This is a genomic window from Streptomyces sp. NPDC051563, assembly GCF_044454225.1.
GTDB lineage: Bacteria > Actinomycetota > Actinomycetes > Streptomycetales > Streptomycetaceae > Streptomyces.
Genome location: NZ_JBITDL010000030.1, coordinates 56579 through 112341 on the forward strand (window position 1 = coordinate 56579; position 55763 = coordinate 112341).

The 55763-nt window shown below is 72.4% G+C and carries 52 protein-coding genes (1 of these 52 cut by a window edge); 23 read left to right on the forward strand and 29 right to left on the reverse strand.

The features are described 5' to 3' along the window. Positions 1-351, forward strand: partial view of a hypothetical protein gene (locus tag ACIA8F_RS30235; RefSeq protein WP_399383509.1) — the 3' end only. It extends 1146 nt beyond the left edge of the window; 351 of the gene's 1497 nt are visible here — the last part of the coding sequence; the start codon falls outside the window, past its left edge; the stop codon is at positions 349-351. A gap of 98 nt (positions 352-449) precedes the next feature. On the opposite strand, the gene erpA is transcribed toward ACIA8F_RS30235, so the two are convergent. Then, positions 450-806 carry an iron-sulfur cluster insertion protein ErpA gene (gene erpA, locus ACIA8F_RS30240; protein WP_243330017.1) on the reverse strand — a complete coding sequence of 119 codons (357 nt, stop codon included), beginning with the start codon at positions 804-806 and terminating at the stop codon, positions 450-452. A gap of 317 nt (positions 807-1123) precedes the next feature. Here erpA and nadA point away from each other — a divergent pair, with 317 nt between their 5' ends. Beyond that, a complete protein-coding gene (nadA, locus tag ACIA8F_RS30245; RefSeq protein ID WP_399383511.1) occupies positions 1124-2326 on the forward strand; it encodes a quinolinate synthase NadA in 1203 nt (400 codons plus the stop codon). An 87-nt stretch (positions 2327-2413) separates the two neighbouring features. On the opposite strand, the gene ACIA8F_RS30250 is transcribed toward nadA, so the two are convergent. The 3 genes from ACIA8F_RS30250 to ACIA8F_RS30260 all read right to left on the reverse strand — a co-directional run bounded on the left by ACIA8F_RS30250 (position 2414) and on the right by ACIA8F_RS30260 (position 7333). Next, a complete protein-coding gene (locus tag ACIA8F_RS30250; RefSeq protein WP_399383513.1) occupies positions 2414-5545 on the reverse strand; it encodes an efflux RND transporter permease subunit in 3132 nt (1043 codons plus the stop codon). Between the two features lie 199 nt (positions 5546-5744). After that, positions 5745-6461, reverse strand: coding sequence for a response regulator (locus tag ACIA8F_RS30255; protein WP_399383515.1), 717 nt, complete (start codon positions 6459-6461; stop codon positions 5745-5747). Positions 6462-6511: 50 nt separating this feature from the next. Next, the gene (locus ACIA8F_RS30260; RefSeq protein WP_399383516.1) at positions 6512-7333 is read right to left on the reverse strand and encodes an adenosylcobinamide-GDP ribazoletransferase; all 822 of its coding nucleotides are present in this window, start codon (positions 7331-7333) and stop codon (positions 6512-6514) included. 70 nt (positions 7334-7403) lie between these two features. Between ACIA8F_RS30260 and ACIA8F_RS30265 the strand changes: the two genes are divergently transcribed. Continuing rightward, complete coding sequence (locus tag ACIA8F_RS30265) at positions 7404-8168, forward strand: hypothetical protein (protein WP_399383517.1); 765 nt, start codon at positions 7404-7406, stop codon at positions 8166-8168. Positions 8169-8224: 56 nt separating this feature from the next. On the opposite strand, the gene ACIA8F_RS30270 is transcribed toward ACIA8F_RS30265, so the two are convergent. Beyond that, positions 8225-8503 (reverse strand): hypothetical protein, encoded by a 279-nt coding sequence (locus tag ACIA8F_RS30270; RefSeq protein WP_399383518.1) that lies wholly within the window; start codon positions 8501-8503, stop codon positions 8225-8227. Between the two features lie 13 nt (positions 8504-8516). Continuing rightward, the gene (locus tag ACIA8F_RS30275; protein WP_399383519.1) at positions 8517-9308 is read right to left on the reverse strand and encodes a PspA/IM30 family protein; all 792 of its coding nucleotides are present in this window, start codon (positions 9306-9308) and stop codon (positions 8517-8519) included. Between the two features lie 233 nt (positions 9309-9541). Here ACIA8F_RS30275 and ACIA8F_RS30280 point away from each other — a divergent pair, with 233 nt between their 5' ends. Together ACIA8F_RS30280 and ACIA8F_RS30285 are read left to right on the forward strand one after the other, a co-directional pair. Beyond that, positions 9542-10150, forward strand: coding sequence for a DUF3043 domain-containing protein (locus ACIA8F_RS30280; protein WP_383951033.1), 609 nt, complete (start codon positions 9542-9544; stop codon positions 10148-10150). Between the two features lie 53 nt (positions 10151-10203). Beyond that, entirely contained in the window at positions 10204-10962 is a 759-nt protein-coding gene (locus ACIA8F_RS30285; RefSeq protein WP_399383584.1) for a class I SAM-dependent methyltransferase, read from the forward strand. 112 nt (positions 10963-11074) lie between these two features. On the opposite strand, the gene ACIA8F_RS30290 is transcribed toward ACIA8F_RS30285, so the two are convergent. Further along, positions 11075-11287, reverse strand: coding sequence for a hypothetical protein (locus ACIA8F_RS30290; protein WP_243330004.1), 213 nt, complete (start codon positions 11285-11287; stop codon positions 11075-11077). 104 nt (positions 11288-11391) lie between these two features. On the opposite strand from ACIA8F_RS30290, the gene ACIA8F_RS30295 reads away from it, so the two are divergent. From ACIA8F_RS30295 to ACIA8F_RS30315, 5 genes are all read left to right on the forward strand, one after another. Then, positions 11392-12597, forward strand: coding sequence for a bifunctional adenosylcobinamide kinase/adenosylcobinamide-phosphate guanylyltransferase (locus ACIA8F_RS30295; RefSeq protein ID WP_399383521.1), 1206 nt, complete (start codon positions 11392-11394; stop codon positions 12595-12597). Between the two features lie 142 nt (positions 12598-12739). Further along, positions 12740-13801 carry a nicotinate-nucleotide--dimethylbenzimidazole phosphoribosyltransferase gene (gene cobT, locus ACIA8F_RS30300; RefSeq protein ID WP_399383523.1) on the forward strand — a complete coding sequence of 354 codons (1062 nt, stop codon included), beginning with the start codon at positions 12740-12742 and terminating at the stop codon, positions 13799-13801. A gap of 83 nt (positions 13802-13884) precedes the next feature. Continuing rightward, positions 13885-15858 carry a phosphatidylglycerol lysyltransferase domain-containing protein gene (locus ACIA8F_RS30305; RefSeq protein WP_399383525.1) on the forward strand — a complete coding sequence of 658 codons (1974 nt, stop codon included), beginning with the start codon at positions 13885-13887 and terminating at the stop codon, positions 15856-15858. Further along, positions 15855-16598: a hypothetical protein gene (locus tag ACIA8F_RS30310; RefSeq protein WP_399383526.1), complete on the forward strand. Its 744-nt coding sequence runs from the start codon at positions 15855-15857 to the stop codon at positions 16596-16598. Before ACIA8F_RS30305 ends, ACIA8F_RS30310 begins: the two co-directional genes overlap by 4 nt. Before the next feature lie 87 nt (positions 16599-16685). Then, the gene (locus ACIA8F_RS30315; RefSeq protein ID WP_399383585.1) at positions 16686-17870 is read left to right on the forward strand and encodes a sensor histidine kinase; all 1185 of its coding nucleotides are present in this window, start codon (positions 16686-16688) and stop codon (positions 17868-17870) included. A 79-nt stretch (positions 17871-17949) separates the two neighbouring features. On the opposite strand, the gene ACIA8F_RS30320 is transcribed toward ACIA8F_RS30315, so the two are convergent. The 5 genes from ACIA8F_RS30320 to ACIA8F_RS30340 form a co-directional block, all read right to left on the reverse strand. Beyond that, positions 17950-18780 (reverse strand): endo alpha-1,4 polygalactosaminidase, encoded by an 831-nt coding sequence (locus tag ACIA8F_RS30320; RefSeq protein ID WP_399383527.1) that lies wholly within the window; start codon positions 18778-18780, stop codon positions 17950-17952. Beyond that, entirely contained in the window at positions 18777-19472 is a 696-nt protein-coding gene (locus tag ACIA8F_RS30325) for a spherulation-specific family 4 protein (RefSeq protein WP_399383529.1), read from the reverse strand. The genes ACIA8F_RS30320 and ACIA8F_RS30325 overlap by 4 nt, the downstream gene beginning before the upstream one ends. 20 nt (positions 19473-19492) lie before the next feature. Next, a complete protein-coding gene (locus tag ACIA8F_RS30330) occupies positions 19493-21091 on the reverse strand; it encodes a hypothetical protein (RefSeq protein ID WP_399383531.1) in 1599 nt (532 codons plus the stop codon). Beyond that, complete coding sequence (pelF, locus tag ACIA8F_RS30335) at positions 21088-22602, reverse strand: GT4 family glycosyltransferase PelF (RefSeq protein WP_399383532.1); 1515 nt, start codon at positions 22600-22602, stop codon at positions 21088-21090. The genes ACIA8F_RS30330 and pelF overlap by 4 nt, the downstream gene beginning before the upstream one ends. Positions 22603-22847: 245 nt before the next feature. Further along, positions 22848-24872 (reverse strand): hypothetical protein, encoded by a 2025-nt coding sequence (locus ACIA8F_RS30340; RefSeq protein ID WP_399383534.1) that lies wholly within the window; start codon positions 24870-24872, stop codon positions 22848-22850. A 345-nt stretch (positions 24873-25217) separates the two neighbouring features. Between ACIA8F_RS30340 and ACIA8F_RS30345 the strand changes: the two genes are divergently transcribed. From ACIA8F_RS30345 to aceE, 5 genes are all read left to right on the forward strand, one after another. Further along, the gene (locus ACIA8F_RS30345; protein ID WP_399383536.1) at positions 25218-26753 is read left to right on the forward strand and encodes a leucyl aminopeptidase; all 1536 of its coding nucleotides are present in this window, start codon (positions 25218-25220) and stop codon (positions 26751-26753) included. Between the two features lie 296 nt (positions 26754-27049). After that, positions 27050-28438 (forward strand): dihydrolipoyl dehydrogenase, encoded by a 1389-nt coding sequence (gene lpdA, locus ACIA8F_RS30350; RefSeq protein ID WP_250742547.1) that lies wholly within the window; start codon positions 27050-27052, stop codon positions 28436-28438. Between the two features lie 56 nt (positions 28439-28494). Further along, entirely contained in the window at positions 28495-30276 is a 1782-nt protein-coding gene (gene sucB, locus ACIA8F_RS30355) for a 2-oxoglutarate dehydrogenase, E2 component, dihydrolipoamide succinyltransferase (protein WP_399383538.1), read from the forward strand. A 230-nt stretch (positions 30277-30506) separates the two neighbouring features. Then, positions 30507-31130, forward strand: coding sequence for a GntR family transcriptional regulator (locus tag ACIA8F_RS30360; protein ID WP_266881726.1), 624 nt, complete (start codon positions 30507-30509; stop codon positions 31128-31130). Positions 31131-31374: 244 nt separating this feature from the next. Continuing rightward, positions 31375-34059, forward strand: coding sequence for a pyruvate dehydrogenase (acetyl-transferring), homodimeric type (gene aceE, locus ACIA8F_RS30365; protein ID WP_399383540.1), 2685 nt, complete (start codon positions 31375-31377; stop codon positions 34057-34059). 95 nt (positions 34060-34154) lie between these two features. On the opposite strand, the gene ACIA8F_RS30370 is transcribed toward aceE, so the two are convergent. After that, positions 34155-35360, reverse strand: a complete 1206-nt coding sequence (locus ACIA8F_RS30370) for a serine/threonine-protein kinase (RefSeq protein WP_399383541.1) — start codon at positions 35358-35360, stop codon at positions 34155-34157. Positions 35361-35497: 137 nt separating this feature from the next. On the opposite strand from ACIA8F_RS30370, the gene ACIA8F_RS30375 reads away from it, so the two are divergent. Then, positions 35498-36016, forward strand: coding sequence for a DUF4240 domain-containing protein (locus ACIA8F_RS30375; RefSeq protein ID WP_399383543.1), 519 nt, complete (start codon positions 35498-35500; stop codon positions 36014-36016). Between the two features lie 15 nt (positions 36017-36031). On the opposite strand, the gene ACIA8F_RS30380 is transcribed toward ACIA8F_RS30375, so the two are convergent. Further along, complete coding sequence (locus ACIA8F_RS30380; RefSeq protein WP_399383544.1) at positions 36032-36802, reverse strand: SDR family NAD(P)-dependent oxidoreductase; 771 nt, start codon at positions 36800-36802, stop codon at positions 36032-36034. Between the two features lie 86 nt (positions 36803-36888). On the opposite strand from ACIA8F_RS30380, the gene ACIA8F_RS30385 reads away from it, so the two are divergent. After that, positions 36889-37542 (forward strand): TetR/AcrR family transcriptional regulator, encoded by a 654-nt coding sequence (locus ACIA8F_RS30385; RefSeq protein ID WP_399383546.1) that lies wholly within the window; start codon positions 36889-36891, stop codon positions 37540-37542. A gap of 51 nt (positions 37543-37593) precedes the next feature. Here ACIA8F_RS30385 and ACIA8F_RS30390 read toward each other — a convergent pair whose 3' ends face one another. Continuing rightward, the gene (locus ACIA8F_RS30390; RefSeq protein WP_399383547.1) at positions 37594-37911 is read right to left on the reverse strand and encodes a MazG-like family protein; all 318 of its coding nucleotides are present in this window, start codon (positions 37909-37911) and stop codon (positions 37594-37596) included. A gap of 108 nt (positions 37912-38019) precedes the next feature. Further along, positions 38020-39429, reverse strand: coding sequence for a type I glutamate--ammonia ligase (gene glnA / locus ACIA8F_RS30395; protein WP_266877178.1), 1410 nt, complete (start codon positions 39427-39429; stop codon positions 38020-38022). 186 nt (positions 39430-39615) lie between these two features. On the opposite strand from glnA, the gene ACIA8F_RS30400 reads away from it, so the two are divergent. After that, a complete protein-coding gene (locus ACIA8F_RS30400) occupies positions 39616-40083 on the forward strand; it encodes an RDD family protein (protein ID WP_399383548.1) in 468 nt (155 codons plus the stop codon). A gap of 113 nt (positions 40084-40196) precedes the next feature. Here the strand turns inward: ACIA8F_RS30400 and ACIA8F_RS30405 are convergent, their stop codons facing one another. The 5 genes from ACIA8F_RS30405 to ACIA8F_RS30425 form a co-directional block, all read right to left on the reverse strand. Then, positions 40197-40895, reverse strand: a complete 699-nt coding sequence (locus tag ACIA8F_RS30405; RefSeq protein WP_399383550.1) for a DUF4191 domain-containing protein — start codon at positions 40893-40895, stop codon at positions 40197-40199. 10 nt (positions 40896-40905) lie between these two features. Further along, on the reverse strand, positions 40906-41103 hold the full coding sequence (locus ACIA8F_RS30410; RefSeq protein ID WP_266909348.1) for a hypothetical protein: 198 nt from the start codon (positions 41101-41103) through the stop codon (positions 40906-40908). A gap of 343 nt (positions 41104-41446) precedes the next feature. After that, positions 41447-42400, reverse strand: coding sequence for a lipoyl synthase (gene lipA, locus ACIA8F_RS30415; protein WP_389699124.1), 954 nt, complete (start codon positions 42398-42400; stop codon positions 41447-41449). 119 nt (positions 42401-42519) lie between these two features. Next, entirely contained in the window at positions 42520-43317 is a 798-nt protein-coding gene (gene lipB, locus ACIA8F_RS30420) for a lipoyl(octanoyl) transferase LipB (RefSeq protein ID WP_399383551.1), read from the reverse strand. Positions 43318-43405: 88 nt separating this feature from the next. After that, positions 43406-43765, reverse strand: coding sequence for a hypothetical protein (locus ACIA8F_RS30425; protein WP_399383553.1), 360 nt, complete (start codon positions 43763-43765; stop codon positions 43406-43408). Between the two features lie 173 nt (positions 43766-43938). Between ACIA8F_RS30425 and ACIA8F_RS30430 the strand changes: the two genes are divergently transcribed. Continuing rightward, positions 43939-45375 carry a regulator gene (locus tag ACIA8F_RS30430; protein ID WP_399383555.1) on the forward strand — a complete coding sequence of 479 codons (1437 nt, stop codon included), beginning with the start codon at positions 43939-43941 and terminating at the stop codon, positions 45373-45375. Positions 45376-45578: 203 nt separating this feature from the next. Here the strand turns inward: ACIA8F_RS30430 and ACIA8F_RS30435 are convergent, their stop codons facing one another. The 3 genes from ACIA8F_RS30435 to ACIA8F_RS30445 all read right to left on the reverse strand — a co-directional run bounded on the left by ACIA8F_RS30435 (position 45579) and on the right by ACIA8F_RS30445 (position 48674). Continuing rightward, on the reverse strand, positions 45579-46835 hold the full coding sequence (locus tag ACIA8F_RS30435) for an FAD-dependent oxidoreductase (RefSeq protein ID WP_399383556.1): 1257 nt from the start codon (positions 46833-46835) through the stop codon (positions 45579-45581). Between the two features lie 185 nt (positions 46836-47020). Further along, positions 47021-47914, reverse strand: a complete 894-nt coding sequence (locus tag ACIA8F_RS30440) for a TIGR01777 family oxidoreductase (protein WP_399383557.1) — start codon at positions 47912-47914, stop codon at positions 47021-47023. Positions 47915-47966: 52 nt separating this feature from the next. Continuing rightward, complete coding sequence (locus tag ACIA8F_RS30445) at positions 47967-48674, reverse strand: VIT family protein (RefSeq protein WP_399383558.1); 708 nt, start codon at positions 48672-48674, stop codon at positions 47967-47969. A 76-nt stretch (positions 48675-48750) separates the two neighbouring features. Between ACIA8F_RS30445 and ACIA8F_RS30450 the strand changes: the two genes are divergently transcribed. Together ACIA8F_RS30450 and ACIA8F_RS30455 are read left to right on the forward strand one after the other, a co-directional pair. Further along, positions 48751-49890, forward strand: a complete 1140-nt coding sequence (locus tag ACIA8F_RS30450; protein ID WP_399383560.1) for a PP2C family protein-serine/threonine phosphatase — start codon at positions 48751-48753, stop codon at positions 49888-49890. A gap of 147 nt (positions 49891-50037) precedes the next feature. After that, entirely contained in the window at positions 50038-50307 is a 270-nt protein-coding gene (locus ACIA8F_RS30455) for a hypothetical protein (RefSeq protein ID WP_399383562.1), read from the forward strand. Positions 50308-50310: 3 nt separating this feature from the next. Here ACIA8F_RS30455 and ACIA8F_RS30460 read toward each other — a convergent pair whose 3' ends face one another. Next, a complete protein-coding gene (locus ACIA8F_RS30460; protein ID WP_399383563.1) occupies positions 50311-50574 on the reverse strand; it encodes a hypothetical protein in 264 nt (87 codons plus the stop codon). 106 nt (positions 50575-50680) lie between these two features. Between ACIA8F_RS30460 and ACIA8F_RS30465 the strand changes: the two genes are divergently transcribed. Continuing rightward, positions 50681-51067: an ArsC/Spx/MgsR family protein gene (locus tag ACIA8F_RS30465; RefSeq protein WP_399383564.1), complete on the forward strand. Its 387-nt coding sequence runs from the start codon at positions 50681-50683 to the stop codon at positions 51065-51067. Between the two features lie 14 nt (positions 51068-51081). Here ACIA8F_RS30465 and ACIA8F_RS30470 read toward each other — a convergent pair whose 3' ends face one another. From ACIA8F_RS30470 to ACIA8F_RS30480, 3 genes are all read right to left on the reverse strand, one after another. Continuing rightward, positions 51082-52194 carry a serine hydrolase domain-containing protein gene (locus ACIA8F_RS30470; protein ID WP_399383566.1) on the reverse strand — a complete coding sequence of 371 codons (1113 nt, stop codon included), beginning with the start codon at positions 52192-52194 and terminating at the stop codon, positions 51082-51084. 186 nt (positions 52195-52380) lie between these two features. Continuing rightward, a complete protein-coding gene (locus ACIA8F_RS30475) occupies positions 52381-53307 on the reverse strand; it encodes a 2-dehydropantoate 2-reductase (protein ID WP_399383567.1) in 927 nt (308 codons plus the stop codon). After that, positions 53304-54011 (reverse strand): NADPH-dependent F420 reductase, encoded by a 708-nt coding sequence (locus ACIA8F_RS30480; protein WP_399383569.1) that lies wholly within the window; start codon positions 54009-54011, stop codon positions 53304-53306. The genes ACIA8F_RS30475 and ACIA8F_RS30480 overlap by 4 nt, the downstream gene beginning before the upstream one ends. 213 nt (positions 54012-54224) lie before the next feature. Here ACIA8F_RS30480 and ACIA8F_RS30485 point away from each other — a divergent pair, with 213 nt between their 5' ends. Continuing rightward, positions 54225-54797 carry a hypothetical protein gene (locus ACIA8F_RS30485; RefSeq protein ID WP_399383571.1) on the forward strand — a complete coding sequence of 191 codons (573 nt, stop codon included), beginning with the start codon at positions 54225-54227 and terminating at the stop codon, positions 54795-54797. A 28-nt stretch (positions 54798-54825) separates the two neighbouring features. Here the strand turns inward: ACIA8F_RS30485 and ACIA8F_RS30490 are convergent, their stop codons facing one another. Further along, positions 54826-55755: a Gfo/Idh/MocA family protein gene (locus ACIA8F_RS30490; protein ID WP_399383586.1), complete on the reverse strand. Its 930-nt coding sequence runs from the start codon at positions 55753-55755 to the stop codon at positions 54826-54828. Positions 55756-55763 lie beyond the last annotated feature (8 nt).

Here is a 55763-nt window from a genome sequence, read left to right on the forward strand (position 1 = left end):
GGCCGGGGCGGCGGCCCGGGGCACACGGTGGCCCAGCCGGCGGCGGCGACCGAGGAGGCTCCCCCGGTGGACCCGCCCGCGAAGGGGCAGAGCGTGCCCGGTTTCTCGTACTCCTCGGCGGACCGGACGCTGACCGTGAACTTCTGGGGCGGGGTGTGCAGCACGTACGCCCTGGAGGTCCGGGAGCAGCCGGAGTCGGTGATGGTCAAGATCACGGACACCCCGAACAAGCCGGGGCAGAACTGCATCATGATCGCGAAGGAGATGACGGTGACGGCCGCGCTCCAGCAGCCGCTGGGCGACCGCAAGGTGGTCGATGCGACCAACGGCAAGGCCGTCCCCCGCCAGTAGGCGGCAGGACGCACGAGAGGGGCCCGTCCGCGGATGTCCGCGGGCGGGCCCCTCTCGTCTGCCCGGGGGCCCCGCAGGGCCCTCAGGGCTTCGAGCGCTTAGTTGAACGAGTCGCCGCAGGCGCAGGAACCGGTGGCGTTCGGGTTGTCGATCGTGAAGCCCTGCTTCTCGATGGTGTCGACGAAGTCGATCGACGCGCCGTGCAGGTACGGGGAGCTCATCCGGTCGGTGACGACCTTCACACCGTCGAAGTCCTTCACGACGTCGCCGTCGAGGGAGCGCTCGTCGAAGAAGAGCTGGTAGCGCAGGCCGGAGCAGCCGCCGGGCTGGACGGCGACGCGCAGCGCCAGGTCATCGCGGCCTTCCTGCTCCAGCAGGGTCCTGACCTTCTCGGCGGCGGCGTCGGACAGGAGGATGCCGTCGCTCACGGTGGTCTTTTCGTCCTGTACGGACATCTGCATTCACTCCCGAAGTGGGCGGCTCCCCGCCGGGAGCGGGGAAACGTCGGACTCTTGCCGTCGGTGGCAACGAGCGGGACCGCGGATTCATTCCGCGACCCGACGCGTGTTTCAGAAATTCCATGCTCGCACACCCCCGCGCGGTGGTGGGTCCCCGCGAGGCACCGGTGGCGGGCGGGCGAATGCGTCACATCGACACTATCGGCATCGTCAAAGTGACGTGAAGCAGTTATGATAGATAGCGTCAAATAGACGAGAAGTCGAAGCGATGGCTTCGGAGTGCTTCAGAAGTCCCTTGTCGCAGAACAGAAAGGGTGCGTGTCGTGACCACCGCCCAGCCTTTGGACAACCAGCCTTTGGACGTCCAGCCGACGCCCCTTGCCCTGCTGCTGCTCGGCCGTGAGGCCGACCCCAAGAGCGAGCGCGGGGTGGAGTGCCCCGGCGACCTGCCCTCGCCGTCGGACCCGGACCTCGTGGCGCGCGCCCGCGCCGCGAAGGAGAAGCTCGGGGACAAGGTCTTCATCCTCGGCCACCACTACCAGCGTGACGAGGTCATCGAGTTCGCCGACGTCACCGGTGACTCCTTCAAGCTCGCCAAGGACGCGGCCGCCAAGCCGGAGGCCGAGTACATCGTCTTCTGCGGCGTCCACTTCATGGCAGAGTCCGCGGACATCCTGACCTCGGACGACCAGAAGGTGGTCCTGCCGGACCTGGCCGCGGGCTGCTCGATGGCCGACATGGCCACCGCCGAGCAGGTAGCGGAGTGCTGGGACGTGCTGACCGAGGCGGGTGTCGCCGGAGCCACGGTCCCCGTCTCGTACATGAACTCCTCCGCCGACATCAAGGCCTTCACCGGCAAGCACGGCGGCACGATCTGTACCTCGTCCAACGCCAAGAAGGCCCTGGAGTGGGCGTTCGAGCAGGGCGCGAAGATCCTCTTCCTGCCGGACCAGCACCTGGGCCGCAACACCGCCGTCCGCGACATGGGCCTGTCCCTCGACGACTGCGTGCTCTACAACCCGCACAAGCCGAACGGCGGCCTGACCGTCGAGCAGCTGCGGGACGCCAAGATGATCCTGTGGCGCGGCCACTGCTCGGTCCACGGCCGCTTCTCGGTCGACTCGGTCAACGACGTGCGCGCCCGCATCCCCGGCGTGAACGTCCTGGTCCACCCGGAGTGCAAGCACGAGGTCGTGGCGGCCGCGGACTACGTCGGCTCCACCGAGTACATCATCAAGGCGCTGGAGGCGGCCCCGGCCGGCTCCAAGTGGGCCATCGGCACCGAGCTGAACCTCGTCCAGCGGCTGGCGAACCGGTTCGCCGCCGAGGACAAGGAGGTCGTCTTCCTCGACAAGACGGTCTGCTTCTGCTCGACCATGAACCGCATCGACCTCCCCCACCTGGTGTGGACCCTGGAGTCCCTGGCCGAGGGCAACCTCGTGAACCAGATCCAGGTCGACAAGGAGACCGAGAGCTTCGCCAAGCTCGCCCTGGAGCGGATGCTCGCGCTTCCGTAACCCCGGTCCGGCCGCGGAACGCACGACGACCGAAGGGCCGCCCCTCCTGCGAGGGGCGGCCCTTCGGCGTGTACGGGTTCCCGCGGGTCAGACCTTGACCGGGCTCTCGTCCTCCGCGGAGGCGGCCGGGGTCGGGACCACGCTCAGGCGGGCCCTCTTCTTCGCGCTGCGGCGCTCCTTGCGGAGCTCCAGCATCGTGTAGAGGGTCGGCACCAGGAGCAGGGTCAGCAGGGTGGAGCTGATGAGGCCGCCGATGACGACCACCGCGAGCGGCTGCGAGATGAAGCCGCCCTCGCCGGTGACGCCCAGCGCCATCGGGAGCAGCGCGAAGATCGTCGCCAGTGCCGTCATCAGGATCGGGCGCAGCCGGTGGCGGCCGCCCTCGACGACGGCCTCGACGACGCCGTAGCCCTGGGCCCGGTACTGGTTGACCAGGTCGATCAGCACGATCGCGTTGGTGACGACGATGCCGATGAGCATCAGCATGCCGATCATCGCCGGGACGCCGAGCGGGGTGCCGGTGACCAGGAGCAGGCCGAGCGCGCCGGTCGCGGCGAACGGGATCGAGACCAGCAGGATCAGCGGCTGGACGAGCGAGCGGAACGTCGCGACGAGCAGCATGAACACGATCGCGATGGCCGCGAGCATGGCCAGGCCCAGCTGTCCGAAGGCCTCGCTCTGGTCCTGTCCGACGCCGCCGATGGTGGCGGTGGCGCCCGCGGGCAGGTCCAGGGCCTTGATCTTCGTCTGCAGGGTGGAGCTGACGGCGCCGGTGTTGTCGCCGACCGGCTTCGCGGTGATGGTCGCGGCGCGGGCGCCGTCGATCCGGGTCATCGCGACGGGGCCGGGGACCTCCTTGACCTCGGCGATGTCGCCGAGCTTGACCGGGCCGACGGGCAGCGCCTGCAGCTGGGCCAGGGTGGTGGCCGGCTGCGCGGACTTGATGACGATGTCCCGCTCGGTGTCGTCCAGTACGGCCTTGCCCGCCGGGTTGCCGCGGACGGCCTGGCCGACGAGGGCGCCGAGCGCCGCCTGGTTCAGGCCGAACTCCGCCGCCTTGGGGGTGGCGGTGACCGAGATCCGGGGCACGGACTGGGACAGGTCGCTCTGGACGTCGGTGACGTCCTCGATCTTCGCCACCTCGGCGCGGACCTGCTCGGCGGCCTTGGCGAGGACGGCCCCGTCGCCGGCCTTGACGACGACGCTGAGGTTCTGGCTGCCGAAGCCGTCGCCGGCCGCGATGGTGGTCTCGCCGATGCCGTCGAGCCCCTTCAGGGCGGTCTCGATGTGCTTCTTGGCGGCCTCGGTCTTGTCCGAGTTCTCCAGGGTGACCTGGTACGAGGCCTGGTTGGAGCCCGTACCGCCGCCGAAGGCGGCCAGGAAGCCGGAGGAGCCGACGGTGACCTGGTAGTCCTTGACCCCGTCGGTCCCCTCCAGCACCTTCTCGACCTTGCGGCTCGCCTCGTCGGCGGCGGCGAGCGAGGTGCCGGGCGGCAACTGCTGCTTGATGCTGAGGACTTCCTGCTCGCCCTGGTCGAAGAAGTTCGTCTTGAGCAGCGGGGTCATGCCCAGCGTCGCGACGAGCACCACGACGGCGACGACCAGGGTGGTCACCCGGCGCCGGGTGACCAGGCCCAGGGCCCGTACGTAGAACTGCTGGAGCTTGCTGCGGGACTCCTTCTCCTCGGCCTCGCGGCGGGCCTTCTCGATGCTCGCGGCGTTGCCCTCGCTGACGCCCTTCGGCGCGCGCAGGAACCAGTACGAGAGCACCGGCACGACCGTCAGGGAGACGAGCAGCGAGGCCAGCAGGGCCGCGGTGACGGTGATGGAGAACGGGCCGAAGAACTGGCCGACCATGCCGCCGACGAAGGCGATCGGCAGGAAGACGGCGACGGTGGTGAGCGTGGAGGAGGTGACCGCGCCGGCCACTTCCTTCACCGCGGTGATGATCGCGTGCCGGCGCTCCTCGCCGTAGCCGAGGTGGCGCTTGATGTTCTCCAGGACCACGATCGAGTCGTCGACGACGCGGCCGATGGCGATGGTGAGCGCGCCCAGCGTCAGCATGTTGAGGGAGAGGTCGCGGGTCCACAGCACGATCAGCGCGAGGACGACGGACAGCGGGATGGAGACCGCGGTGACCAGCGTCGAGCGCACCGAGCCGAGGAAGACCAGGATCACGATGACCGCGAAGACCAGGCCGAGCAGGCCTTCGGTGGTCAGGCCCGAGATGGACTTGGCGACGGCCGGGCCCTGGTCGCTGACCACGGTCAGGTCGGCGCCGGAGCCGAGGGCGGAGCGGAGCTCGGGCAGCTTGTCCTTGACCGCGTCCGAGATGGCGACGGCGCTGCCGTCCTTGTCCATGGTGAGCATCAGCGCGAGGCTGGGCTTGCCGTTGGTGCGGGTGAGGGAGTCGGCCTTGGCCGGCTCCTGCTTCACGCTCGCCACGTCGCCGAGGCGGACGGCGGGCTTGCCCGGGCCGGCGGTGAGGCGCAGGTCCTCCAGCTGGGCGAGCGAGGTGTAGCCCGAACCGACGCGGACGGTGCGGTTCTTGCCCGCCTCGTCGAAGGAGCCGGCGGGGACGGCGGCGCCGCCCGCCTGGAGGCCCTGGGCCAGGGCCGCGCCGTCGATGCCGGCGGCGGCGAGCTTGGCGTTGTCGGGGGTGACGGTGACCTGGAGGTCACGGACCCCGTCGACGGTGACCTGGCCGACGCCCGCGATGTCCTCCAGGACGGGGACCACGGACTTGTTCAGCTGGTCGGCGAGCGCCTGCTGGTCCTTGTCGGAGGTGACGGCGAGGACCACGGTCGGGATGTCGTCGGTGGAACCGGCGATGACCTGCGGGTCGACCTCGGCGGGCAGCCGTACGCGGGCCCGGTTGACGGCCTGCTGGACGTCGGCGACGAGCTGCTTGGTGCCCTCGTCGCCGTAGTCGAAGGTCGCCATGATCAGGGCGTTGCCCTCGCTGGCGGTGGAGGTGACGCCGGTGATGCCGTCGACGCCCTTGAGCATGGCTTCGATCGGTTCGACGACCTGCTTCTCCACCACGTCGGGCGAGGCGCCCTGGTAGGGCGCGAGCACGGACACCATCGGCAGGTCGATGGAGGGCAGCAGCTGCTGCTTGAGCTGCGGGATGGCAATGGCGCCGAAGAGGAGCGCGACGAGCGACACGAGGCCGATCAGCGCCCTTTGGGCGAGGCTGAAGCGGGACAGCCGGAACATGGGTATGGGGATCTCTCTGCAGGGACGCGGTGACGTCGGCGAGGCATGACGGGCAGTCGTGCCGTCGGGCACGCGCGGGGCCCCTCAGCCTCTCCCGCGCACGGGCACGCCGACGTCGCCCCCAGGTCTCGTCCTTATCCGGGGCATACCGCGTCCGCAGTAGGCGGGAGTACTCCGGGCCCCTCCGGAGGACCCCCGTCTACTCGGCCCTGGGCCGCACTAGTCCCGATTCGTACGCGATGACCACCAATTGCGCCCTGTCGCGGGCCCCGAGCTTGGACATGGCCCGGTTCACGTGGGTCTTGACGGTGAGCGGGCTGACTTCCAGCCGGCGGGCGATCTCGTCGTTGGACAGGCCCGCGGCCACCAGGACGAGGACCTCGCGCTCGCGCCCGGTCAGCGCGGCCAGCCGCTGGACGTGGGCGGAGCCCCCGGCGGGGACCTCCCCAGCGCCGCCGCCCTGCGCGAGGAAGGTGGCGATGAGCCCCTTGGTGGCGGCCGGGGAGAGCAGGGCGTCGCCGGCGGCCGCGACGCGGATGGCGTTGAGCAGCTCCTCGGGCTCGGCGCCCTTGCCGAGGAAGCCGGAGGCGCCCGCCCGCAGGGCCGCGGCCACGTACTCGTCGACCTCGAAGGTGGTCAGCATCACCACGCGCACGCCGGTCAGTTCGGAGTCGGCGCTGATCAGCCGGGTGGCGGCGAGACCGTCGGTGCCGGGCATCCGGATGTCCATGAGGACCACGTCGGGCCGGAGCGTGCGCGCCAGCTCGAAGGCCTGCGCCCCGTCGGAGGCCTCCCCGACGACACACATGTCGGCCTCGGAGTCGACGAGCACCTTGAACGCGCTGCGCAGCAGGGCCTGGTCGTCGGCGAGGAGCACCCGGATGGGCGTCGGGGCCTGGTTCGGGGTATTTTCCACGCCCCGACCCTACGTCGTCCCGCGCGGCCGGAGCTCGCCGGGAAGGCGCCTCAGCCCAGGGCCAGTACGACCAGGGCCGTCGTCGCCGAGACCTCGGCCAGGGCTCCGAACACGTCGCCGGTGACCCCGTCGAAGCGGTGCACGCAGCGGCGGAGCAGGGCTTCGGCCGCCAGCAGGCCGGCCAGGACGGCCACCGCGTGCTGCGCGGCGGCCGGCAGGCCCAGCGGCAGGGCGACGGCGGCCGCGAGGACCACCACGAGCCCGGCGACCGAGGCGGCCGCCTCGCGGGGGACGACTCCGGCGACGGCCGCGCCCAGCCCCTCGGGGCGGGCCGGGGGGACCCCGTCGCGGGAGGCCAGGGTCATGGCGAGGCGGGCGGTGACGGCGGCGACCACGGCGGCCAGGGCGCCCCGGATCCAGCTGTCGGCGTACACGTCGGCGAGCGCCGCGACCTGGACCAGCAGCACGAACACCAGCGCCACCACCCCGAAGGGGCCGATGTCGGACTGCTTCATGATGCGCAGCGCGGCGTCGGCCGGCTTGGCGCTGCCCAGTCCGTCCACCGTGTCGGCGAGGCCGTCCAGGTGCAGGGCGCGGGTCAGGGCCGCCGGTACGGCGACGGTGACGGCGGCGGCGAGCAGCGGACCGCCGCCGCCCAGCAGCAGGAGCACGCCGGGCGCGGCCGCGAGGAGCCCCACGACGAGCCCGGCGAGCGGGGCGCAGGCCATCCCGGTGCGGGCGGCGGGCCGGTCCCAGCGGGTGATGCGGGTGGGCAGCACGGTGAGCGTGCCGAAGGCGAAGCGGACCCCGTCGAGCAGCGAGGCGCGCTCGGGGGGCGGCGTCGGGGACGGGCCGTCGTACGAATCTGTCATCGGCGCGAACGCTACCCGCTCGACGAGACCGGTAAGTTACCCCATACGCCCCAAATCGGGAGGTGGTGGCATGGGTCACTGGTGGTATCGCAACATCGTGGAGCCGGGGAAGCTCCCGCTGCTCCTCGCGCTGCTCTCCTTCGTCCTGTCCTTCCTGGTCACCCGCATGATCACCCGGATGATCCGGGCGGGGCGGGGGCCCTTCAAGAACGTCACTCCGGGCGGGATGCACATCCACCACGTGGTCCCGGGCGTGGTCCTCGTGATCATCGGCGGCTTCGGGGCGATCGGGAGCGCCCGGCACAGCTTCGGGGCGGGACTGTCGGCCGTGATCTTCGGGCTCGGGGCGGGGCTGGTGCTGGACGAATTCGCGCTGATCCTGCACCTGGACGACGTCTACTGGAGCGAGCAGGGCCGCAAGAGCGTGGAGATCGTGGTCCTGACCGCGGCGATCGTGGCACTGGTGCTGGGCGGGTTCCTGCCGTTCGGGGTCAACGACCTCACCCACGACGAGCGGCACAACCGCGGCCTGGTCGCCATGAACACGGCCACCAACTTCTTCCTCGCGCTGATCGCCCTGTGGAAGGGCAAGGCCCGCACCGCGTTCTTCGGCACGGTCATCCCCTTCGTCGCGCTGATCGGCGCGATCCGGCTCGCCCGGCCCGGTTCCCCGTACGCGAAGAAGTTCTACGCGAACCGGCCGAGGGCCCGCGCCAAAGCCCAGCTGCGCGCCTTCCACCACGACCGCCGGTGGGCTTCGCCGCGGCGCAAGTTCGAGAACTTCATCGGCGGGGCCCCGGACCGGGAACGCCCTTCCGAGAAGGAGGCGCACTGACGGAGAAGGGCCCGTCCCCCAGGGGGACGGGCCCTTCTCCGTGCGTCTGCGCCCGGTCAGCCCGGGATGAGCCCGTCGTCGCTGAGCATCTCCCGCACCTCGGCCAGCGAGGCGTCCGGGGCGGGCAGGATCAGCTCGGACGGCTCCAGCGTCTCGTCGGGCAGCGGCTCGCCGAGCCGCCGCACGGCGTCGAGGAGCTCGCCCAGCGTCCGCCGGAAGCCCTCCTCGTCACCGCGCTCCATCTCGGCGAGCAGGACGTCGTCCAGCTTGTTGAGCTCGGTGAAGTGGCTGTCAGCCAGCTCCACCTGACCTTCCCCCATGATGCGGACAATCATGACGGGCCCCGTCCTACTGCTTGTCGAACCGGTGCTGGGTCTGCGGCTGCTGGCCGGCGCCCGGGGCGCCGCCCTCGAGGGCCTGCTGCTGGGCGGACGGGCCGCCCGCCAGCTCGGCCTTCATGCGCTGGAGTTCCAGCTCCACGTCCGAACCGCCCGAGATGCGGTCCAGCTCTGCCTGGAGGTCGTCCTTGGCGAGCCCGCTCGCGTCGCTGAGCGCGCCGGAGGCGAGCAGCTCGTCGATCGCGCCGGCCCGGGCCTGGAGCTGCGCCGTCTTGTCCTCGGCCCGCTGGATGGCGAGGCCGACGTCGCTCATCTCCTCGGAGATGCCGGAGAAGGACTCGGCGATCCGCGTCTGCGCCTGGGCGGCCGTGTACGTGGCCTTGATGGTCTCCTTCTTCGTGCGGAAGGCGTCCACCTTGGCCTGGAGCCGCTGGGCGGCGAGGGTCAGCTTCTCCTCCTCGCCCTGGAGGGTCTGGTGCTGCACCTCCAGGTCGCTGACCTGCTGCTGCAGCGAGGCGCGGCGGGACAGGGCCTCGCGGGCCAGGTCCTCGCGGCCCAGGGCCAGCGCCTTGCGGCCCTGGTCCTCCAGCTTGCTGGACTGGCCCTGGAGCTGGTTGAGCTGCAGTTCCAGCCGCTTGCGGGAGGTCGCCACGTCGGCGACGCCGCGGCGCACCTTCTGAAGCAGCTCGAGCTGCTTCTGGTACGAGTAGTCGAGGGTTTCGCGCGGGTCCTCGGCCCGGTCCAGGGCCTTGTTCGCCTTCGCGCGGAAGATCATCCCCATACGCTTCATGACACCGCTCATGGGCTTCGCGCGCCCCCTTCTAGACGGACTTCGCTGCTGGTCACCAACAAGACCCACAGTACGGGCCCTGCCTCTATTACCGCACTGTTCGGGCGGGGATGCGCTCCTCCTCCAGGACGAGTGCCCGTCCGCCGTGTCAGGCGTAAGGAGTAGGTGCTTCCCTCAGGAAGGACGCCCGCCGTTGCCGGATCGTTCCCCGCCGGGATGGGGCCCGTGCCCGCAACCACGTACCCTTGGGTTTTGTGTTTGGTAGCCGATCCTCCAAGGAAGAGAAGGACGCCGCCACCGACAAGGTGAGCGCCGACCTCTCGCAGTCCCGTGACCCTCAGGCCCCGAAGGGCCGCCCGACGCCGAAGCGTGCTGTGGCCCAGTCGCAGCGCAAGGCCGTGGTGGCCTCGACCGGCAACCGCAAGGAGGATGCCAAGCGAGCTCGTGAGCGCCGCCGGGTCGAGATGACCAAGCAGCGCGAGGCCCTCGCCAATGGCGACGAGCGTTATCTGCCCAACCGCGACAAGGGTCCCGTGCGGCGTTACGTGCGCGACTTCGTCGACTCCCGCTTCTCCGTCGCCGAGATGTTCCTGCCGCTGGCCGTGATCATCCTGGTGCTGAGCATGGTGCGGGTGCCGTCCATCCAGAACATCGCGCTGCTGCTGTGGCTCGGCGTGATCGCGCTGATCCTCGTCGACTCCGTCGGCATGTTCATCCGCCTGCGCAAGGCCCTGAACCAGCGCTTCCCGGACGAGCCCAAGCGCGGCGCAGTCGCGTACGGCCTGATGCGCACCCTCCAGATGCGCCGGCTGCGTCTGCCGAAGCCGCAGGTCAAGCGCGGGGAACGGCCCTGAGCGGAGGAACGCCCGGAGCGTTCGGCGGGGGTGGCTTCGCGGACGGGGCCCGGCTGTGGCTGGAAGGCCTGGGCGGGCTCCGCAACGCGGTACGCCAGGAGCTCGTCGGCCGTCAGGTGGACGAGCAGATCGCGCACCGCTTCCCCGTGGGCCAGCGGCTGCGCGTCCTCGACGTCGGCATGGGCCAGGGCACGCAGGCGCTGCGCCTGGCCCGCGCCGGGCACATGGTGACCGGGCTGGAGCAGGACCGGGAGATGCTGGCCGTCGCCCGTGAGGTGCTGGCCGCCGAGCCCCCCGGGATCCAGGACCGCGTCCGCCTCATGGAGGGCGACGGCCGCGAGACCGGCGCGCACTTCCTGCCGGGCAGCTTCGACGTCGTGCTCTGCCACGGGGTCCTCATGTACGTGCCCGAGCCGGACGCCATGCTCGCCGGGCTCGCCCGGATGCTGGCCCCCGGCGGGCTGCTGTCCCTGCTGGTGCGCAACGGCGACGCCCTGGCCATGCGGCCGGGCCTGCACGGCGACTGGACGGGCGCGCTGGCCGCCTTCGAGGGCGTCGACTACACGAACCGGCTGGGCCTGGACGTGCGGGCCGACCGGCTGGCCACGCTGACCGCGACCCTGTCCGGGATCGGCGCCCCGCTGCAGACCTGGTACGGCGTCCGCGTGTTCACCGACGGCACCGAGGCCTCGGACAAGCTGCCCGCGGACGCGGAACTGGAGCGGCTGCTCGCCGCCGAGGACCGGGCCGGGCGGACCGACCCCTATCGCGGGGTCGCCGCGCTGCTGCACCTGTGCGGTGTACGGGGCTGAGCGCCCGCGCCAGCGCCCCCTTCGCACGACGGAGCCCGGACCCCCGAGGGGGTCCGGGCTCTCGCGCGTCCGGCCGGAAACGGTCAGAACCGGCCGCGCCTGCCGGCTCCGGTCAGAGCTCCGCGGCCTCGCGCAGGCTCATCGTGTAGAGCTGGACCCCGCTGTCGTCGGACAGCTTCACCTGTTCGGTGCCGCCTTCCAGCAGGTCCTTCCAGTACTCGCCGATCCAGGATTCTGCGTCCCCCTGCGTGGTGAACTCCTCCGGCACCACCGACGGGCTCGTCTCACTGCCGTCGGCCGTCTCGAACCGCCACGTCCACGCCATGTCCGCCTCCGTTGCTCGTCCGCTTCTCACACGCTTCTCGCCTTGAGTGTGCCCGCAGACTAACCGGGCGCGCAGCAGTCCCGGCGACGCGGGAGGATCATCCTGTGGAACTCACTCTGCTCGGCACCGGCACACCCGAAGGACTGCCCCGCCCCGGCTGTCCCTGCGCCGCGTGCGCGCTCTCCGTGGGGCCCCGGGCGCGGGCCGCCACCTCCGTGCTCGTGGACGGGGCGCTGCTGCTGGACCTGACCCCCGGGGCGGTGCTCGCGGGCGCCCGGGCGGGGCATTCGCTGGCCGCCGTACGGCAGGTCCTGCTGACGCACCCGCACGACGGTCCGCCCGTGGAGCTGCCGCCGGGGCTGCCGGCCGCCGGGCGGGTGCCGGACGGGCGGGAGCTCGCGGTGATCTCCGGGCACCGGGTGCGGGCCGTGCCGATGGACGCGCCGGGCACCGGGTACGAGGTGACCGGGCCGGACGGTGCCCGGATGCTGTACCTGCCGCCGGGCGGGGCCCCGGCCGGGACCTCGGGCACCAGCGGGCGGCGCCCGTACGACGTGGTCCTCGCGGACGTGCTCGGCCGGCCGGAGGCGCTGGCGCGGCTGCGGGCCAGCGGGGCGGTGGGCCCGGCGACGGACGTGATCGCCGTCCACCTGGACCACGACACCCCGCCGGGTGCGGAACTGGAGCGCCGGTGCGCGGCCGCGGGCGCGCGGACGGTGCCGGACGGGACCACGGTGGCCGCCGGGGAGTACCGGCCGGCGCCCGAGGTGCCGCGGCGGACCCTGGTCCTGGGCGGGGCCCGCTCGGGCAAGTCGTACGAGGCCGAGCGCCGGCTGACCGGCTACCCGGAGGTGGTCTACGTGGCCACGGGCGGCACCCGCGAGGGCGACGCGGACTGGGCGGCGCGGGTCGGGCTCCACCGCGAGCGCCGGGCCGCGTCCTGGCGGACGGAGGAGACCTGCGATCTGGTGCCGCTGCTGGCTCAGGAGGGGCCGGCGCTGCTCATCGACTGCCTGGCGCTGTGGCTCACGGACGCCATGGACCGGGCCGGTGCGTGGGACGACTCCGTCTGGGCGGGCGGGGGGAGCAAGGAGCTGGCGGCGCGCGTCGGTGAACTGGTGGCGGCGGTCCGGGCCACCCGTCGGCAGGTGGTGCTGGTCAGCAACGAGGTCGGCTCCGGGGTCGTTCCCGCGACGGCCTCGGGGCGGCGGTTCCGCGACGAGCTGGGGCGGCTGAACGCGGGGGTCGCCGGGGAGTGCGAGCACGTCCTCCTGGTGGTGGCGGGGCAGGCACTGACCCTGAAGCAATAGCCGCGCGTGGGGCTCCGCACCCGGGTCCCCGCACGGGGCGGGGCCCGCCGGCGCGCCGCACGCAGCGCCGCCCGGCGACGGCAACGCCCCGGGGTGTGAGGACCGTTCGGGACGCGCAGGGCTCCGCTGTACCCTCTGGCAAATGACCACGCTGAATCTCGACGACTTCTCCGATCTGATCGAGCGCCCCGACGGGGGCGTCCGTCGTGACGCCGAGGAACGCCGTGAACGGCTGGCCGTGCCGGTCGGGGCGCTGGGGCGGCTCGACGAACTCGCCGAGTGGCTCGCCGCAGCCCAGGGGCGGGTGCCGGTCAAGCCGATCGAGCGGCCCCGCGTCGTCCTGTTCGCCGCCGACCACGGAATCGCCTCCGAGGGGGTCTCCGTGCGCCCCGCCGGCAGCGCCCACGAGCTGGTGCGGGCCGTCCTGGACGGGCGGAGCCCGGTGGCGGTCCTGGCCGGGCGGCTCGGTGCCTCCGTACGGATCGTGGACGCCGGGCTGGACTGCCATCTCGACCTGCTGCCCCAGGAGATCACCAAGCACCGCGTCCGGCGCGGCAGCGGGCGGATCGACGTGGAGGACGCGCTGACGATCGAGGAGGCCCGGGCCGCGCTGGCCCTCGGGATCCAGATCGCCGACGAGGAGGCCGACTCCGGGACCGACCTGGTCGTCCTCGGCGACCTGAGCGTCGGCGGGACCACCGTCGCCGCGACCCTCGTCGCCGCCCTGTGCGGCACCGACGCCTCCGTGGTCACCGGCCGCGGCGGCATGCCGATCGACGACCTGACCTGGATGCGCAAGTGCGCGGCGATCCGCGACGCGCTGCGACGCGCCCGGCCCGTCCTCGGCGATCAGGTCGCGCTGCTCGCCGCCGTCGGCGGCGCCGACGTCGCGGCGATCACCGGTTTCCTGCTCCAGTGCGCGGTCCGCCGCACGCCCGTGATCCTGGACGGGGTCGTCTCGGCGGCCTGCGGTCTGGTGGCCCAGCGGGCCGCCTTCCGTGCTCCGGACTGGTGGCTGGCCGGACAGGCCAGCGGGGAGCCCGGCCAGGCGAAGGCACTGGACCGGATGGCACTCAACCCCGTGCTCGACCACGGCGTCACTGTGGGAGAAGGAACCGGGGCGCTGCTGGCTCTCCCCCTCGTCCAGGCGGCCGCCGCACTCGCGGCGGAACTTCCCGAGCGAGCGGCCGAGCCGACCGAATGAGTCACCGGGGCCCGCGGTCCTGACCAGGCCGCGGCCCTCAGGGACCCCAGCACGGACCGCGATGCCCCATATCATCGCTTTTTATGGGAGAGGTCCGTTTGACCAGCGCAGAGACCGATCGGAAGACCGACCGCGGAACCGGTGGGGATGCGAACGGCAGAAACAGTCAGGGGGGCGGGCGGGGGAACGCCCCGGCGAGCACTCCGGCGAACGCCCAGGCCGGCGGCCAGGGAAGCGGCCAGGGCAACGGCCAGGGGGCCGCGCCCCCCGGCCGGGAGAACGGCCGCGGGAGCGTCCGCTCGCGCCGCAGCGCCACCTTCGCGGTGTGGTACCTGCGCGCCGTCACCTTCGTCAACCTGCTCAGTGCGGTGTGGTTCTCGCTCGGCCAGGACCTGCGCCGGCACAGCACCGCCGATTTCTACACCCCGTACCTGCTCACGGCGGGCTTCGCCTCCGCGGCGTTCTCGCTGCTGCTCACCGTCACCATGGGCCGCCGCAAGCGCGCGGCCTGGATCCTGAACCTGGTGCTCAGCGGGCTGCTGCTGGCGGCCTTCACGATGGCCGCCGTCGCCTCCTTCACCCCGTGCTCGGGTAGCGGGTACGAGTTCTGCTACCCGGAGTTCCGCGGGCACCCGCAGAACTGGGTGGCCTTCGGGCTGACCGCGCTCTTCGTCGGCGCCCTGCTGCTGGGCCGCCGGGAGTTCTACGCCAAGGGCGACCGCTCCAACCCGCTGCTGGCCAGCCTGGTCGCCTCCGTCGGCCTGCTGGTGACCTCGCTGGTCGCCGCCCTGCTGGTCGGCGCGACCAACACCGACCCGGACGCCGCGGACGCCACCTTCCTGGCCCGCTGGCGGTACGGCGTGATGCGGCTGGTCACCCTGGCGCCGGACGACAAGGCCTACAACACGATCACCACCCCGGGCTGGGTGGACGTGGCGATCAACGTCATGTCCACGCTGCTGCTGCTCGCCGTCCTGTTCGCGGCCTTCCGCTCGCGCCGCGCCGTGGACCCGCTCGGCGAGGAGGACGAGGAGAAGCTGCGCCTGCTGCTCGCCCGGCACGGTGACCGCGACTCGCTGGGCTACTTCGCGCTGCGCCGCGAGAAGTCCGTCATCTGGTCCCCCACCGGCAAGGCCGCGGTCACCTACCGCGTCGTCGGCGGGGTCTCGCTGGCCTCCGGCGACCCGATCGGCGACCCCGAGGCCTGGCCCGGCGCCATCGACCCCTGGCTGGCCGAGGCCCGCGAGCACGGCTGGGTGCCCGCCGTGATGGGCGCGAGCGAGGAGGCCGGGCAGATCTACGCCCGGCACGGACTGGACGCGCTGGAGCTGGGCGACGAGGCCATCGTCGAGACCGACGAGTTCACCCTGGAGGGCCGCGCCATGCGCACCGTCCGCCAGGCCTACAACCGGGTCAAGCGCGCCGGGTACACCGTCCGCATCCGCCGCCACGCCGACATCCCGGCCGAGGAGATGGACGTACTCCTGCTGCGCGCCGACGACTGGCGCGACGGCGCGACCGAGCGCGGCTTCTCCATGGCACTGGGCCGGCTGGGCGATCCCGGCGACGGCCAGTGCGTGATGCTGGAGTGCTTCGACGGCGCGGGCGAGCTGCGCGCCGTGCTGTCCTTCGTGCCCTGGGGACCCAAGGGGCTGTCGCTGGACCTGATGCGCCGCGACCGGGATTCCGAGAACGGCCTGATGGAGTTCATGGTCATCGAACTCCTGGAGCGGTCAAAGGAGATCGGGGTCACACAGGTCTCACTGAACTTCGCGATGTTCCGTTCCGTCTTCGAGCGCGGGTCGAAGCTCGGCGCCGGTCCGGTGCTGCGTCTGTGGCGCTCGCTGCTGAGCTTCTTCTCGCGCTGGTGGCAGATCGAGTCCCTCTACCGGGCCAACGCCAAATACCGGCCGATCTGGGAACCGCGGTTCATGCTCTTCGAGAAGAGTTCGGACCTGCTGCGGATCGGCATCGCGGCGGGCCGGGCCGAGGGCTTCCTGGAAGCACCCGGGCTGCCGAAGTGGATGCACCGCAGACATCTGGAGAGCAAGCGTTGACCACTGCCTCACTGCGGCGGTTCGCCCGCCGCGAGTGGGGGCCCCTGTACCGGACGGTCCGGGACGCGCTCGTCCGCCACGGATGGCGGGCGATCCCGATGACCCTCGGCGCGGTCTGCCTGACCGCCGTCTTCCAGATCGTGCAGCAGACGTCATGGGGCTTCCAGCCGGTGCAGGACCTCGGGTCGGTCAAGGCCGTGGACCCGCTCTGGCTGGCCCTGCTGCGGACCCCGCTGTCGCTGTTCGTCCCCGCACTGGACCTGCCGGTGTGGGGGGCGCTCGCGCAGATCCTGCTCGTCTTCGGGATCTCGGAGATCTGCATCGGCTGGTGGCGCACGCTGGTCATCGGCTACGTGGCCACCCTGGCCGGGACCACGTACGCGCGGATCGGGCTCTCGCTCGGTCCGGACCACCCCTTCGGCCTGCCCGTGTCGGACAAGATCGTCAACGACACGGGGCCCTCGGCGGCGGTGGTCGGGCTGGCCGTGTACGTCTGCTGGCGCTACCGGGCGTACCTGACCGGCTCCCTGGTGATCCTGGTGATGATCGGCGAGCTGCTCTTCAAGGACAACCTGGCGGGCAAGGAACACCTGGCCGCCATCGCCTCGGTGATGCTGATCTGTCTGGTCCGCGCCAAGTGGGGGCCGGAACGTTCCCGCGCCCCGCTGGGACGGCCCCCGGCCGCCGGACCGCCTCCGGTCCCGCCCGGGACGCCTCCCGTGCCGCCGCCCCGGGTCTGAGCACGCGCGGGGCCGGGAGCGCGCGCGGGGCCGTACCGTATCGGGGTGACGACACACCTCGGGCCGCTCGCCCCGACGCGGCAGTGGATGCGGGACCATCCGCTGGCCACCGACGCCGTACTGGCGCTCGGGGCGCTCGTCGCCATGGTCGTCGGATCCTTCGCGGACCCGCATGGGGCGCACGGGCAACCGACCTTCGGGACCCGTACCCCCGAGCCGTTCTCGCTCGTCCTCATGGTGCTCGGCGCGGCCGCCCTAGTGCTGCGGCGCCGGCGCCCGCGCACCGTGCTGGCCGTGACCGTCGGGCTCTCGCTGCTGGAACTGACCACCGGGGAACCGCGGGCGCCCGTCGCCATGTGCACGGTGATCGCCCTGTACACGGTGGCCGCCCGGACCGACCGGCCCACCACCTGGCGGCTCGGCCTGCTCACCATGGCCGGGCTGACGGGCGTGGCCATGCTCGCCGGGCCGCTGCCCTGGTACGCGCAGGAGAACCTCGGCATCTTCGCCTGGACCGGCATGGCCGCCGCCGCCGGGGACGCGGTGCGCAGCAGGCGGGCCTTCATCGATGCCATCCAGGAGCGGGCGGAGCGCGCCGAGCGGACCCGTGAGGAGGAGGCCCGGCGCCGGGTCGCCGAGGAGCGGCTGCGGATCGCCCGGGACCTCCACGACGTGGTGGCCCATCACATCGCCCTGGTCAACGTGCAGGCCGGGGTGGCCGCGCACGTCATGGACAAGCGCCCGGACCAGGCCAAGGAGGCGCTGGCGCACGTACGGGACGCCAGCCGTTCGGCGCTGAACGAGCTGCGGGCGACCGTGGGTCTGCTGCGCCAGTCCGGGGACCCGGAGGCGCCGACCGAACCGGCGCCCGGCCTGGCCGTCCTCGACGACCTGGTGGACACCTTCCGCAACGCCGGGCTCCCGGTGAAGGTGATGGTCCAGCTGGGCCCGGCGGCCGCGGTTCCGCTGCCCGCCGCCGTGGACCTGGCGGCGTACCGGGTGATCCAGGAGGCGCTGACCAACGTCCGCAAGCACGCGGGTCCGGGGGCCGGCGCCGAGGTCAGCGTGGTGCGGGTGGGCGGCTCGGTGGAGGTGACCGTGCTGGACGACGGCGGCTCCGCGGCGGACCCCTCGCCGGAGCCCCGCGACCCCGGCGGCGGGCACGGCCTGCTCGGCATGCGCGAGCGGGCCGTGGCCCTGGGCGGCTCCTGCTTCGCCGGACCCCGTTTCGGGGGCGGCTACCGGGTGCACGCGATCCTCCCGGCGGGCTGAGCAATTTCAGCCTCGCCGGCGCTTGAGGCGCGGGTCCGGGCAGAGCCCGGTGCCCGGCGGAGCCGGGTTTCCCGGGAGGTCAGCAGGAGCGGCGCCAGGCCCCCAGTTCGGGCTTCTTCTCCAGCGAGCTCAGCCCCAGCGCACGCGCACGCGCGCAGAACCGGCTCGCCGGGAGCTCGTACTCCACGTGGAAGACCGCCTTCCCGGCAGCGATGAACGGCGTCAGCCGCTCGCACTCGTCGTACTGGGCGCACTGCTCGTTGACCGCGAAGTCGAAGTCCCCCACCAGTTCCGGGATCTGGTCCAGGTCGTTCTTCAGTCCGACCGACAGCCCGCGGTCGTGCGCGAGCCGCACGATCAGCCGGTTGTAGTCCAACTGGTCCTGGGCGGTCAGGGGGAAGCCGGACGTGTTGCGGTAGGCGTCCATGTTGTCCGGCTCCACCGCGTCGAAGCCCTTGTCCCGGCACATGTCGAACCGCTTGGCGATCAGCGGTTCCAGTTCCGCGCGCCGCCGGATGTCGAGCCAGCGCTCGCCCTCCCAGCCGTTGCCCTGCCCGCGCATCGAGGCCGGGAAGGACCCGGCGTCCGGCCGGAAGTCCTCCCAGGCGCCGGTGGAGAGGTAGCAGATGGTCCGCCGGCCTGCCGCCTTCAGCTCGGCGACCTGCTCCTTGGTGGTGGTGAACCCGTCGACGTCGTAGACCGCCGCCTTGACCGAGGTGTCGAGCTTCCCGGTGAGCTGCCACTGCCAGCTGACCCCGGGCGCGGGCTGCCAGCGCTCCCCCGGCGCGGGGGCGGGCGAGAGGTCGTCGGGCCGGTCCTCGTCGTCCGGTCCGGGGCCGGAGGTGCACGCCGCGAGCAGCAGCAGGGGTACGAGGACCAGCAGCAGGCGGCGGGTGGGCGGGCGTCTCATCCGGCGGCCTCCAGGGCGTGGGGCAGGGTCCCCCACGGGTGTGCGCCGGTTCCCGGGACCGCGCAGTGCACCCCCGCCCCCCGCTGGGCCGCCAGCCGCTCGGCGAGTTCGGCGGCCGGGGCGCCCGGCGGGACGGCGTAGACGAGGTGGCAGAACCGGTGGGCGGGGTGGTCCGCCGTCCACGGGGGAACGGCGGCCGCGTCCCGGTAGGCGTCCCAGGGGCCTTCGAAGGTGACGAGCAGGTCGGCGAGTTCGGCGTAGCCGGGGTGCGGGTGCACTCCGTGGTTGAGGACGACGGTACGGGCCCCGGCGGCCCGCGCCGCGACGGCGAGCCGCCCGTAGTGCGGCAGGAACTCGGGCCCGGACGCAGCCTGGTCCAGGAAGGTCCCGTCGGTGTCGTACCAGTCGCGGTGGCGCAGCAGGTCCTGGACCACGGCGGCGTGCGGGCGGCGCCCGTAGTCGGTGTCGGCGTACCCGAGGACGGGCACTCCGGCCGCGCGCAGCCGCTGCGCGACGGCGGCGAACCGCTCGTCGGGGGCCTCGCCGGGACCGCTGGCGGGGTTGAGCACGACGGAGTGCAGCCGGCCCGCGGAGCTGATGAGCCGCTCCCAGTACTCGGGGCGGTCGGCGGGGTGCTCGTAGAGGGGCACCAGGAGCATGAGGTCCTTCTTCTCGTACGGGGTCACGTGCATCGTCAGGAGCGGCGGGAGCCTCAGCGGTGGGCCGTGGCGCGGCCGAGGAGCAGGCAGACCAGGGTGCCCAGCGCGAGCGCGGCGACCCCGGCGACGGCCAGTTGCACGGCCCGCGGCTGGCCCAGGCCCAGGAGCAGGGCCAGGCTCTGCGCGACGGCCGCCGAGGCGCAGACCACGGCGGCGGGCCGGACCGCCCCGAAGGACTGCAGGAGCAGTCCGGTCCACATCACGGCGCCGAGCAGCAGCAGGGTGGCGACCCGGACCCCGGTCAGGCCGGGTGCGCCGGGCCAGAGCAGGGTTCCGGTGAGGCCGAGGGCCAGCAGCACCGCCAGGTAGGCGGCGAGGCACCGGGCGAGGGTGGAGAGCATCCGCAGCCAGAACTGCCGGGGCGAGCGGGCCGCCCTTAGCCCGGCGAGGCTGCCGCTGCGGAACCGGTGGAGGAGCCATTCGGCGGGGCCCATGCTGAGGGTGAGCGCCACCGCCGAGGGGGCCGCGACCGCCTCGGCGGGGCCGCCGGCGAGCACCTCCCCCAGGGCGGCGTACAGCACGAGCAGGCCGGTGCCCAGGCCGAACACCCCGTACGGGACGGAGTCCCCGAGCCGGGGTCCGCGCGGCCCGTACTCCTCCTCGGCGCCGCGCAGCATCTGCCAGCGCACCGGGCCCCGTTCGCCCGGCCGGTGCTCCGTCCAGCGCCGGACGCGGAGCACGAGGGCCCGTACGCCGTCGGCCAGCGGCAGTTCCCGTACGGCCAGGGCGCAGGCGGCCAGGAGGGAGGCCAGGAGCAGGAACACCCGGACCGGGACGGGCAGTTCCACGAGGAGCGACAGCACCGCCCCGGCGGCCATCGGGGCGAGCGCGGCGAGCAGCAGCCGCTCCCGCCCGAGGACGAGCAGCACGGTGGCGGCCCCGACGTACAGGGCCTGACCGGCGGCGAAGGCGTAGGAGAAGGGGGGCCCGCCGGGTACCGCGAGCGCGGCGGCGGTCCCCAGGAGGGCCCCCGCGGGGGCTCCGGCGAGCAGGGTCCGCCCGGCGGCGGCCCGGTCGCCGAGGCCGAGCCAGGAGTACGCCCGGTGGGACAGGGTCTGGTCCCAGACCCAGCCGATGAGCGCCCCGGCGAGCAGGGTGAGTGTCCCGGCGGGCAGCCCCAGCCGGTCCTTGGGGCCCTCCAGCAGGGGCGCGCCGAGCAGGTAGGCGAGCCCGGGCAGCGCGAAGATCACCCCGCGCAGGAGGCAGGCGGTGAGGGACACCTTCCAGGGGTCGGGGACCTCGTCGGGATCCGGGAAGGAGCGGGGCACCCGGGCGTAGAGCTCCTCGGCGAGGCCGAAGGAGTCCTGGCGCCCGTAGGCGAGGCGGATGTGCTCGTCGGTCATCCCGTCGGATTCCAGGACGGCGGCGATCTCGTCGGGGTGGACGGCGGCGGCGATGAACGCGTCGAGGCGTTCGGCGAGTTCGTCCATCGGGTCGGCGGCCGGCCCTTCGCGGCGCGGCCGGGGAATGCCGGGCAGGGCGTCGGCGGGTTCGGCGGCGGGCGCCGTGCCGCGCCCGGCGGCCGCGGCGTGGGCGACGGGCACCCGGGCGCCGTCGGGGCCGGGCGGCTTGATCCAGAGGGATCCGCTCACCACAGGCTCCCGTCGGCGGCGAGTTCCTTGTACCAGGGGTCGGCGAGGCGCTGGGTCCACTCGTCGCCCGCGTGGACGGGCAGGACGGGCTGGCCGGCGAGCTCGCGGTAGATGTGGCGGAAGCCGTCCACGGACTGGTGGAGCGTGAACTTCTCCACCACCCGCTTGCGGGACATCCGGCCCAGTTCCGCGCGGCGTTCGTCGTCGCGGAGCAGGGCGAGGGTGGCGCGGGCCATGGTCTCGGGCTCGCGCGGCGGGACGACGAGCCCGGTGTCGCCGACGGCCTCGCGGACCCCGCCCACGTCGGTGGAGACGGTGGTGCGGCCGCAGGACATGGCCTCGATGATGGAGAAGGGGAAGCCCTCGCTGATGGAGGAGAGCATCACGATCGAGCCGGCCCCGTAGGCGCGGGCCACGTCCTCGATGCGGCCCTCGTAGGAGATCCCGTCGCTCACGCCCAGTTCGGCGGCGAGCTTCTCCAGCGTCACCTGGTAGTCCTCGCAGCCGGCCGGGACCGGGCCGAAGAGGCGCAGCCGCAGGGCGGGGAGCTCCTCGCGCATGAACGCGTAGGCCCGGATCAGGGTTTCGAGGTCCTTGATGGGGTCGATGCGGCCGCACCAGCTGAGGGTGGGGACCTCGGGTTCGGGGCCGGCCTCGGGGAAGGCGTGCGGGTCGACGCCGTTGTAGACGGTGCGGATCCGCTCGGAGTCGGCGCCCCCGCGCTCCTCCCAGCGGCGGTTGTACTGGTTGCACGGGGTGATCAGGTCGGCCTGCCGGTAGCCCTCGGTGTTGAGCTCGCGGTAGAAGCCGAGCATGAGCGCCTTGACGGGCCAGCGCTGTTCGGCGCTGCGGTAGCCGAGGTAGCGCTCGCGGAGGTAGATGCCGTGCTCGGTGAGGAGGAAGGGCACCTTGTCGAGGTACTTGGCGGCGAGCGCGGGGAGGGTGGCCAGTCCGCTGCTGACGGCGTGGGCGACGCTGTCGGGCGGGATCCGCACGGACAGCGGGCGCAGGGCGTGTTCCAGCAGGTCGGTGGCGGTGAGCGCGTCGTGGATGGTGGGCTCGGCGGTGGCGGTGGCCAGGCCGGGGCGGGTCCAGACGGTCATCAGCAGGCGCAGGACCGATTCGGAGCGCAGGGCCGCTGCGAGCCGCCCGGAGCGGGCCAGCAGGGCCAGTTCGCGCAGGGATGCGGAGAATCCGCCGTGCGCGGGGTCGAGCAGGGAGAGCAGGAAGGTCTCGTAGGTCTCGGCGAAGGCGCGTTTGGCCTTGCCCCGCAGGCCGGAGCGGAGTCTGCGGGCCGGCGGAGCGCCCCAGAGGGGAACGCTGGTGTGGCGGTAGACATTGCGCGGCAGTTCCCAGGTGACCGGCTCGCGTCCGGAGCCGGTCAGGGCTATGACGTTGAAGTCGACCTCCGGCATGCCGCGGACCAGCTGGTCGCACCATGTGCTGACGCCCCCGTGGACGTGCGGGTAGGTGCCTTCGGTGAGCATGGTGACATGGCGCCCATGGCTCATGTGGTGTGTCCCCCCAAGGACGGAAAAGGGGCCGGCGCCCGTGGTTCGCGGAGCGCCGGCGCTAGGTGGTACGCGTGGCTGTCTTGGTGCGTGCCCGGGGTCGTCCGGGCAGGTGGAAGCGGTTGAGCGGGTGGAAGCGGTGGGTCGGGTGGATCCCGTGGATCCCGTGGATTCGATGGATCCCGTGGATTCGATGGATCCGGTGGAACCCGTGGATCCCGTGGGGCGTCAGACCGGCCGGAGCGTCACGGCATGTGCAGCGTGACGGCGCTCTGGAGCAGCTCGGGGGCCGTCCAGGCCGAGCGGGTGCCGGCGTAGGCGGTGCCGTAGTCGGCGGTGCCCAGCACGAGCTGCTTCTTGGTGCCGGCGGGCGCGGTGAGCGGGGCCACGACTCCGGAGGGCGCCTTGACGGTGACGTCCTTGCCGATGCGGTAGGCGGTGACCTGGTTGGCGGCGATCGCCGCGTTCCAGGCGGCGCGGCGCTGGAGCTCGACGCCGGTGTCCTTCATGCTCTGGTTCACGAGCGGCGCGCTGGGCGCGTAGAGGGTGCGGTAGCCGTCGATGACCTGGTTGAGCACCGGGTAGAGGGTGCGGTCCTCGGCGAGGTTGGACTGGTGGACGTAGTGCGGGCGCGGGTCGTTGTTCAGGACGTGCCGCATGGCGGTCCTGGCCTCGGCCGGGACGATGTAGTCCAGGTAGCCGGTGGCGGCGTCGAGCGGGGCCGGCAGGCAGGTGGAGGTGCCGGGGTTGTCCTCGCAGATGCCGCTGCCGCCGTCGGCGCGGCTGGTGTAGATCCAGTTGTACTCGTCGGCCATCTCCGCGTTGGTGCCCGTGTTGTAGTACACGTTCATCGGGTACCGGGGGACGGTCAGTGCGGCGCCCACGGGCCGCTGCACGGGCTCGCGGGAGTTGTCGCTGCCCGCCCACTTCACGCCGTTGTCGGCGAGCGCACCGGCCAGGTTGGGGTTGTCCTGGGGCTGCTGCGGGAGGGTCTTGAGGCCGGAGTGCTCACCGGTGACCAGTTCGGTGCGGTCGGTGGTGATGCCCTTGGCGGCGGCCCAGTTGTTGTTGTCGCGGATCTGGGCCGAGATCTCGGCGCGGCTCATGTAGTTGATCGCGCCGGCGCTGTTCTTCGTGCAGGTCCACGGGGTGGTGGTGGTGTCCTGGACGCAGCCGAGGAAGGGGTGGGTGTAGGTGTGGTTCATCCACCGGTACTTCGCCCGGTCGGCGACCAGCTGGGCGGTCAGGGCGTCGGTGTTGCCGTTCTCCGCCTTCCACTCCTCGCCCGCGCCCGCGTTGAAGAGCAGGTCGAGCTTGAAGTTCTTGGACGTCTGCCACTGCGCCAGGTACTGGGCGTCGGCGGCCGTCATCCGGATCGTGGACTCCTGGCCCTCGCCGCCGGCGCAGGCGTAGTCGCCCGGGGTGCAGTTGAGCTCCTTGCTCCAGCGGGCGTCGGGGGCGAAGACGTCGTCGACGTGGACCGCGAAGTAGTTGCGCTCCTGGCCGAGGTGGACGCCCTGGGTGACCCACTCGACGATGCCGCGGGCCAGCAGCCGGAACTGCTGCTGGTACTGGTTGTAGCCGAAGGTGACGACCAGTTCGCTGCGCCCGTCGTGGGTGTACTCGCCGACGAGCGAGGCCCGCCCGGAGCCGACCGGGGCGTCGAGGTAACTGGTGTAGCCGGTGCGCGGCTTGGCCATGAACCCGTAGCTCTCGGGGATCAGCGGCGAGTTGTCCTCGAAGGCCACCTGCCCCCCGAGGTAGGCGAAGGGCCCGGCCTTGCCGGCCGTGGTGACGGCCGCCTGCGTGCCGTCCAGGGTGCCGCTGTAGCCGCCGTTGTCGGTGTACTCCAGGCCGACTTCCGGGTGCGCCCAGGTGTACGCGTCGACCTGGCGGATCCCGTACGCCGTTTCGTACGCGGTGAGCGCGGCCATCTCGGCCGAACCCGCTCCGAAGGGGTTCTCGTTCGGCAGCACCACGCCCTGGAACTTGGCGCGCGGCCGGCCGTCGACCGTGTCGGCGAGGAACGCCGCGTTGACGACCGGGCGGCTGCCGCTGCCCAGGTCGACGCGGGTGTACGGAACGCCGGTGTCGCGGAGTTCCGCGGTGATCGCCTCGACCGAGCTGCCGCCGTCGTCGACGACGAGCACCCTCAGGTCGATCCTCGGAGTCACCGCTGCCTGCGCGGACGCTCCGGGTACTGCGACGGATGCTATGGCGGCCGCGAGGCAGACGGCGGCGAGCCTGTTCATCCGGTTCTTGTGGACCATTTCGGCCTTTCCCCCCGCAGATCCTCGACTTCGGCCTGTGACATTGGGCCAGACCGGGGAGGCTTCTGTGGAAATGATGCAAAGGAACCCCGCGTCCCCTTGCGAGAGTGGTCCGAGTGTTTCGGACCTCCTCAGGTCTACGAGGCAAACCTGGAACAGAAGCCACAGATGGGTGAACCTGCACGCCTCTTGATCGAACAACTTGCCAAACCTTCGAGTGGCGTGCGGACGAGTACGTGCGCGTAGGCTCGTTTCCGGCGGCTATCGGGCCCGAATACGATCGCTACGGACGGCCGTCCACCCACTCGGCCCACACCACCAAAACGGAAGCGAGAATTCACCACCGTGACTGCTCTGACTCTCAGCACTGCCGGACCGGCGACGCTGCGCGCCGACGTCCTCGTCGTCGGCGTGGCGAAGGGCCCCAAGGGCCCCGTCGTCGCCGCGGGCGCCGAGGCCGTGGACAAGGCGTACGACGGCAAGCTGGCCGCCGTGCTCGAAGCCCTCGGTGCCTCGGGCGCCGAAGGCGAGACCACCAAGCTGCCGGCACCGGACGGCCTCAAGGTCCCGGTCGTGCTGGCGGTCGGTCTGGGCTCCCTCCCCGACACGGACGAGTCCTACGACGAGGAGGCGCTGCGCCGCGCCGCCGGCGCCGCCGCCCGTGCCCTGCACGGCACCAAGAAGGCCGCCTTCGCGCTCCCCCTCGACGACGCCTCCGCCGTCACGGCCGTGGCCGAGGGCGCACTGCTGGGCGCGTACGCCTTCACCGCCTACCAGGGCGGCGAGAAGAAGGCCGCCGGCTCCAAGAACGGCGGCCCGAAGCAGCCGCTCGCCGAGATCGCCCTGCTCGGCGCCAAGCCGCGCGACAAGGAGCACAAGGCCGCGGCCGAGCGCGCCACGATCGTCGCGACCGAGATCAACATCGCCCGTGACCTCGTCAACACCCCGCCGAACGACCTCACCCCCGAGGCCTTCGCCGCAGTCGCCGGTGCGGCTGCGAAGGAGAACGGCATCAAGGTCCAGGTCCTGGACGAGAAGGCCCTGATCAAGGGCGGCTACGGCGGCATCATGGGCGTCGGCAAGGGCTCCGAGAACCCGCCGCGCCTGGTGAAGCTCTCCTACACCCACGCCAAGGCGGAGAAGACCCTCGCCTTCGTCGGCAAGGGCATCACCTACGACTCCGGCGGCATCTCCCTGAAGCCGGCCGGCCACAACGAGACGATGAAGTGCGACATGGCCGGCGCCGCCGCCGTCTTCGCCTCCGTCGTCGCGGCCGCGAAGCTCGGCCTCCAGGTCAACGTCACCGGCTGGCTCGCGCTCGCCGAGAACATGCCCTCCGGCTCGGCCACCAAGCCCGGCGACGTGCTGCGCATGTACAGCGGCAAGACGGTCGAGGTGCTCAACACCGACGCCGAGGGCCGCCTGGTCCTGGGCGACGCCCTGACCAAGGCCTCCGAGGAGAACCCGGACGCGATCGTCGACGTGGCGACCCTGACCGGCGCCATGGTGATGGCCCTGGGCGACCGCACCTTCGGCATCATGGCCAACGACGACGCCTTCCGCACCTCGATCCACGAGATCGCGGAGGAGGTCGGCGAGGCCTCCTGGCCGATGCCGCTCCCCGAGGACCTGCGCAAGACCATGGACTCCCCCACCGCCGACATCGCCAACATGGGTGTCCGCATGGGCGGCGGCCTGGTGGCCGGCCTCTTCCTCCAGGAGTTCGTCGGCGAGGGCATCACCTGGGCCCACCTCGACATCGCGGGTCCCGCCTTCCACGAGGGCGCCCCGTACGGCTACACCCCCAAGGGCGGCACCGGCTCCGCCGTCCGCACCCTGGTCCGGCTGGCCGAGCGCACGGCCACGGGCGACCTGGGCTGACACCCGGCGGCCCGGCTCCACGCAGGCCCCGGCCGTGATCAGATTTTCTGATCGCGGCCGGGGCCTGTTCGCTGCCAACGAAATCCGTAGGTTTCTACGCTGCGGTAACCCCCGGTTCGGGCAGAACGACCTGCCCCAGGGCAGGCCCGGCGTCCCGCGTTCCGCCGACAAATGCGAAGATGGGTTCTCGGCAGGACAGGGCCCCCACCACAGGGCCGAAGAAAAAGCGGCCGTATACCAGCCGCCGCCCGGTCACAGAGGACCGGTGCTCGGCGCACATGCATGGAGGACGTGACGTGGCGAACGACGCCAGCACCGTTTTCGACCTAGTGATCCTCGGCGGCGGCAGTGGCGGTTACGCCGCGGCACTGCGCGCATCCCAGCTGGGTCTGGACGTTGCCCTGATCGAGAAGAACAAGCTCGGCGGCACCTGCCTGCACAACGGCTGCATCCCCACGAAGGCTCTGCTGCACGCGGGCGAGATCGCGGACCAGGCTCGCGAGGCCGCCCAGTTCGGTGTCAAGGCCACCTTCGAGGGCATCGACATCGCGGGTGTGCACAAGTACAAGGACGACATCATCGCGGGCCTGTACAAGGGTCTGCAGGGTCTGGTCGCCTCCCGCAAGCTGACCTACATCGAGGGTGAGGGCCGCCTCTCCTCGCCGACGTCCGTCGACGTGAACGGCCAGCGCATCCAGGGGCGCCACGTGCTCCTGGCGACCGGCTCCGTGCCGCGCTCGCTGCCGGGCCTGAACATCGACGGCAACCGCATCATCTCCTCGGACCACGCGCTGGTCCTGGACCGCGTGCCGGAGTCCGCCATCGTCCTGGGCGGCGGCGTCATCGGCGTCGAGTTCGCCTCGGCGTGGAAGTCCTTCGGCACCGACGTCACCATCGTCGAGGGCCTCAAGCACCTCGTGCCGGTCGAGGACGAGAACAGCTCCAAGCTGCTGGAGCGCGCGTTCCGCAAGCGGGGCATCAAGTTCAACCTCGGCACCTTCTTCGACAAGGCCGAGTACACCGAGAACGGTGTGCGGGTCACCCTGGCCGACGGCAAGACCTTCGAGGCGGAGGTGCTGCTGGTCGCGATCGGCCGCGGCCCCGTCTCCCAGGGCCTGGGCTACGAGGAGCAGGGCGTCGCCATGGACCGCGGCTACGTCGTGGTCGACGAGTACATGCAGACCAACGTGCCGACCATCTCGGCCGTCGGCGACCTCGCCCCGACCCTCCAGCTCGCGCACGTCGGCTTCGCCGAGGGCATCCTGGTGGCGGAGCGTCTGGCCGGCCTCAAGGCCGTCCCGATCGACTACGACGGCGTCCCGCGCGTCACGTACTGCCACCCCGAGGTCGCCTCCGTCGGCATCACCGAGGCCAAGGCCAAGGAGATCTACGGCGCGGACAAGGTCGTGGCCCTCAAGTACAACCTGGCGGGCAACGGCAAGAGCAAGATCCTGAAGACCGCGGGCGAGATCAAGCTCGTCCAGGTCAAGGACGGTGCCGTGGTCGGCGTCCACATGGTCGGTGACCGGATGGGCGAGCAGGTCGGCGAAGCCCAGCTGATCTACAACTGGGAAGCACTGCCGGCCGAGGTCGCGCAGCTCATCCACGCGCACCCCACGCAGAACGAGGCGATGGGCGAGGCCCACCTGGCACTCGCCGGCAAGCCGCTGCACGCACACGACTAATTCGTCACTGGGCGCGACGACCACTTCCGCACTTTCCGTTAGGAGCAACTGAAACCATGTCGGTTTCCGTAACCCTTCCGGCGCTCGGTGAGAGCGTCACTGAGGGCACTGTCACCCGTTGGCTGAAGGCCGAGGGCGAGCGCGTCGAGGCCGACGAGCCGCTGCTCGAGGTCTCGACCGACAAGGTCGACACCGAGATCCCGTCCCCCGTGTCGGGCATCCTGGCCTCCATCAAGGTCGCCGAGGACGAGACCGTCGAGGTCGGCGCCGAGCTGGCCGTCATCGACGACGGCTCGGGCGCACCGGCCGCTGCCGAGGCGCCGGCCGCCGAGGCCCCCGCGGCTCCGGCCGCCGAGACCCCTGCGGCCCCGGCCGCCGAGGCTCCGGCCGCTCCGGCCCCCGCCGCCGAGGCCCCTGCGGCTCCGGCTGCCGAGGCTCCGGCGCAGGCTGCCTCCGGTACCGATGTCGTGCTCCCCGCCCTGGGCGAGTCCGTCACCGAGGGCACCGTCACCCGCTGGCTGAAGCAGGTCGGCGAGTCGGTCGAGGCCGACGAGCCGCTGCTGGAGGTCTCGACCGACAAGGTCGACACCGAGATCCCCGCCCCGGTCGCCGGCGTCCTGCTGGAGATCCTGGTCGCCGAGGACGAGAACGCCGAGGTCGGCGCACGTCTGGCCGTCATCGGCGCGGCGGGCGCGGCTCCCGCGGCCGCTCCGGCCGCCGCTGCTCCGGCTCCGGCCGCTGCTCCGGCTCCGGTTGCCGCTCCGGCTCCGGTTGCCGCTCCGGCACCCGTGGCCGCCCCGGCTCCGGTCGCCCCGGCCGCTCCGGCGCCCGCCGCCGCCCCGGTTGCCGCTCCGGCTCCCGTGGCCGCTCCGGCTCCGGTCGCCCCCGCCGCCCCGGTTTCCGCCGGTGACGAGGGTGCCTACGTGACCCCGCTGGTGCGCAAGCTCGCCACGGAGTCCGGCGTCGACCTGTCCGCGGTCTCGGGCACCGGTGTCGGTGGCCGCATCCGCAAGCAGGACGTCCTGGCCGCCGCCGAGGCCGCCAAGGCCGCCGCTGCCGCCCCGGCTCCGGCCGCCGCCGCTCCCGCCGCCAAGGCTCCGGCCGCCGCGGTCTCCGAGCTGCGTGGCCAGACCGTCAAGATGACCCGCATGCGCAAGGTCATCGGCGACAACATGATGAAGGCCCTGCACTCGCAGGCGCAGCTCAGCTCCGTGGTCGAGGTGGACATCACCAAGATCATGAAGCTGCGCGAGAAGGCCAAGGCCGGCTTCCTCGCCCGCGAGGGCGTCAAGCTGTCCCCGATGCCGTTCTTCGTCAAGGCCGCGGCCCAGGCGCTGAAGGCCCACGCGGTCGTCAACGCCCGGATCAACGAGGACGAGGGCACCATCACCTACTTCGACTCGGAGAACATCGGCATCGCCGTGGACTCCGAGAAGGGCCTGATGACCCCGGTCATCAAGGGTGCCGGTGACCTCAACCTGGCGGGCATCTCCAAGGCGACCGCCGACCTGGCCTCCAAGGTCCGCGGCAACAAGATCACGCCGGACGAGCTGTCGGGCGCGACCTTCACCATCAGCAACACCGGCTCGCGCGGTGCGCTGTTCGACACGGTCATCGTGCCCCCGAACCAGGTCGCCATCCTGGGCATCGGCGCGACGGTCAAGCGCCCGGTGGTCATCGAGACCGCCGAGGGCACGAACATCGGCATCCGCGACATGACGTACCTGACCCTGTCCTACGACCACCGCCTGGTGGACGGCGCGGACGCGGCCCGGTACCTCTCGGCCGTCAAGGCGATCCTCGAGGCCGGCGAGTTCGAGGTCGAGCTCGGCCTGTAAGGCTCACTGCGGCAGCGGTTCACCCCTGTCGTCACGGCGCCCCCGCCCGGGATGCACGTCCCGGGCGGGGGCGCCGTCGTCGTACGCTGGGCGCCGCGCGCCGCGCCTGTAACCAGCCTCACGCTGCGCCTCCGACCAGGAACGCATCGCGACCAGCGGCGCCGCCGTATTGTCTACGCATCAAGGCCCCGCACGCCCCTGCACACCCCTCAGGAGATGAAGCCCCGATGATCACCCCACCCGTCGTGCACTCGCTGCGCGAGCAGATCCGCGAGCACATCGTGGAGGGGATCGTCAGCGGGCGCTGGAAGCCCGGTGAGCGGATCGTGGAGCGCCGGATCGCGGTGGAGCTGGAGGTCAGCCAGACGCCCGTGCGCGAGGCCCTGCGCGAGCTGGAGACGCTGCGGCTGATCGAGTCGGCGCCGAACAAGGGCGTACGCGTACGGAACCTGTCGGCGGCGGACCTGGAGGAGATCTACCCGGTCCGGGCGGGCCTGGAGCAGATCGCGGCCGAGCTGGCGGCGCCCCGGCTGGCGGCCGACTGCGCGGCCCTGGAACCGCACGTGGCGGCCCTGTGGGAGGCCGACCGCAGTGCGGACGGCACCGCCCAGGTGCGGCACACCGTGGGCTTCCACCGGGAGATGGTGCGGGCCGCCGGGAACAGCGTGCTGCTGCACACCTGGGAGTCCCTGGGCATCGAGGTCTTCACGGCCCTGTCCATCCGGTGGCTGGGAACCGTCCAGAAGTCCTACGCCGAGGAGCACGAGGCCCTGGTGGACGCCTTCCGCAATCAGGATCCGGACATCGGCCTGCTCGTGAAGCGGCATGTTCTGGGGTGCGCGCCGCGGGCTTGATCTCGTCCTTCGAGACTCGGTCGACCGTCCGATTCGTGGGGATTTGCCCGGCACTGGGTGCCCATTTTCATGGCACCCGGTGCCGACTTTTGTCATATGGACGTTTCTTCGTCACTTTCATTTGATCGATCATCGATCAGCGACTTAGAGTCATCCGCGGACCCCACCCGGGTCCAACGACCCTGTCCTGCCCGTCAGGGATTTCTTCACCACCTCTCCTTTGTCCGGAAGGCGGCGCACACCGATGTCCGACCCCGTAGGAAAGCTTCCGAGCGAGCTCGACCAGCTCCCGGACCGCGACACCGAGGAGACCGCCGAATGGGCGGCCTCGCTCGACGCCGTCGCCAAGGCCGCCGGTACGCGCCGCGCCGAGTACCTGCTCCGTCGCACCCTTCAGCACGCCGAGGCCGCCGGCCTCGCGCTGCCGAAGCTGCTCGAGACGGACTACGTCAACACCATCCCCACCGCCGCGGAGCCGGAGTTCCCCGGTGACGAGGCGATGGAAGCCAAGATCACCGCCTGGAACCGCTGGAACGCGGCCGCCATGGTGACCCGCGGCTCCAAGTACGGCGTCGGCGGCCACATCGCCACCTTCGCCTCCGCCGCGTGGCTGTACGAGACCGGCTTCCAGCACTTCTTCCGCGGGAAGGAGGCCGACGGATCGGGCGACCAGCTCTACATCCAGGGCCACGCCTCCCCCGGCATCTACGCCCGTGCCTTCCTCGACGGACGCGTCTCCGAGCAGCAGCTCGACAACTTCCGCCAGGAGGCCGGCGGCAACGGCCTCCCGTCCTACCCCCACCCGCGGCGCCTGCCGTGGCTGTGGGAGTTCCCGACGGTCTCCATGGGCCTCGGCCCGCTCTCCGCGATCTACCAGGCGCGCTTCAACCGCTACCTGCAGAACCGGAGCATCAAGGACACCGCCAACTCGCACGTCTGGGCCTTCCTGGGCGACGGCGAGATGGACGAGCCCGAGTCGACCGCCGCCCTGGCCCTGGCCTCCCGCGAGCAGCTCGACAACCTGACCTTCGTCATCAACTGCAACCTGCAGCGCCTCGACGGTCCGGTCCGCGCGAACTTCCGCGTCGTGCAGGAGCTGGAAGCCCAGTTCCGCGGCGCCGGCTGGAACGTCATCAAGTCGCTGTGGGGCTCCGCCTGGGACGAGCTGTTCCAGCTCGACACCACGGGCGCCCTCGTACGCCGCCTGCGCGAGGTACCCGACGCGCAGTTCCAGACGTACGCGACCCGCGACGTGGCCTACATCCGCCAGCACTTCTTCGGCGCCAACGCCGAGCTCGTGCAGCTGGCCGGCGTGCTCTCCGACGCGAAGATCGCCGAGTGCTTCCACACCTCCCGCGGCGGCCACGAGCCCCGCAAGGTGTACGCCGCGTACAAGGCCGCGCTGGAGCACAAGGGTGCTCCGACGGTCATCCTCGCGCAGACCGTCAAGGGCTACACGCTGGGCGCCGGGTTCGAGTCGAAGAACGCGAACCACCAGATGAAGAAGCTGACGATCGACGAGTTCAAGGACATGCGTGACCTCCTTGGCCTCCCGATCCCGGACAGCGCCTTCGCCGACGGCCAGGTCCCGTACGGCCACCCGGGCGCGAACAGCCCCGAGGTCCAGTACCTGAACGAGCGCCGCGCGGCGCTCGGCGGCCCGGCCCCGGCCCGCAAGGTCAAGCACGTGGCCCTGCCGGCTCCGGCGGACCGTTCCTTCGCCCCGCTGCTCAAGGGTTCCGGCAAGCAGGAGATGGCCACCACCATGGCCTTCGTCCGGCTCGTCAAGGACCTGATGCGGGACAAGGAGACCGGCAAGCGCTGGGTTCCGATCGTCCCGGACGAGGCCCGCACCTTCGGTATGGAGTCCCTCTTCCCGTCCGCCGGCATCTACTCGCCGCTGGGCCAGACGTACGAGCCGGTCGACCGCGACCAGCTCATGTACTACAAGGAAGCCAAGGACGGCCAGATCCTCAACGAGGGGATCACCGAGGCCGGCGCCATGGCCGACTTCATCGCCGCCTGCACGTCGTACGCGACGCACGGCGAGCCGATGATCCCGTTCTACATCTTCTACTCGATGTTCGGCTGGCAGCGCACCGCCGACCAGATGTGGCAGCTCGCCGACCAGCTCGGCAAGGGCTTCATCGTCGGCGCCACCGCCGGCCGCACCACCCTGACGGGTGAGGGCCTGCAGCACGCGGACGGCCACTCGCACCTGATCGCGTCCACGAACCCGGCGTCGCTCAACTACGACCCGGCCTTCGCGTTCGAGATCGCGGTGATCGTCAAGGACGGTCTGCGCCGGATGTACGGCGAGAAGCCGGAAGACGTCTTCTACTACCTCACGGTCTACAACGAGCCGAAGCCGCAGCCGGCCATGCCCGAGGGCGTGGAAGAGGGCATCCTCAAGGGTCTGTACCGCTTCAACACGGCGGCGGACCTGGCCGAGGCGGCCCCGGCCGCCGACGCCCCGAAGATCCAGCTGATGGCCTCCGGTACGGCCATCCACTGGGCCCTGGACGCGCAGAAGCTGCTCGCCGCCGACTGGAACGTGGCCGCCGACGTCTGGTCCGCCACCTCCTGGGGCGAGCTGCGCCGCGACGCGCTGGAGTGCGACGAGGCGCTGCTGCGCGGGGAGATGCGCACCCCCTTCGTCACCCGCGCCCTGGAGGGCGTCACCAGCCCGGTGCTCGCCGTCTCCGACTGGATGCGTCAGGTCCCGGACCAGATCAGCCAGTGGGTCGAGCAGGACTACACCTCGCTGGGCACGGACGGCTTCGGCCTCTCCGACACCCGTGAGGGCGCCCGCCGCCACTTCGGTGTCGACGCCCAGTCGATCGTGGTGGCCGCGCTGGCCCAGCTCGCCCGCCGCGGCGAGGTCCCGGCGTCCTCCATCAAGGAGGCCCGGGAGCGCTACGGCCTGTAGGCCACCGCGTTCCGAACGACCGTGAGGCGGTCCGTCCCTTCGGGGGCGGGCCGCCTCCGGCGTTCCGCGGCTGCTGCTCTGCGGCTGCTGCTGCGCTACGGCTCGTGCCGGGCCGGAGCGGGCGCGGGCGCGGGCCGGCCGGCGCGCGCCCGGGCCTCGTCGAGCAGGCGCAGCGCCTCCGTCTCCGCCTCCCGCACGATCGCGTCCGCCCGGGCCTTGGCGTCGTCCAGCACGATCCGGGCCGCCTCCCGGGTCTCGTCGAGCAGCCTCCGCGCCGCCGCCCGGGCCCGGGTCGCGTCCTCGGCGGCCTGCTCGCGCACGTGCCGGACGTCCCGCTCGATCCGTGCGCGCAGCTCGCCGACCTCCTGCTCGGTGCGGCGCAGCAGCTCCGCGGCGGCCTTCGCGTCGTCGGCGGCGGCGGTACGGGGCTGCGGGCCCGGCCCCGGCCCCGCGTCGGGGAGCTCCGCGCGCAGCCGGGCCACCACCGTGGCGGCGTCCGGCGGGCGGTGCGCGGGGTCCTTGGCGAGCAGGCTCGCCACCAGGTCCGCGGTGCCGGGCGGGACTCCGGGGGCGTTGAGGGCGGTGAGCGGGCGCGGAGCTTCGTAGAGCTGCTGCCGGAGCAGGACGTGCGGGGCCGGGTCGGTGAAGGGCGGCTGCCCGGTGAGGCCCTCGTAGAGCAGGCAGCCGAGGCTGTAGAGGTCGGTGCGGTGGTCGATGCCCCGGTCGCCGCGGCACTGCTCGGGCGACATGTAGGGGAGCGTGCCGAGCGCGGTGCCGGAGGCGGTGAGCTCGCCGAGGCGCAGGCTCTCGCGGAGGATCTTGGCGAGGCCGAAGTCGAGCACCTTGACGACGCCCTCGCCGGTGAGCATGGCGTTCTGCGGCTTGATGTCCCGGTGCAGGATGCCGCGGGCGTGCGCGGCGACGAGCGCGGAGCCGATCTGGGCGGCCCAGTCCACGACCTCGTACCAGGCCGGGCGCGGGCCGGAGTGGAAGGCGGCCCGCAGGTCCCGGCCGTCGACGTGCTCCATGACGAGGTAGAGGGTGCGGCGGCCCGCGACCAGGTCCTCGCCGCAGTCGTGGACGGTCACGGTGTGGCGGTGCGGGAGGTTGGCCGCGGAGCGCACCTCGTGGACGAAGCGGCGCTCGACCTGGTCCGCGTACCGGCCGGGTACGACGTCGACGAGTTTGGCGGCGACCGGCCTGCGCATCCTGGTGTCCTCGGCGGCCCAGACCTCGCCCATGCCGCCCCCGCCCAGACGCTCCCCGAGCCGGTAACGGCCCCCCAGTAATTCCCCCCGCATCCGCGTGCCCCTTCCGTCCGCCCGGTCGCCGTCCGCCGGTTACCGGTCCGAGTATGCGGCCGTGCGGGGGCCCGGACCGGCCTTTCGCGGCACGCGCGGTGGCGGCGAGGGGGTGGACCCGTGATGCTGGAGCGGTGATGGACGAGACGGAGTTCTGGGAGATGGTCGACCGTACCCGCGAGGCCGCCGAGGGCGACCCCGAGGAACACGCCGAGCTGCTCGTGGAGCGGCTGGCGCAGCTCGACCCGGACTCCGTACTGGACTTCGCGCGGCACTTCGAGTCGCGGTACAACCGGGCGTACACCTGGGACCTGTGGGGCGCGGCGTGGGTGCTGCTCGACGGGGCGAGCGACGATGCGTTCGACTACTTCCGGTGCTGGCTGATCGGCCAGGGCCGGGAGGTCTTCGAGGGCGGGGTGCACGATCCCGACCAGCTCGCGGAGCTGCTCGACGAGTTCGACGAGGAGATCGACGGGGACGGCGAGGAGCTGGGGTACGCGGCGGACGAGGCCTACGAGCAGCTGACCGGAGCGGTGGCGCCGGACCTGGGCATCCCGCTGCAACCGGCCGAGCCGGAGGGCGCCGCGCTGGACTTCGAGAACGAAGCCGTGCTCGCGGAGCGCTTCCCCCGGCTGTGGGACCGCTTCAGGGGCTGACGCCCCCTCGCCGCATCAGGCGTGCGTGCCGCCGTCGATGCGGATCTCCGTGCCGGTGATGAAGGCACCGTCCTCGGAGCCCAGCATGGCGACGACGCCGGCGACCGTCTGCGGGCCGGCGAAGCCCTGGCCGAGGGCCGGGGCGAGCTTGGCGAACAGGCTCCAGTCGGTGTCCTCGGGCAGGCCCGGGCCGTTGCCGGTGGTCATGCCGCTCTCGATGGAGCCGGGCGCGACCGCGACGAAGCGCAGCCCCTGCTTGCTGTACTCGGCTGCGAGCGCGTGGGTCATCGACTGGATGCCGCCCTTGCTGGCCGCGTAGGCGGACATGTAGGGGTGGGCGAAGGACGCCGAGGTGGAGCTGAAGTTGACGACGACCGGCTGGTCGCCCGCCAGCAGCGCCGGCAGCGACTCGCGGATGACCAGGAACGTACCGGTCAGGTTCACGGCGATGATCTTGTTCCAGAACTCGAGCGTGGTCTGGTGGGTGTGCGCGGAGCGCAGGATGCCCGCGGCGTTGACCAGTACGTCGATCCCGGTGAGGGTGTCGACGGCGGCGGCGATGCCCGCCTTGACCGCGGCCTCGTCGGATATGTCGAGGACCGCGGTGGTGAGGCGGTCCGCGTGCCCGTCGGCGGCCGCCCGGTCGGAGGTGGCCTTGAGGCCGGCTTCGCTGACGTCCACGGTGTGGACCCGGCCGCCCTCGGAGAGGATGCGGTGGACGGTGGCCTGGCCGATGCCGGAGCCGCCGCCGGTGATGAGGACGCGACGTCCTTCGTAACGATTCATGGGGAGGAGCGTACTCCCGTGATGGCACGTTTTGCCACCGTGTCAAAACGCGCATTCCCTGCTAGGTCCCGAGGTATCCTTCCCCGGTGAGATCCCCTCGTCCGTACGCCCCCCAGGCCGGCCCCGGAGCCCAGTCGCTGAACGAGCGCCGCAAGGCGGCCACCCAGCTCGACATCGCCCGCGCCGCCTGCGCGCTCTTCGCCGAGCACGGCCCCGACGGCACCACCGCCGAGGACATCGCCCACCGCGCGGGCGTGGCGCTGCGCACGTTCTACCGCTACTTCCGCAACAAGCAGGAGGCCGTCGCCCCGCTGCTCGCGGTCGGCGGCGACGCCTGGCGGGCACTGCTCGCTGAGGAGGACCCCGGCACCCCGCTCACCGAGGCCCTGGAGCGTGCCGTCACCCGCTCCCTCACGGGCCCCCAGGCGCTCGAAGAGGGCCTGGAGGTCACCCGCGGCCTGCTGCGCGCCGCCACGGGCGACGAGGCGCTGCGGGCCGTCTGGTACCGGGTCAACCAGGACTCCGAGGAGCGCCTGGTCCCGGTCGTGGCCCGGCTCGCCGGCCCGGACGCCGAACCCCTCGCCGTCCGCCTCCTCGCGGCGGCGGCCACGGACGCGATCCGCATCGCCCTGGAACTCTGGTCCACCACGGACACCCCGCCCTCGGGCCCCGGCTCCCCCGCGGAACTGGCGATCCGCTGCCTGCGCGACCTCACGGGCGCGATGCCGCTGATGCGCTGATGCGCTGAGCGCGCAGGCCGGCCGGGCGCGCCCGTCGGCGGGCCGCGCCCGTCAGAGGAACCGCGCGGACTTCTCCCGCAGGTGTTCCGCGAAGAAGTCGGGGGCGTCGGGCCGCATCCGGGCCAGCGCGACCATCGCCGTGACGATGACGTCGGCGACCTCCGCCTCCACATCGGCCCAGGTGTGCGAGGCGCCCTTCCGCGGATTCGTCCCCTTGGCCCCGATCACGGCCTGCGCGGCCTCCCCGAACTCCTCCCCGATCTTCAGGATCTGCAGCGTCACGCTCTCCTCGCGCTCCACCCCGCGCTCCCGGTCGTGCGCGTCGAACCGCGCCACGAGCGCCCCGATGGTCTTCCACGTGTCGTCCATCCCCCGAAGCTAGCGCCGCGCCCCCGCAACGCAGAAGCCCCGCCCCCCTTTCGGAGAAGGGGGGCGGGGCTTCGTTCGATCAGTGCGTCAGCACGACCACGGCACGGCTTAGAGGTCGAAGTAGAGCTCGAACTCGTGCGGGTGCGGGCGCTGCGCGATCGGGGCGATCTCGTGGGTGCGCTTGTAGTCGATCCAGGTCTCGATCAGGTCGGGGGTGAAGACACCGCCGGCCAGGAGGTACTCGTGGTCCTCCTCCAGGGCCTTGAGGACGTCCTCGAGGCTGGTCGGGACCTGCGGGACGCTCGCGTGCTCGTCCGGGGAGAGCTCGTAGAGGTCCTTGTCGATCGGCTCCATCGGCTCGATCTTGTTCTTGACGCCGTCGAGGCCCGCGAGGAGCAGGGCCGCGAACGCCAGGTACGGGTTCGAGGACGGGTCCGGGGCGCGGAACTCGACGCGCTTGGCCTTCGGGTTCGAGCCGGTGATCGGGATGCGCATCGCGGCGGAGCGGTTGCGCTGCGAGTACACCATGTTGACCGGCGCCTCGAAGCCCGGGACCAGGCGGTGGTAGGAGTTCACCGTCGGGTTGGTGAACGCCAGCAGCGACGGGGCGTGCTTGAGGATGCCGCCGATGTAGTAGCGGGCGGTGTCCGACAGGCCCGCGTAGCCGGCCTCGTCGTAGAACAGCGGGTCGCCGTTCGCCCACAGCGACTGGTGCACGTGCATGCCCGAGCCGTTGTCGCCGAAGATCGGCTTCGGCATGAAGGTCGCGGTCTTGCCGTTCTTCCACGCGACGTTCTTCACGATGTACTTGAAGAGCATCAGGTCGTCGGCCGCGGCGAGCAGCGTGTTGAACTTGTAGTTGATCTCGGCCTGGCCACCGGTGCCGACCTCGTGGTGCTGACGCTCGACCTGGAGGCCCTGGGCGTCCAGCTCGAGGGAGATCTCGGCGCGCAGGTCGGCGAAGTGGTCGACCGGGGCTACGGGGAAGTAACCACCCTTGTAGCGGACCTTGTAACCACGGTTGTTCTCCTCGGAGCCCGTGTTCCAGGCGCCGGCCTCGGAGTCGATGTGGTAGAAGCTCTCGTTCGCGGTGGTCGCGAAGCGCACGCTGTCGAACACGTAGAACTCGGCCTCGGGGCCGAAGTACGCGGTGTCGGCGATGCCGGTCGAGGCGAGGTACGCCTCGGCCTTCTTCGCGACGTTGCGCGGGTCACGGCTGTAGGCCTCGCCCGTGATCGGGTCGTGGATGAAGAAGTTGATGTTGAGCGTCTTGTCCTTGCGGAACGGGTCCAGACGCGCGGTGGTGATGTCGGCACGCAGCGCCATGTCGGACTCGTGGATCGCCTGGAAGCCGCGGATCGAGGAGCCGTCGAAGGCCAGCTCCTCGTTCGGGTCGAACGCGCGCCCCGGGATGGTGAAGTGCTGCATCACACCAGGCAGGTCGCAGAAGCGGACGTCAACGAACTTGACGTCGTTGTCCTGGATGTACTGCGTCACTTCGTCGGCGTTCTTGAACATCCAACTCCTCCTACTCCCGTCCCCGGGGCAGGGGCGGGCTTTTATAGCTAGTGGTGCGTCAGTGCGGTGCCGCACGCTGACCCGACCATAAGCAGACGGGGTTTCTCAAGCATGACCCATTTGTTTCGCACAAGTTAACCAGGGTCCCGCCGGAACGGCGTCGCACGGCACAGGTACCGTGTTCGCGTGGACAAGAGGCAAGCAATCGGATCCTGGCTCTCCGGCCCCCGCGAGGCCGCCGAGGAGATGGGTGCCGACTTCGGGTACCCCGGCAAACAGCTCGGCCTGCCGCAGCAGGGGCCCGGCTCGGTGGCCCGTTTCGGCCGCCGGCTCGGCGCCGTGGCCATCGACTGGTTGGGCTGCCAGCTCATCGCGTACGGCCTGATCACCGGCCGTGACTGGAACGGTTCGGGGAACTGGACGCTGGCGGTCTTCGTCACCCTGGTGATCCTGACGGTCGGCACCGTGGGCTTTACCCCCGGGAAGCGGATCCTGGGCCTCCGGGTCGTCTCACAGGATGGCGGCCCGCTCGGATTCGGCCGCGTGGTACTCCGCACCGCACTGCTCGCCCTGCTGATCCCGGCCCTCGTCTGGGACCGCGACGGCCGCGGGCTGCACGACCGCCTCAGCCGCGCCGTACAGGTCAGGATCTGAGACGGGATTCCGCGAGGGAACCGAGACGCGACGCAACACATGACGCAAGGGCGCCCCGGGCCATCGGCCCGGGGCGCCCTTGCGTGTCACACGTGTCGTATACGAAAAGCGGATCAGCGCATCTTTCCGCCGCGCGGCATGCGCATCCCCTTGGGCATCGGACCCTTCGGGATCGGCATGTTGCTCAGCAAGTCGCCCATGGCCCGCAGCTTGTCGTTGACCTGGGTGATCTGGGGCCCGGAGAGGACACGGGGCAGCTTCATCAGGGTCGTACGGACCTTCTTGAGCGGCACCTCGCCCTCGCCCTTGCCCACGATGAAGTCGTGGACCGGGATGTCGGGCATGATCCGGGCCAGCTTCTTCTTCTCGTTCGCGAGCATCGGCTTCACCCGGTTCGGGTTGCCCTCGGCGATCAGGACCACGCCGGCCTTGCCCACGGCACGGTGGACGATGTCCTGCTGCTTGCTCATCGCGACGGCGGGGGTGGTGCTCCAGCCCCGGCCCACGTTGTCCAGTACGGCCGCGGCCGCGCCCGGCTGTCCCTCCATCTGTCCGAAGGCGGCCGTCTCGGCTCGCCGTCCGAAGATGATCGCCATCGCCAGGAACGCCACCAGGAAGCCCAGGATGCCCAGGTAGACCGGGTGGCCGATCAGGAAGCCGATCGCAAGGAACACACCAAAGGTGACGATTCCCACGCCCGCGACGATCAGACCGACCTTCGGGTCGGCCTTGCGCGTCATCTTGTACGTCAGGGCGATCTGCTTCAGTCGCCCGGGGTTCGCAGCAGTCTCTGCGTTTGACTTCCTCGCCATGCAGCGAAGTTTACGTGGCCTTCTCGGTCCGGGTCGCCGCGGCCTCGAGTACGTGCTCGGTTTCGACCCGGTCCTGGGCCCTGCGGCGGTCTTCCAGGACGGCCGTCCAGGCGTTCCGGCGGGCGCCGCTCATCAGCAGCGACTCCAGGCCTCGGACGGCGTCGGTGAAGGACGGAATGGCGATGGCGCGTACGGGCGCGGCCTGCATGGTGTCGACCCTTTCACGGTGCTCACGTCGGGGGTGGCCAAGCGTGTGTGCGGTGCGTCCAACAATCGTCACTGACTGGTGTTACCAGGGCGTGACCGACTGGTCAAACAGTGATGAAACCTTGATGCGGCCCACCAGGACTCTCGCTAGGAAGAGCCTAGGGGCCGCATCGATGCGGGGTTACCCGTAAGTAAGACTTTGTGCGCGAGTTCACATACCTCTCGCACCATGCGCCTCAACCAGTCACTCAGACGGTCGCGCGCTTCTCGTTCCCAAGGTCGAGCTCCGCGTCGCCACCGCTCCGGCCGCGTGCCCGCCCTCGTTCCTCGGACGGACCCGCGACCTACGCTACGGCTCCGCTGCGCTTCTCCATCGCCTGCTGGTAGAGGCGGCCGGCCCGGTACGAGGACCGCACCAGCGGGCCGGACATGACTCCGGAGAAGCCGATCTCCTCAGCCTCCTGCGCCAGCTCCACGAACTCGGCCGGCTTCACCCAGCGCTCGACGGGGTGGTGGCGCGGCGAGGGCCGCAGGTACTGGGTGATGGTGATGAGCTCGCAGCCCGCCTCGTGGAGGTCCTTCAGCGCCTGGCTGACCTCCTCGCGCTCCTCGCCCATGCCCAGGATCAGGTTGGACTTGGTGACGAGGCCGTAGGCCCGCGCCCGGGTGATGACGTCCATCGAGCGCTCGTAGCGGAAGCCGGGGCGGATGCGCTTGAAGATGCGCGGCACCGTCTCGATGTTGTGGGCGAAGACCTCGGGGCGGGAGGCGAAGACCTCCTCCAGGAGCTCCGGGACCGCGTTGAAGTCCGGGGCCAGCAGCTCGACCTTGGTGTGACCGCTCTCGCGGCCCGCCGTCTGCTGGTGGATCTGGCGCACGGTCTCCGCGTACAGCCAGGCTCCGCCGTCCGCCAGGTCGTCGCGCGCGACGCCCGTGATGGTGGCGTAGTTCAGGTCCATGGTGACCACGGACTCGCCGACGCGGCGGGGCTCGTCGCGGTCCAGCGCCTCGGGCTTGCCCGTGTCGATCTGGCAGAAGTCGCAGCGCCGGGTGCACTGGTCGCCACCGATGAGGAAGGTGGCCTCGCGGTCCTCCCAGCATTCGTAGATGTTCGGACAGCCGGCTTCCTGGCACACCGTGTGCAGTCCTTCGCCCTTCACCAGGGCCTGCATCTTGGTGTACTCGGGACCCATTTTGGCCCGCGTCTTGATCCACTCGGGCTTGCGCTCGATGGGCGTCTGGGCGTTACGGACCTCTAGGCGCAGCATCTTGCGTCCGTCGGGTGCGACTGCGGACACGACCGGCTCCCTGTGACTTCGATTCTTCGGCGCCCACCAGGGTACGCCCGTAATTTCATACGCTCTTACGTCGGCCAACCTGTGGGCGGCCCGACCCATTCCCGGGCGTCCCCCCGGGATCAGCCCGCGGCGGGCTCGATCTCCCGGGGCCGCAGTTCCGCCTGCTCCAGTACGTCCTTCAGGTGCCGTTCGACCACCGGCAGCAACTCGGCCACGGTGATCTCGCGGCCCAGCTCGTAAGAGAGCGAGGTCACACCGGCGTCACGGATCCCGCAGGGGATGATCCGGTCGAACCAGGTGCTGTCCGGGTTCACGTTGAACGAGAAGCCGTGCATCGTGACGCCCTTGGCGACCCGGATGCCGATGGCGGCGAGCTTGCGGTCCTCGCGGCGCTGGCCGGCGTTGGACGGGGCGTACTCGGGGCCGTTCAGCCGGGCGTCGAACTCCTCGTCGTGCAGCCGCGGGTCCAGGTCCAGCGAGAGGCCGCCGATCTTCGGGCGTTGCTCCACCGGGTCGCCGAGCACCCAGACCCCGCTGCGCCCCTCGACGCGGGTGGTCTCCACGCCGAACTCGGCGGCGGTGCGGATCAGCGCGTCCTCCAGGCGGCGGACGTGGGCGACCACGTCCACGGGGCGGGGCAGCTTCATGATCGGGTAGCCGACCAGCTGGCCCGGGCCGTGCCAGGTGATCTTGCCGCCGCGGTCCACGTCCACGACGGGCGTGCCGTCGAGCGGGCGCTCGTTGTCGGCGGTGCGCCGGCCGGCCGTGTAGACCGGCTGGTGCTCCAGCAGCAGGCAGGTGTCCTCGATCTCGTCCGCGAAGCGGGCCGCGTGGACCCGGCGCTGCTCTTCCCAGGCCACCGTGTACTCGACGGCCTCCGGGCCGAAGCCCATGCGGACAAACCCAAGCTCAGCCACCGCGGCGCCTCCTCGTTGAACCTGCCGACGAACTTGCTGTGTGCACCTATCGCACCAAGCAAGGGTACGGCGGCCCCCGCGCCCCCTGTCAGCCGCCCGTCCCGGACATCGCGAAAGGTCCTGGTTCGGGGGGTCCGGGGAGCTGTTTGGGCCGCCTGCGGCCCTCCGGGGGGCGGTCCGGGTCCTCGTCCGCCCGGGGCAGCCGGCGGTGCCCCTCGGAGTGGTCGTTCACCCAGCCGCAGACCCCGCACGCATAGCGCCCGTCGAGACCCGCGATGTACGTCCCGCACCGCCGGCACTCCGCCTCGGTCAGCTCGGGCGCGGTCAGCTCGGGCGCCGTCAGCTCGGGCCCGTGCGGCACGGCCGTGGACTCTGCGTGGCTGCCGTCGCCGCCGTCGGGGCGCTCGCAGCTGCCGGGGGGAGGCTCCCCGGTGGGCCGGCGGGTCATGGGGCGCAGCGTACGCGGGTGGAGGGGGTCGGTCCGTAAAGAGACCCACCGGTTCTGCACACGATCGGATGAATGTGGGACAGAGAGGGCGGTACGGGCAAGGTTCGCCGCTACATTCACGCCGTTCACAGGGCCGGGACTCCGGTCCGTCACGTCAGGAGACCGTGGAGCCGATGACGGAACGACCTGCCCAGCGTGTCCCCAACCGGCAGCTCTCGGCACTGATCGCCGAGGCCGGGTTCTCCAACGCCGGGCTCGCCCGCCGTGTCGACCAGCTCGGTCTGGAGCACGGTCTCGATCTGCGGTACGACAAGACCTCCGTGACCCGCTGGCTACGCGGGCAGCAGCCGCGCGGCACCACCCCGGCGCTGATCGCGGAGGTGTTCACCCGGCGCCTGGGGCGGCGGCTGTCGGCCCAGGACCTGGGGCTGGACGCGTGCGCCCCGGTGTACGCGGGCCTGGAGTTCGCGGCCACCCCCGAGGAGGCCGTCGACATCGCGAGCGGGCTGTGGCGCAAGGACTCCGGTTCGCACGCCGAGCTGCGCAAGATCGCCTTCACCCCGGCCGGGCTGGTGGTGCCCAGCCGGGACTGGCTGATCGGCCGGGCCGACGAGCGGGTCGGCCGGGGCGCCGAGCAGGCCGCCCGGGTACCCGTGCAGGGCCGGGCCTCGGTGCCGCGGCAGCGGCAGATCGACCGCGGGCCCGGGCAGCGGGTGACCGGCGGCGACATCGCGGCGCTCAGATCGGTGGGCGACCTGTTCCGCACCCTCGACCACGCCTACGGGGGCGGCCATGCCCGCCAGGCCCTCGTGCGGTACCTGGAGCACGAGGCCGAGCCGATGCTGCGCGGCACCTACGGGGAGACCACCGGACGCCGGCTGTTCTCGGCCGCCGCCGATCTGACCCGGCTCGCGGGCTGGACCTCGTACGACATCGCCGCGCACGGGCTCGCCCAGCGGTACTTCGTCCAGGCGCTGCGGCTGGCCCAGGCCGCCGGGGACCGGCCGTACGGGGCGTACGTGCTGATCACCATGAGCCGGCAGGCGGTCTACCTCGGCCACGGCCGGGAGGCGGTGCAGCTGGCCAGGGTGGCCCAGCAGGGCGTGGGCTCCGGGCCGCCGCCGGTGGTGCAGGCGCTGCTGCACTCGGCCGAGGCGCGCGGGCACGCGGTGCTCGGGGAGGTCAGGGCGTCGACGGCCTCGCTGGTGCGGGCCGAGCGGGCGCTGGGCGCGGCCCGGCCGGGGGACGACGTACCGCACTGGGCGCGCGACTACGACGAGGCGCAGCTCGCGGACGAGTTCGGGCACTGCCACCGGGACCTCCAGCAGTACCGGGCCTCGGCGCAGCACGCGGAGCGGTCCCTGCAGCTGCGGGCGCCCTCGTACGCGCGGTCGCGGCTGTTCTGCCGGGTGGTGCTGGCCACGGCGCGGCTGGGGCTGGGCGAGCTGGACCAGGCGTGCGCGCTGGGCGCGGAGGCGGCGCAGCAGGCGATGGAGATGCGGTCGGTGCGGGCGGTGGAGTACGTACGGGACTTCGAGCGGCGGCTCGAGCCGTACCGGGACGCGTCGGCCGTGCGGGGGTACCGGGACCGGGTGGCCGCCTTGTCCTGATCCTGCGGGTCGGGGCTGCGGGGGCTGCGGGGGCGTGCGTCCCCGGGGCCCCCGGGTGGGGCGGGGCTGCGCCGTGGTGTGCCTGCGGGGGCGCTCCCGGGGCTCCGCCCCGGACCCCGCTCCTCAAACGCCGGAGGGGCTGATTTTCGCCGGGCCGGTTCTGCCCTGCGGGCCCCGCAGGGCAGAACCGGTGGGTGGTTGGGTCAGGCCGCCACCGGGAGGGCGGCCGTCGGGGCGGTCGGGACCGGGATGCCCACGTCGCGCAGGAGGGCGGCGGCGGCGCGGCGGGCGGAGCGCAGGGCGCCCTCGACGGTGTTGGTGTCGCGGTGGTCGCCGCACACGTACAGCCCGGCCAGGACCCTGACGGTGCGCCGGGTGTCCTGGGGCGGCGGCATGGCGGGGACGGCCTCGGGCGTGTGGTGGACGGCGAGCAGGTCCCAGTCCCGGGTCGCGGTCTCGTAGAGCCGGGCCAGTCGCGAGGCGACCGTCCGGGTGGGCGGCGGCGGGCCGAGCACGGTGGTGGTGACCAGGCTGCGGCCGGCGGGGGCGCGCGTCGGGTCGACCGCGCTCATCACCGCGGTGTGGGCGACGGGCCAGTCCGGGTCCCCGTCCAGGAGCAGCGAGCCGTCCCAGGGGAGCGGGGTGGTGGTGGCGTGGTGCATCACGGTCACCTGGTGGAAGGCGGGCACGCGCAGGCCGGGGAGCAGTTCGGCCGCGGCGCGGGCGCCGGTGGCCAGGACCGCGGAGCGGCAGCTGAAGTCGCCGTGCTCCTCGGTGGTGACCAGGTTGGTGGCGAGGGAGCGGACCCGGACCCCGGTGCGCACGGTGCCGGGCGGCAGCGCGGCGGCGAGCAGGCCGGGCAGGGTGGCGGCGCCGCCCTCGGGTACGGCGAGGCGGCCGCGCGCGAAGGTGCGCAGGGCCAGGTCGGCGACGCGGCTGGAGGTGCCGAGTGCGGGGTCGCGCAGGAGCGCGGCCAGGAGCGGGCGCAGCGTCGTACCGAGGCTCCTGGAGCTCAGGGCGGCGTGCGCGGTGCGCTCGGGACGGGCCAGGAGGCGTTCCTCGGGCAGGGCGGCGAGGCGGGCGAGCGCCGCGCCGATCCGGGCCTGGTCGAGGGAGCCGCTGGTCAGGGCGCGGGCCGGGGTGAGGGCGCCGGCGCGCAGGGTCCTGCCTTCGCTGTGGACGAGGGCGCCGTGCGCGAAGGGTTTGAGGACCAGGCCTTCCAGGCCCGGGGTGCGGGCCGGTTCGGCGTAGGCGGTGTTGAGGAGCTGGCCGACCCGGTCGAGCCGGAAGCCGTCCACGGTCTCGGTGGCCATCCGGCCGCCGGCGTCGTCGGCGCCCTCCAGGACGATGACCGTGACCCCGGCCGCGATCAGGTGGTGCGCTGCCGCGAGTCCGGAGACTCCGGCTCCTACGATGACCACGTCCGCATGGTGTGCGTGTGCGCTGGTGCTGTTGAGCACGTGCCCCTCCCCGAGGTCGGCCCGGCTGTGTGGGGAACCTCCTTCCCCCAACGGAGTCGAGCGGAACCCGAGTTGGGCGGACCATTACAGGCGATGCGGTCAACTCCGGTCGCACGACGGTCGCATTCGGCTCACATGTGCCTCGAAGTGTGCGCCGGGGCGCTCCCCCGGAGCTCCGGGGCGTTTCAGGCCTCCAGCGCGGCCCTGATGGACTCCTCGATCCCCGGGTACCGGAAGACGAAGCCGGACTCCAGCAGCCGGGCGGGCCGCACCCGCTGGCTGCCCAGCACGTCCTGGGAGAACTCCCCGAGCACCACGCGCATGACCGGCGCGGGCACGGCGAAGACGGCCGGGCGGTGCAGGACCCGGCCCATCGCGGCGGTGACCTCGCGGTTGGTCCGGGGCTCGGGGGCGGTGAGGTTCACCGGCCCGGTCAGGGCGGGCGTGTCGATGATGTGGCGCAGGGCGGCGATCTCGTCGTGCATCGAGATGTGCGACCAGTACTGGCGGCCGTTGCCGAGGCGGCCGCCGATGCCGGCCTTGAAGACCGGGAACAGCTTCCCCCAGGCCCCGCCCTCGGCGGCGACGACCAGTCCGGTACGGGCGTGCACGGTCCGGATCCCGGCGTCCCGGGCGGGCGCGGCGGCGGCTTCCCACGCGACGCAGACCTCGGGGAGGAACCCCTCCCCCGCCGGGGCGTCCTCGTCGACCATCCGGTCGCCCGTGTCGCCGTAGTACCCGACGGCGGAGCCGCAGACGAGCGTCGCGGGCGGCTCGTCCATGGCGGCGACGGCCGCGGCGACGGCGGCCGTGCCCTTGACCCGGCTGTCGCGGATCTCCCGCTTGTAGGCGTCCGTCCAGCGGTGGTCCCCGACCCCGGCCCCGGCGAGGTGCACGACGGCCTCGCAGCCGGCGAGCCCGGCCGGGTCCACGTACCCCCGCGCCGGATCCCACCGCGCCTCGCCGGGCCCGGCGGGCTCCCGGCGCACGAACCGGACGACCTCGTGCCCGTCTGCCGTCAGTGACCGCCCGAGGGCGCTGCCGATGAGCCCGGTGGCACCGGTGACTGCGATACGCATGACCCCATCTTGACAGCGACACCGCCCGGAAGGGGCCCGGCGACACCAGGGGTCAGGTGGCCGCGCCCAGCCAGGTGCCCACCGCGTAGGTCACCGCCATGGCCAGGGCGCCGCCGGCCACGTTGCGCAGGATCGCGCGGGCCACGGGCGCCCCGCCCAGCCGGGCGCTGAGCACCCCGCACAGGGTCAGGGAGAGCAGGACCGCGACCACGGTGACCGGGACCCGCCCCGAGGCCCCGGGCAGGACGATCGCCAGCAGCGGCAGCAGCGCCCCGACCGTGAACGCCACCAAGCTCGCCGCCGCCGCATGCCAGGGGTTAGCCAGCTCGTCGGGGTTGATCCCCAGCTCCACGCGGGCGTGGGCCCGCAGCGCGTCCCGCTCCGTCAGCTGCTCCGCCGCCTCCCGCGCCACCGGCTCGCTCAGCCCCCTGCCCACGAGCAGCCCCGTCAGTTCCTCCAGCTCCTCCTCCGGCGCCTCCGCGAGCTCCCGCCGCTCCAGGTCCAGCGCCGCCTTCTCGGAGTCCCGCTGGGAGCTGACCGACACGTACTCCCCCGCCGCCATCGACAGCGCGCCCGCCAGCAGCCCGGCGACGCCCGCCGCCAGGATCGCCGTCCGCGAGGTCGTGGCCCCGGCGACGCCGACGACCAGGCCCGCCGTGGAGATGATCCCGTCGTTCGCGCCGAGCACCCCCGCGCGCAGCCAGTTCAGCCGGGTACTGATCGCTGCGCTCTGCGCCGCCGCGCCATCTGCTTCCGTCACGCCCCCACTGTCGCGGGCGCCGCCGGAAGGAGCCACCCGGCGTGCGCGCCCCCCGTGGCGGGATCAGGGTGGAGGGGTGAGACGCCGACGCGAGGAGCCGGGCTGGCTGCGCGGGGCGCCGCCGCCGCGCTGGGCCCGCCTCGCGCCCGCGGTGGCCCTCGTCACGCTCGTGTTCGTGCAGCGCATCACCCCGGGCGACGTCGAGCTGGGCTATTTCCTGGCCGGGCTCCCCCCGGTCGCCGCCTTCGCCTACGGGGCCGCCGGGACGGCCGTCTTCGCCGCCGTGGTGCTGCTCCTCGTCGGCCTGCCCACGCTCGGGATCGCCCACGCCCAGGGCTCCGACCTCGCGACCGTCGCGGCGATCGGCGTGCTCAGCGTGGTGGTCGCCTGGGTACGAAAACGCCGCGACGCCCAGCTGGTGAACGTGCGCACCGTCGCGGAGGCGGCGCAGCTCGCGGTGCTGCCGCCCGTCCCCGAACGGGTCGGCCCGGTCGGCTGCGCCGGCCTGTACCGGGCCGCCCAGCACGGCACCCTGGTCGGCGGCGACCTGTACGACGTACGGGTCGGCCCCTACGGCGTGCGCGCGCTGATCGGCGACGTCCAGGGCCACGGCCTGGCCGCCGTCGGCACGGTGGCCTCGCTGCTCGGCGCCTTCCGGGAGGGGGTCCTGGACGACGCGGAGCTGACGACGGTGGCGGCCCGGCTGGACCGGCGGCTGCTGGCGGACTCGGCGGCCGAGTCGGTGGCGCACGCGGAGCTCTTCGCGACGGCGGTGCTGGTGGAGTTCCCGCCCGGGCTGGACCTCGTACGGATCGTGTCGTGCGGGCATCCCCCGCCCCTGCTGCTACGGGGTTTCACCGTCTCGGAAGTCGACGTGGATCCCGGGCCTCCGCTGGGCCTGGGCCTGGCCGGCCCCACCCCGGCCCAACCGGCCGAGCTGCGGGTCCGCCCCGGGGACCGGCTCTTGATGTACACGGACGGGGTGACCGAGGCCCGGGACGCGGCGGGGAACTTCTACCCGCTGGCCGCGCGCGTGCCCGTCCTGGCGACGGATCCTTCGGGGCTGGCCCCCGCGGTGTGGCGGGACTTGCGATCCTTCAGCGGGGGCGGGCCGCGCGACGACGTGGCCCTGCTGGTGCTGTCCCTGCCCCTGTCCCTCTCCCCGTCCACGGAGCCGGACGGGATGCGGGACGAGGCACCGGGCAAGGCGCGGTGACCAATGACCGGTGACCGGTGACCACGCCGTACTGATCACATGACCAAACGGCGACAATCGCCCATTCAGGTCCATTTCCGTGCTTCGCTCGGCCCCAGTCCTCCCAGTCCTCCCCGCCCTCCCCGCACGGAAACCGAGGTCCATTCGATGCGCGCACCGTACAAACACAACCAGCGGATCACGGCGGTGATCGCGGCGGCCGGAGCCGTAGCCCTGATCACCGGCTCGATCGTGCTCGGCCTCGCCGGGCACGGGGCCGCGGCGGAACAGCACCCGGCGCGGAACCAGAACCAGCAGATCGAAGCCCCCGCCCCACTCCGGGCGGCCCCGGCCGCCCAGACCCTCGAAGAGCTCCTGCCGCGGCCCGAGGAACAGGGCCGCGCCTTCGGCTCCCCGAGGGTCCCCGAGGCGGGCTGAGGCCTACCCGGCGTCGCGGATGAAGGAGCGGACCATCTTGCAGGTGACGTTCGACGGCCGGCGGATGCCCGTCCGGACGGCCATCGTGCGGATCTTGCGGTTGGTGGCGCGCTGAGCGTCATAGGTGCCCGAGTCGAGCAGCGATATCGCCAGGCGCATCGCCTTCAGCCGCCGGTTGTGGCTCTCGTACCACTCCCGGGGCAGCCCCGCCGGCAGCGGCTTCTTCTTGATGGGCTCGATGGTGTGCAGGGTCATGGCAGTGGCCATCTACAGCCTCCCAAAGGCAAGTTGGCGTCCTGTCCTTCTCCTTGAATTTTACCGGCGACCACTGACAAAGGACCTGGCCAGACAAGGCCTCGCTAAGCTTTCGGGCATGGAGATCTGGATCAATCCCGCCTGCTCGAAGTGCCGTAGCGCACTGACCCTGCTGGACGCGGAGGGCGCCGAGTACACCGTCCGCCGCTACCTGGAGGACGTGCCGTCCGAGGCCGAGATCCGTGAGGTCCTGGGCCGGCTGGGGCTGGAGCCCTGGGACATCACCCGCACCTCGGACCCCCTCGCCAGGGAGACCGGCGTACGGGACCTGCCGCGCGCGGAGACCGAAGCGGCCCGCGGGGCCTGGATCAGCCATCTCGCGGCGCACCCGAAGCTGATCCAGCGCCCGATCATCACGGCCGAGGACGGCACCGCGGTGGTGGCCCGCTCGGAGGAGTCCGTCCGCGACGCCCTCTCCCGCACGGCCCCGGCCGGGACTGCCTGAGCCTCCTATCCGGCCTATCCGGCGAAGCCCGCGTCCACGAACTCCACGACGCGCCCGATCTGCTGCTTCTTGGACGTACCGGGCTTCGGCTGGTGGGCGTAGACGAGCCGGCGGCCGGCCTGTTCGGTGGCGAACACCCCGGCCGACCAGCCGGGACCGGACCCCGTCTTGCCCCAGACCACGGTGCCCGCCGTCTCGTACCGCATCAGTCCGCCCGCGCTGAAGCAGGCCTTCGGCGACAGGCAGGTGTTCTCCGGGGCGTTGGGCACGTCCGGCACCTCGTACAGTTGCCGCTGCTCGGCGGGCGCCAGCAGCCGGCCGCCCAGCAGGGCCGCCGTGAAGCGGTCCAGGTCGGCCGCGGTGGAGACCAGGCCGCCCTCCGCCCAGAACCTGGCCGTCCGCGGGTCCGTGGACATCCCGGTCCGGCGCAGCCCCAGCGGGCGGACGATGCGGCGCTGCAGCTCCTCCGCGTACGTCCGGCCGGATATCCGCTCCACGAGCAGTCCGGCGACGAAGCTGTTCGTCCCGTTGTACTGCTGGACCGAGCCCGGGGCGGGTATGCGGCCCGGGCGGGCGGCCGCGTCCGCCGCGAACGTGTCGAGCACCATGGTGCGCGGATCGGCGGATTCACTCGCGGCCATCGGCAGGTCGGCGGTGTGGTCCATGAGCTGCCGTACCGTCACTCCGGCGTAGGCGCCCGGTATCAGGTCGGGCAGGTAGCGGCGCACCGGCGCGTCGATCTCGATCCGGTGCTCCGCGACGAGCCGCAGCACCAGGGCGTTCGTGAACAGCTTGGTGACGCTGCCGATCGGCAGGTCCGCGTCCGCGGCGACCGGCCCGGCGGCCCCGGTCCACGGCGTGCGCAGCCCCTCGCCGGACAGCCGCGCCAGCGCCCCCGCCGAGACCTCGTCGGGCAGGGACGCCAGCAAGGCCCGCAGCGCGGCGGGGTCACGGGCGGCCACCGGCCCGGTGTGGACGGCGGTCGCGGCGGAGCCCACGGACCCACCGGACGCACCGGACCCACCGGATGCGGCCAGTGCGGCCGGGGCGCCCGTGCCCACGGCGAGGGCCGCCAGGACGATGCCGGTGACGGCGATCCGGCGGAGGGTGCGGGGGCGTGCGTTCATCGGTGGCTCCTGGAGAAGGCGGCTCGGTTGGCTCTGACACCAACGGTCCTCCTGTCACCGCGCGTTGCCCATCGGTGATCACCCTGAGCAGACCCCGAGGCCACCCCGAAGGGGCCTGTGCGAACGACCCCGAGGCCGCCCGCGCAGGCCCCCTGAACGCCCTGGACGCCCTGTGCCCCTGCCTCCCTACTCCCCCGCCACCACCCGCCGCTGCTGGACCCGCAGCTGGAGCGTCGCGAGATCGAGGAGCGGGGTGGGGACGTCGAACTTGCGGGCCCGGTCCGTCAGGTCTCCGAGCACATGCTCGACCTCGGTCGGGTGACCGGCGAGCAGGTCCCGGTACATCGACGGGGTCAGCGGAGAGTCCGGGGCGGCCAGCATCCGTGCCGTGGAGGCGAGTTCGGACTCCGGCACCGGGTACCCCGAGGCGGCCGACACGGCGGCGGCCTCCGCGAGGACCGCGAGGCCGAACTCGGTCCCGCCGGGCAGGGCGTTGATCTCGCCGACGGCTCCGCGGGCCAGGGAGGTGACCGCCACCAGGGTGGTGATGAAGACCCACTTGTGCCACATGGCGCCGATGATGTCGGGCACGTCCGGGGTGTCGATCCCCGCGCCGGCCAGCACCGCGCGCACGGCGTCCACCCGCGCCGAGGGGCGGCCGTCGCGTTCGCCGGTGAGCACCACGGTGGGCGGAGCCATCCGCAGGATGTCGCCGTGCTCGTTCAGGGTGGTGACCACCTTGGCGACTCCGCCGAGCACCGCCCCGTCCCCGAACCGGTCCGCGAGGAGGTCGAGGTGGGCCATTCCGTTGAGCAGGGGCAGGATCGCCGTCCCGGGACCGACCGCCGGGGCGAGGTCCCGGACGGCCGCTTCGAGGGAGGTGGACTTCACGGACAGCAGGACGAGGTCGTACGTCTCCTCCAGCGCCCCGGCGGTGACGAGCTGCGGGGCGAGGACGATCTCCTCCCCCGGCCCGCTCACCCGCAGCCCGCGCGCCCGCAGGGCCTCGGCCCGCCGGGGTCGCACGAGGAAGGTGACGTCCTGCCCGGCCCGGGCGAGGCGGGCGCCGAAGTAGCCGCCCGCGGCGCCGGCGCCGACCGCCAGGATCCTCATCCGGCGGAGCCCGCCGGCCGGACCGCCTTCGCCAGGGCGGCGCGGACGGTGGCCGCGTCGGCGACGCTCCCCGGGTCCTCGGCGAGACCCCCCGGGCGGGACAGGTCTTCGGCGTACGGGAGCACGTACACGGGCGTGTCGCGCTGGAAGCGCCAGCTCTCGGCGAGCTCCCCGGCGTCGACCGCGTCGTAGCCGAGCAGGTCCAGGAGCCGGGTGGCGGACGCGCGGGCGGCCGGGTCCTCCCCGGCGATCGGCAGGGCCGAGCGGTCCGGGGAGCCGGCCGGGCGGGCGAGGGCGAGCAGGTGCGTGAAGTAGATGTTGTTGAACGCCTTGACGACCTGCGCCCCGGACAGGTGTTCCTGGACGAGCCCGCTGGTGGTGGTCTCCTCCGCCTCCAGGGCGGGGAAGACCCCGTCGCGCTCGGGGTAGTAGTTGAGCGTGTCGAGCACGACCTTGCCCGCCAGTGCCCCGGCGGGCAGTTCGCGGTAGCTCCCGAGCGGGATGGTGGCCACGACCCAGTCGCCGGCGGCCGCCGCCTCGGCCGGGGTGGCGGCCCGGGCCCGCGGCCCGAGTTCGGCCACCAGGGCGTCCAGTGTCTCCGGTCCCCGGGAATTGCTGAGGACCACGTCCAGCCCCGCGTCCACGGCGAGCCGTGCGAGGGTGCTGCCGATGTTGCCGCTTCCAATGAGTCCAAGAGTTGCCATGCGGGGTTCAAGTCGCCCGCGCCCCAAGGTATTCCGCCGCTGCGCCGCCGGAGTGAGGCCGCACTCCGGCCGCGCCCGGCCGCACCCCGCCCACCACCGGCCGCACCCCGGCAGCCGCCGGACCGCCCCGTCGCCGCCTTCACACCGGCCCCATCCCGGGCCTCGTAGGGTGAGGCCAGCACAAAGGGGACGTACCGCACCAAAGGATTCAGCGTGAACGAGCAGCAGCACCCGCGTCCCACCACGCCCGGCGAGCCGCCGGCGCCGCCGGACCTCCCCGTGTCCGCGATCCCGCCGCTCCCCCCGCCCCGGCGCGGCGCCGACTGGATGTTCGGCGGGGTGTACGGGACCGTGCTCGCGTCCGGGCTGCTGGCCGCGCTCGACCAGAAGGGCGGGGAGTACACCCCCTTCTACGACGCCAGCTGGGTGCTCGTCACGGCCGCCACGGCCGGGCTCGCGCACGGGTACTCGCACCACATGAGCACCCATCAGGCCGGCTCGGCCGGGCACCGGTGGCGGATCCTCGGGCGGGCGCTGTGGAACGAGTGGCCGATGATCGCGGCCACCCTGCCCACGGTCCTGCTCCTGCTCGTCGCCGGACTCGCCGGCTGGGACTCGCACGGGGTCACGGCCATCGGGCTCGGCGTGAACACCGCGATGCTGTTCGCCTGGGGTGCCTTCGTGGCCCTGCGGGTCGGCTACAAGCTCGCCTCGGCGCTGCTCATCGGGGTCGCCGACGCCACCATCGGGCTGGCCATCATCGTGGCCAACGCGGTCATCAAGTAGCGCCGGGCGCCGGCGTCCCCGAGGGCGTTCACTCGGGCAGCAGGCCCTCCGCCTCCGCCAGGATCTCCGTCAGCCGGGCCCCGAACTCGGCACCCCGTACGTCGGGCACCCCGGTGCGGGCCGAGGTGAGGAGCGCGTCCAGGGCGCGGCCGTAGGCCCCCGGGACGTTGCTCCACTCCGGCAGGGCGAAGACGCCGTCCGTCCCGCGCAGCTCCAGGCCCACCCCGGCGGCCGCGCGCGGCGAGCTGAGGCTGAGCACGGCGGTGCTGGCCGCCCCGCCGGTGTGGCGCAGCGCCAGCTGGACCACGTCGGCGGGGCCGCGGGTGGCGCTGACCTCGGTGACGTCGCCGAGGACGGGGATGAGGACGGACAGGGCGTGCGGGCCCACGTCCCACAGCCCGCCCTTGGCCTTGCGCCAGGGCGAGTCCGCGTAGGCGCTGGGCTCGCCGTCGGGCGGGAAGACCGCGCCGAGCCAGTGCGCGGCGGCGGTGAACCAGCCCGTGCGCTCCGCCTGCTCCGCGACCCAGCCGGCGGTCGGCTCGGCGAAGCGCAGGGTGAGGAAGACGACGGAGGCGACCCGGTGCTCGGCCACGGCGGCGGCGACCGCGCGGGCGGCGTCCGGGGTCGTGGCGACGGGCTTGTCGAGCAGCAGGTGGCAGCCGGCGGCGGCCGCGCGCACGGCGAGCGGGGCCTGTACGTCGGGCGGGAGTGCGAAGGCCACGGCGTCACAGTCGGCGAACAGCGCGTCGGGGTCTTCGTACACCTTCACCCCGTACTCGCGCGCCAGCTCGGCCGCGGCTTCGGGGCGCCGGCCCCAGACTCCGGCGAACTCGGAGCCGGGGTGTGCGGCGAGGGCGGGGGCGTGGGTGCGGCGGGCCCAGGGGCCGGTGCCCAGCAGCCCGACCCGGGGGCGCGGCCCGGAGGCGGCCTCTGCGGCGGCATCTCCGGCGGACGTCAAATCGTACG

Excerpts from the sequence above, each read along its gene's own strand:
- ACIA8F_RS30390 (WP_399383547.1), bottom strand. The coding sequence starts at position 37,911 with ATGGACGACACGTGGAAGACCATCGGGGCGCTCGTGGCGCGGTTCGAC.
- ACIA8F_RS30430 (WP_399383555.1), top strand. The coding sequence starts at position 43,939 with ATGACGGAACGACCTGCCCAGCGTGTCCCCAACCGGCAGCTCTCGGCA.
- ACIA8F_RS30460 (WP_399383563.1), bottom strand. The coding sequence starts at position 50,574 with ATGGCCACTGCCATGACCCTGCACACCATCGAGCCCATCAAGAAGAAG.
- sucB (WP_399383538.1), top strand. The coding sequence starts at position 28,495 with ATGTCGGTTTCCGTAACCCTTCCGGCGCTCGGTGAGAGCGTCACTGAG.
- cobT (WP_399383523.1), top strand. The coding sequence starts at position 12,740 with ATGACCACGCTGAATCTCGACGACTTCTCCGATCTGATCGAGCGCCCC.
- ACIA8F_RS30465 (WP_399383564.1), top strand. The coding sequence starts at position 50,681 with ATGGAGATCTGGATCAATCCCGCCTGCTCGAAGTGCCGTAGCGCACTG.
- pelF (WP_399383532.1), bottom strand. The coding sequence starts at position 22,602 with ATGAGCCATGGGCGCCATGTCACCATGCTCACCGAAGGCACCTACCCG.
- ACIA8F_RS30455 (WP_399383562.1), top strand. The coding sequence starts at position 50,038 with ATGCGCGCACCGTACAAACACAACCAGCGGATCACGGCGGTGATCGCG.
- ACIA8F_RS30440 (WP_399383557.1), bottom strand. The coding sequence starts at position 47,914 with ATGCGTATCGCAGTCACCGGTGCCACCGGGCTCATCGGCAGCGCCCTC.
- ACIA8F_RS30470 (WP_399383566.1), bottom strand. The coding sequence starts at position 52,194 with ATGAACGCACGCCCCCGCACCCTCCGCCGGATCGCCGTCACCGGCATC.
- ACIA8F_RS30375 (WP_399383543.1), top strand. The coding sequence starts at position 35,498 with ATGGACGAGACGGAGTTCTGGGAGATGGTCGACCGTACCCGCGAGGCC.
- ACIA8F_RS30290 (WP_243330004.1), bottom strand. The coding sequence starts at position 11,287 with ATGGCGTGGACGTGGCGGTTCGAGACGGCCGACGGCAGTGAGACGAGC.
- ACIA8F_RS30325 (WP_399383529.1), bottom strand. The coding sequence starts at position 19,472 with ATGCACGTGACCCCGTACGAGAAGAAGGACCTCATGCTCCTGGTGCCC.
- ACIA8F_RS30305 (WP_399383525.1), top strand. The coding sequence starts at position 13,885 with ATGGGAGAGGTCCGTTTGACCAGCGCAGAGACCGATCGGAAGACCGAC.
- ACIA8F_RS30320 (WP_399383527.1), bottom strand. The coding sequence starts at position 18,780 with ATGAGACGCCCGCCCACCCGCCGCCTGCTGCTGGTCCTCGTACCCCTG.
- ACIA8F_RS30265 (WP_399383517.1), top strand. The coding sequence starts at position 7,404 with ATGGGTCACTGGTGGTATCGCAACATCGTGGAGCCGGGGAAGCTCCCG.
- ACIA8F_RS30425 (WP_399383553.1), bottom strand. The coding sequence starts at position 43,765 with ATGACCCGCCGGCCCACCGGGGAGCCTCCCCCCGGCAGCTGCGAGCGC.
- ACIA8F_RS30270 (WP_399383518.1), bottom strand. The coding sequence starts at position 8,503 with ATGATTGTCCGCATCATGGGGGAAGGTCAGGTGGAGCTGGCTGACAGC.
- ACIA8F_RS30250 (WP_399383513.1), bottom strand. The coding sequence starts at position 5,545 with ATGTTCCGGCTGTCCCGCTTCAGCCTCGCCCAAAGGGCGCTGATCGGC.
- ACIA8F_RS30275 (WP_399383519.1), bottom strand. The coding sequence starts at position 9,308 with ATGAGCGGTGTCATGAAGCGTATGGGGATGATCTTCCGCGCGAAGGCG.
- ACIA8F_RS30380 (WP_399383544.1), bottom strand. The coding sequence starts at position 36,802 with ATGAATCGTTACGAAGGACGTCGCGTCCTCATCACCGGCGGCGGCTCC.
- erpA (WP_243330017.1), bottom strand. The coding sequence starts at position 806 with ATGTCCGTACAGGACGAAAAGACCACCGTGAGCGACGGCATCCTCCTG.
- glnA (WP_266877178.1), bottom strand. The coding sequence starts at position 39,429 with ATGTTCAAGAACGCCGACGAAGTGACGCAGTACATCCAGGACAACGAC.
- ACIA8F_RS30260 (WP_399383516.1), bottom strand. The coding sequence starts at position 7,333 with ATGACAGATTCGTACGACGGCCCGTCCCCGACGCCGCCCCCCGAGCGC.
- ACIA8F_RS30315 (WP_399383585.1), top strand. The coding sequence starts at position 16,686 with ATGCGGGACCATCCGCTGGCCACCGACGCCGTACTGGCGCTCGGGGCG.
- ACIA8F_RS30340 (WP_399383534.1), bottom strand. The coding sequence starts at position 24,872 with ATGGTCCACAAGAACCGGATGAACAGGCTCGCCGCCGTCTGCCTCGCG.
- ACIA8F_RS30480 (WP_399383569.1), bottom strand. The coding sequence starts at position 54,011 with ATGGCAACTCTTGGACTCATTGGAAGCGGCAACATCGGCAGCACCCTC.
- ACIA8F_RS30405 (WP_399383550.1), bottom strand. The coding sequence starts at position 40,895 with ATGGCGAGGAAGTCAAACGCAGAGACTGCTGCGAACCCCGGGCGACTG.
- ACIA8F_RS30370 (WP_399383541.1), bottom strand. The coding sequence starts at position 35,360 with ATGCGGGGGGAATTACTGGGGGGCCGTTACCGGCTCGGGGAGCGTCTG.
- ACIA8F_RS30475 (WP_399383567.1), bottom strand. The coding sequence starts at position 53,307 with ATGAGGATCCTGGCGGTCGGCGCCGGCGCCGCGGGCGGCTACTTCGGC.
- ACIA8F_RS30410 (WP_266909348.1), bottom strand. The coding sequence starts at position 41,103 with ATGCAGGCCGCGCCCGTACGCGCCATCGCCATTCCGTCCTTCACCGAC.
- aceE (WP_399383540.1), top strand. The coding sequence starts at position 31,375 with ATGTCCGACCCCGTAGGAAAGCTTCCGAGCGAGCTCGACCAGCTCCCG.